Origin of the sequence: Actinoplanes sp. DH11 (genome assembly GCF_020873875.1) — a bacterium.
In the GTDB taxonomy this organism is placed as follows: Bacteria; Actinomycetota; Actinomycetes; order Mycobacteriales; family Micromonosporaceae; genus Actinoplanes.
The window spans coordinates 1-55,924 of sequence record NZ_JAHWGU010000036.1; the positions used below are offsets into that span (position 1 = coordinate 1).

Annotated in this window: 56 protein-coding genes and 3 pseudogenes (1 of these 59 cut by a window edge); 28 read left to right on the forward strand and 31 right to left on the reverse strand. The window is 71.1% G+C overall.

What is annotated here, in order from left to right:
* Positions 1–424 precede the first annotated feature (424 nt).
* From LPA41_RS35575 to LPA41_RS35585, 3 genes are read right to left on the reverse strand one after another with little or no spacing between them, the layout of a single operon-like run.
* Positions 425–1,513 (reverse strand): alcohol dehydrogenase catalytic domain-containing protein, encoded by a 1,089-nt coding sequence (locus tag LPA41_RS35575; RefSeq protein ID WP_229075651.1) that lies wholly within the window; start codon positions 1,511–1,513, stop codon positions 425–427.
* Positions 1,510–2,919 (reverse strand): aldehyde dehydrogenase family protein, encoded by a 1,410-nt coding sequence (locus LPA41_RS35580; RefSeq protein ID WP_229075652.1) that lies wholly within the window; start codon positions 2,917–2,919, stop codon positions 1,510–1,512. The genes LPA41_RS35575 and LPA41_RS35580 overlap by 4 nt, the downstream gene beginning before the upstream one ends.
* The gene (locus LPA41_RS35585) at positions 2,916–3,548 is read right to left on the reverse strand and encodes a TetR/AcrR family transcriptional regulator (protein WP_229075653.1); all 633 of its coding nucleotides are present in this window, start codon (positions 3,546–3,548) and stop codon (positions 2,916–2,918) included. The genes LPA41_RS35580 and LPA41_RS35585 overlap by 4 nt, the downstream gene beginning before the upstream one ends.
* Before the next feature lie 111 nt (positions 3,549–3,659).
* Here LPA41_RS35585 and LPA41_RS35590 point away from each other — a divergent pair, with 111 nt between their 5' ends.
* Entirely contained in the window at positions 3,660–5,198 is a 1,539-nt protein-coding gene (locus tag LPA41_RS35590) for a long-chain fatty acid--CoA ligase (RefSeq protein ID WP_229075654.1), read from the forward strand.
* Between the two features lie 17 nt (positions 5,199–5,215).
* Here the strand turns inward: LPA41_RS35590 and LPA41_RS35595 are convergent, their stop codons facing one another.
* Positions 5,216–5,638, reverse strand: a complete 423-nt coding sequence (locus LPA41_RS35595) for a (deoxy)nucleoside triphosphate pyrophosphohydrolase (RefSeq protein WP_229075655.1) — start codon at positions 5,636–5,638, stop codon at positions 5,216–5,218.
* 184 nt (positions 5,639–5,822) lie between these two features.
* Between LPA41_RS35595 and LPA41_RS35600 the strand changes: the two genes are divergently transcribed.
* Both LPA41_RS35600 and LPA41_RS35605 read left to right on the forward strand, forming a co-directional pair.
* Positions 5,823–6,134 (forward strand): 4a-hydroxytetrahydrobiopterin dehydratase, encoded by a 312-nt coding sequence (locus LPA41_RS35600; protein ID WP_229075656.1) that lies wholly within the window; start codon positions 5,823–5,825, stop codon positions 6,132–6,134.
* Between the two features lie 24 nt (positions 6,135–6,158).
* On the forward strand, positions 6,159–6,521 hold the full coding sequence (locus tag LPA41_RS35605) for a PH domain-containing protein (protein ID WP_229075657.1): 363 nt from the start codon (positions 6,159–6,161) through the stop codon (positions 6,519–6,521).
* 33 nt (positions 6,522–6,554) lie between these two features.
* Here LPA41_RS35605 and LPA41_RS35610 read toward each other — a convergent pair whose 3' ends face one another.
* From LPA41_RS35610 to LPA41_RS35620, 3 genes are read right to left on the reverse strand one after another with little or no spacing between them, the layout of a single operon-like run.
* On the reverse strand, positions 6,555–7,301 hold the full coding sequence (locus LPA41_RS35610; protein WP_374238250.1) for a Type 1 glutamine amidotransferase-like domain-containing protein: 747 nt from the start codon (positions 7,299–7,301) through the stop codon (positions 6,555–6,557).
* A complete protein-coding gene (locus LPA41_RS35615; RefSeq protein ID WP_229075658.1) occupies positions 7,298–8,131 on the reverse strand; it encodes a nucleotidyltransferase domain-containing protein in 834 nt (277 codons plus the stop codon). Before LPA41_RS35615 ends, LPA41_RS35610 begins: the two co-directional genes overlap by 4 nt.
* Positions 8,132–8,180: 49 nt before the next feature.
* Complete coding sequence (locus LPA41_RS35620; RefSeq protein WP_229075659.1) at positions 8,181–9,119, reverse strand: G5 domain-containing protein; 939 nt, start codon at positions 9,117–9,119, stop codon at positions 8,181–8,183.
* 245 nt (positions 9,120–9,364) lie between these two features.
* Between LPA41_RS35620 and LPA41_RS35625 the strand changes: the two genes are divergently transcribed.
* Both LPA41_RS35625 and LPA41_RS35630 read left to right on the forward strand, forming a co-directional pair.
* On the forward strand, positions 9,365–9,919 hold the full coding sequence (locus LPA41_RS35625) for a MarR family winged helix-turn-helix transcriptional regulator (RefSeq protein WP_229075660.1): 555 nt from the start codon (positions 9,365–9,367) through the stop codon (positions 9,917–9,919).
* Positions 9,920–9,962: 43 nt separating this feature from the next.
* Complete coding sequence (locus tag LPA41_RS35630) at positions 9,963–10,715, forward strand: phosphoesterase PA-phosphatase (RefSeq protein ID WP_229075661.1); 753 nt, start codon at positions 9,963–9,965, stop codon at positions 10,713–10,715.
* Positions 10,716–10,932: 217 nt separating this feature from the next.
* Here the strand turns inward: LPA41_RS35630 and LPA41_RS35635 are convergent, their stop codons facing one another.
* Complete coding sequence (locus LPA41_RS35635; RefSeq protein WP_229075662.1) at positions 10,933–11,550, reverse strand: TetR/AcrR family transcriptional regulator; 618 nt, start codon at positions 11,548–11,550, stop codon at positions 10,933–10,935.
* A gap of 62 nt (positions 11,551–11,612) precedes the next feature.
* Between LPA41_RS35635 and LPA41_RS35640 the strand changes: the two genes are divergently transcribed.
* Positions 11,613–12,077, forward strand: coding sequence for a GNAT family N-acetyltransferase (locus LPA41_RS35640; protein ID WP_229075663.1), 465 nt, complete (start codon positions 11,613–11,615; stop codon positions 12,075–12,077).
* Positions 12,078–12,122: 45 nt separating this feature from the next.
* On the opposite strand, the gene LPA41_RS35645 is transcribed toward LPA41_RS35640, so the two are convergent.
* From LPA41_RS35645 to LPA41_RS35670, 7 genes are all read right to left on the reverse strand, one after another.
* Positions 12,123–12,425, reverse strand: coding sequence for a DUF1905 domain-containing protein (locus LPA41_RS35645; protein ID WP_229075664.1), 303 nt, complete (start codon positions 12,423–12,425; stop codon positions 12,123–12,125).
* 300 nt (positions 12,426–12,725) lie between these two features.
* Positions 12,726–13,004 carry a helix-turn-helix domain-containing protein gene (locus LPA41_RS43405; RefSeq protein ID WP_374238254.1) on the reverse strand — a complete coding sequence of 93 codons (279 nt, stop codon included), beginning with the start codon at positions 13,002–13,004 and terminating at the stop codon, positions 12,726–12,728.
* Positions 13,005–13,013: 9 nt separating this feature from the next.
* Positions 13,014–13,409, reverse strand: coding sequence for a PIN domain-containing protein (locus tag LPA41_RS35650; protein ID WP_229075665.1), 396 nt, complete (start codon positions 13,407–13,409; stop codon positions 13,014–13,016).
* Complete coding sequence (locus LPA41_RS35655) at positions 13,406–13,645, reverse strand: hypothetical protein (protein WP_229075666.1); 240 nt, start codon at positions 13,643–13,645, stop codon at positions 13,406–13,408. The genes LPA41_RS35650 and LPA41_RS35655 overlap by 4 nt, the downstream gene beginning before the upstream one ends.
* 42 nt (positions 13,646–13,687) lie before the next feature.
* Entirely contained in the window at positions 13,688–13,930 is a 243-nt protein-coding gene (locus tag LPA41_RS35660; RefSeq protein WP_255691244.1) for a UTRA domain-containing protein, read from the reverse strand.
* Between the two features lie 302 nt (positions 13,931–14,232).
* Positions 14,233–15,318, reverse strand: a complete 1,086-nt coding sequence (gene ychF, locus LPA41_RS35665) for a redox-regulated ATPase YchF (RefSeq protein ID WP_229075668.1) — start codon at positions 15,316–15,318, stop codon at positions 14,233–14,235.
* 23 nt (positions 15,319–15,341) lie between these two features.
* Positions 15,342–16,136 carry an alpha/beta fold hydrolase gene (locus tag LPA41_RS35670; protein WP_229075669.1) on the reverse strand — a complete coding sequence of 265 codons (795 nt, stop codon included), beginning with the start codon at positions 16,134–16,136 and terminating at the stop codon, positions 15,342–15,344.
* A 109-nt stretch (positions 16,137–16,245) separates the two neighbouring features.
* Here LPA41_RS35670 and LPA41_RS35675 point away from each other — a divergent pair, with 109 nt between their 5' ends.
* The 4 genes from LPA41_RS35675 to LPA41_RS35690 all read left to right on the forward strand — a co-directional run bounded on the left by LPA41_RS35675 (position 16,246) and on the right by LPA41_RS35690 (position 21,641).
* Entirely contained in the window at positions 16,246–17,700 is a 1,455-nt protein-coding gene (locus tag LPA41_RS35675) for an AlkA N-terminal domain-containing protein (protein ID WP_229075670.1), read from the forward strand.
* A 125-nt stretch (positions 17,701–17,825) separates the two neighbouring features.
* Positions 17,826–18,323: a methylated-DNA--[protein]-cysteine S-methyltransferase gene (locus LPA41_RS35680; RefSeq protein ID WP_229075671.1), complete on the forward strand. Its 498-nt coding sequence runs from the start codon at positions 17,826–17,828 to the stop codon at positions 18,321–18,323.
* Between the two features lie 56 nt (positions 18,324–18,379).
* Entirely contained in the window at positions 18,380–20,917 is a 2,538-nt protein-coding gene (gene valS / locus LPA41_RS35685; RefSeq protein ID WP_229075672.1) for a valine--tRNA ligase, read from the forward strand.
* A gap of 157 nt (positions 20,918–21,074) precedes the next feature.
* Positions 21,075–21,641 carry a hypothetical protein gene (locus LPA41_RS35690; protein ID WP_229075673.1) on the forward strand — a complete coding sequence of 189 codons (567 nt, stop codon included), beginning with the start codon at positions 21,075–21,077 and terminating at the stop codon, positions 21,639–21,641.
* Here LPA41_RS35690 and LPA41_RS35695 read toward each other — a convergent pair.
* Positions 21,638–22,378, reverse strand: a complete 741-nt coding sequence (locus tag LPA41_RS35695) for a DUF2076 domain-containing protein (RefSeq protein WP_229075674.1) — start codon at positions 22,376–22,378, stop codon at positions 21,638–21,640. The two genes, LPA41_RS35690 and LPA41_RS35695, sit on opposite strands and share 4 nt — an antisense overlap.
* A gap of 54 nt (positions 22,379–22,432) precedes the next feature.
* Here LPA41_RS35695 and LPA41_RS35700 point away from each other — a divergent pair, with 54 nt between their 5' ends.
* On the forward strand, positions 22,433–23,572 hold the full coding sequence (locus tag LPA41_RS35700) for a DNA recombination protein RmuC (protein ID WP_229075675.1): 1,140 nt from the start codon (positions 22,433–22,435) through the stop codon (positions 23,570–23,572).
* Here LPA41_RS35700 and LPA41_RS35705 read toward each other — a convergent pair.
* Positions 23,559–24,587, reverse strand: a complete 1,029-nt coding sequence (locus LPA41_RS35705; RefSeq protein ID WP_229075725.1) for a 4-hydroxy-3-methylbut-2-enyl diphosphate reductase — start codon at positions 24,585–24,587, stop codon at positions 23,559–23,561. The two genes, LPA41_RS35700 and LPA41_RS35705, sit on opposite strands and share 14 nt — an antisense overlap.
* Positions 24,588–24,632: 45 nt before the next feature.
* On the opposite strand from LPA41_RS35705, the gene LPA41_RS35710 reads away from it, so the two are divergent.
* Genes LPA41_RS35710 through LPA41_RS35725 form a run of 4 tightly spaced genes read left to right on the forward strand, consistent with a single transcriptional unit; the run spans position 24,633 to position 27,190 of the window.
* A complete protein-coding gene (locus tag LPA41_RS35710; protein ID WP_229075676.1) occupies positions 24,633–25,118 on the forward strand; it encodes a hypothetical protein in 486 nt (161 codons plus the stop codon).
* A gap of 54 nt (positions 25,119–25,172) precedes the next feature.
* Positions 25,173–25,742, forward strand: coding sequence for a hypothetical protein (locus LPA41_RS35715; RefSeq protein ID WP_229075677.1), 570 nt, complete (start codon positions 25,173–25,175; stop codon positions 25,740–25,742).
* Between the two features lie 9 nt (positions 25,743–25,751).
* On the forward strand, positions 25,752–26,990 hold the full coding sequence (xseA, locus tag LPA41_RS35720) for an exodeoxyribonuclease VII large subunit (protein WP_229075678.1): 1,239 nt from the start codon (positions 25,752–25,754) through the stop codon (positions 26,988–26,990).
* Entirely contained in the window at positions 26,987–27,190 is a 204-nt protein-coding gene (locus tag LPA41_RS35725; RefSeq protein ID WP_229075679.1) for an exodeoxyribonuclease VII small subunit, read from the forward strand. Before xseA ends, LPA41_RS35725 begins: the two co-directional genes overlap by 4 nt.
* Before the next feature lie 130 nt (positions 27,191–27,320).
* Here LPA41_RS35725 and LPA41_RS35730 read toward each other — a convergent pair whose 3' ends face one another.
* Positions 27,321–27,866, reverse strand: a complete 546-nt coding sequence (locus tag LPA41_RS35730) for a DUF4245 domain-containing protein (RefSeq protein WP_374238251.1) — start codon at positions 27,864–27,866, stop codon at positions 27,321–27,323.
* A 50-nt stretch (positions 27,867–27,916) separates the two neighbouring features.
* Here LPA41_RS35730 and glpX point away from each other — a divergent pair, with 50 nt between their 5' ends.
* A complete protein-coding gene (glpX, locus tag LPA41_RS35735) occupies positions 27,917–28,984 on the forward strand; it encodes a class II fructose-bisphosphatase (RefSeq protein ID WP_255691216.1) in 1,068 nt (355 codons plus the stop codon).
* A 67-nt stretch (positions 28,985–29,051) separates the two neighbouring features.
* Here the strand turns inward: glpX and LPA41_RS35740 are convergent, their stop codons facing one another.
* The 4 genes from LPA41_RS35740 to LPA41_RS35755 form a co-directional block, all read right to left on the reverse strand.
* The gene (locus LPA41_RS35740) at positions 29,052–29,669 is read right to left on the reverse strand and encodes a rhomboid family intramembrane serine protease (protein ID WP_229075682.1); all 618 of its coding nucleotides are present in this window, start codon (positions 29,667–29,669) and stop codon (positions 29,052–29,054) included.
* A 43-nt stretch (positions 29,670–29,712) separates the two neighbouring features.
* Positions 29,713–30,588 (reverse strand): serine protease, encoded by an 876-nt coding sequence (locus LPA41_RS35745; protein ID WP_229075683.1) that lies wholly within the window; start codon positions 30,586–30,588, stop codon positions 29,713–29,715.
* 85 nt (positions 30,589–30,673) lie between these two features.
* Positions 30,674–31,405, reverse strand: a complete 732-nt coding sequence (locus tag LPA41_RS35750; protein WP_229075684.1) for a lytic transglycosylase domain-containing protein — start codon at positions 31,403–31,405, stop codon at positions 30,674–30,676.
* Between the two features lie 268 nt (positions 31,406–31,673).
* Positions 31,674–33,092, reverse strand: a complete 1,419-nt coding sequence (locus LPA41_RS35755; protein ID WP_229075685.1) for a PhoH family protein — start codon at positions 33,090–33,092, stop codon at positions 31,674–31,676.
* Positions 33,093–33,364: 272 nt separating this feature from the next.
* On the opposite strand from LPA41_RS35755, the gene otsB reads away from it, so the two are divergent.
* Positions 33,365–34,171 carry a trehalose-phosphatase gene (otsB, locus tag LPA41_RS35760; protein ID WP_229075686.1) on the forward strand — a complete coding sequence of 269 codons (807 nt, stop codon included), beginning with the start codon at positions 33,365–33,367 and terminating at the stop codon, positions 34,169–34,171.
* Positions 34,172–34,256: 85 nt separating this feature from the next.
* Here otsB and LPA41_RS35765 read toward each other — a convergent pair whose 3' ends face one another.
* The 3 genes from LPA41_RS35765 to LPA41_RS35775 all read right to left on the reverse strand — a co-directional run bounded on the left by LPA41_RS35765 (position 34,257) and on the right by LPA41_RS35775 (position 38,133).
* The gene (locus tag LPA41_RS35765) at positions 34,257–35,027 is read right to left on the reverse strand and encodes an isoprenyl transferase (RefSeq protein WP_229075687.1); all 771 of its coding nucleotides are present in this window, start codon (positions 35,025–35,027) and stop codon (positions 34,257–34,259) included.
* A gap of 32 nt (positions 35,028–35,059) precedes the next feature.
* Complete coding sequence (locus LPA41_RS35770) at positions 35,060–36,178, reverse strand: geranylgeranyl reductase family protein (protein ID WP_229075688.1); 1,119 nt, start codon at positions 36,176–36,178, stop codon at positions 35,060–35,062.
* Positions 36,179–36,264: 86 nt separating this feature from the next.
* Positions 36,265–38,133, reverse strand: a complete 1,869-nt coding sequence (locus LPA41_RS35775; protein WP_229075689.1) for a phosphoenolpyruvate carboxykinase (GTP) — start codon at positions 38,131–38,133, stop codon at positions 36,265–36,267.
* A gap of 248 nt (positions 38,134–38,381) precedes the next feature.
* Here LPA41_RS35775 and LPA41_RS35780 point away from each other — a divergent pair, with 248 nt between their 5' ends.
* The 3 genes from LPA41_RS35780 (at position 38,382) to LPA41_RS35790 (ending at position 40,357) form a co-directional block, all read left to right on the forward strand.
* Positions 38,382–39,146 carry a sigma-70 family RNA polymerase sigma factor gene (locus LPA41_RS35780; protein ID WP_229075690.1) on the forward strand — a complete coding sequence of 255 codons (765 nt, stop codon included), beginning with the start codon at positions 38,382–38,384 and terminating at the stop codon, positions 39,144–39,146.
* 73 nt (positions 39,147–39,219) lie between these two features.
* A complete protein-coding gene (locus LPA41_RS35785; protein ID WP_308036662.1) occupies positions 39,220–39,759 on the forward strand; it encodes a GtrA family protein in 540 nt (179 codons plus the stop codon).
* Between the two features lie 40 nt (positions 39,760–39,799).
* A complete protein-coding gene (locus LPA41_RS35790) occupies positions 39,800–40,357 on the forward strand; it encodes a GtrA family protein (protein WP_229075692.1) in 558 nt (185 codons plus the stop codon).
* Between the two features lie 30 nt (positions 40,358–40,387).
* Here the strand turns inward: LPA41_RS35790 and LPA41_RS35795 are convergent, their stop codons facing one another.
* The 3 genes from LPA41_RS35795 to LPA41_RS35805 are packed head-to-tail and all read right to left on the reverse strand — an operon-like array spanning position 40,388 to position 43,114.
* Positions 40,388–40,957, reverse strand: coding sequence for a PH domain-containing protein (locus tag LPA41_RS35795; protein WP_229075693.1), 570 nt, complete (start codon positions 40,955–40,957; stop codon positions 40,388–40,390).
* Positions 40,958–40,961: 4 nt separating this feature from the next.
* Positions 40,962–41,816, reverse strand: a complete 855-nt coding sequence (locus tag LPA41_RS35800) for a biotin--[acetyl-CoA-carboxylase] ligase (protein WP_229075694.1) — start codon at positions 41,814–41,816, stop codon at positions 40,962–40,964.
* A gap of 26 nt (positions 41,817–41,842) precedes the next feature.
* On the reverse strand, positions 41,843–43,114 hold the full coding sequence (locus tag LPA41_RS35805; RefSeq protein ID WP_229075695.1) for a hypothetical protein: 1,272 nt from the start codon (positions 43,112–43,114) through the stop codon (positions 41,843–41,845).
* A gap of 124 nt (positions 43,115–43,238) precedes the next feature.
* Here LPA41_RS35805 and LPA41_RS35810 point away from each other — a divergent pair, with 124 nt between their 5' ends.
* Complete coding sequence (locus tag LPA41_RS35810) at positions 43,239–44,810, forward strand: acyl-CoA carboxylase subunit beta (protein ID WP_229075726.1); 1,572 nt, start codon at positions 43,239–43,241, stop codon at positions 44,808–44,810.
* Positions 44,811–44,873: 63 nt separating this feature from the next.
* Here the strand turns inward: LPA41_RS35810 and LPA41_RS35815 are convergent, their stop codons facing one another.
* The 3 genes and pseudogenes from LPA41_RS35815 to LPA41_RS43410 form a co-directional block, all read right to left on the reverse strand.
* On the reverse strand, positions 44,874–45,602 hold the full coding sequence (locus LPA41_RS35815) for a M50 family metallopeptidase (protein ID WP_229075696.1): 729 nt from the start codon (positions 45,600–45,602) through the stop codon (positions 44,874–44,876).
* A 23-nt stretch (positions 45,603–45,625) separates the two neighbouring features.
* Positions 45,626–45,841 carry a hypothetical protein gene (locus LPA41_RS35820; RefSeq protein WP_229075697.1) on the reverse strand — a complete coding sequence of 72 codons (216 nt, stop codon included), beginning with the start codon at positions 45,839–45,841 and terminating at the stop codon, positions 45,626–45,628.
* Between the two features lie 3,034 nt (positions 45,842–48,875).
* Positions 48,876–50,315: pseudogene (locus tag LPA41_RS43410) on the reverse strand (protein kinase); the annotation flags it as partial.
* Positions 50,316–50,416: 101 nt separating this feature from the next.
* Here LPA41_RS43410 and LPA41_RS43415 point away from each other — a divergent pair.
* The 7 genes and pseudogenes from LPA41_RS43415 to LPA41_RS43420 all read left to right on the forward strand — a co-directional run.
* Positions 50,417–50,614: an acyl-CoA carboxylase subunit epsilon gene (locus tag LPA41_RS43415; protein WP_374238252.1), complete on the forward strand. Its 198-nt coding sequence runs from the start codon at positions 50,417–50,419 to the stop codon at positions 50,612–50,614.
* An 83-nt stretch (positions 50,615–50,697) separates the two neighbouring features.
* Positions 50,698–51,084, forward strand: coding sequence for a hypothetical protein (locus LPA41_RS35830; protein WP_229075698.1), 387 nt, complete (start codon positions 50,698–50,700; stop codon positions 51,082–51,084).
* Complete coding sequence (locus tag LPA41_RS35835; protein WP_229075699.1) at positions 51,081–52,325, forward strand: hypothetical protein; 1,245 nt, start codon at positions 51,081–51,083, stop codon at positions 52,323–52,325. The genes LPA41_RS35830 and LPA41_RS35835 overlap by 4 nt, the downstream gene beginning before the upstream one ends.
* Before the next feature lie 47 nt (positions 52,326–52,372).
* Positions 52,373–53,449, forward strand: coding sequence for a S8 family serine peptidase (locus LPA41_RS35840; protein ID WP_229075700.1), 1,077 nt, complete (start codon positions 52,373–52,375; stop codon positions 53,447–53,449).
* A gap of 287 nt (positions 53,450–53,736) precedes the next feature.
* A complete protein-coding gene (locus tag LPA41_RS35845) occupies positions 53,737–54,351 on the forward strand; it encodes a nucleoside triphosphate pyrophosphatase (protein ID WP_229075701.1) in 615 nt (204 codons plus the stop codon).
* Between the two features lie 29 nt (positions 54,352–54,380).
* Positions 54,381–55,848: pseudogene (locus LPA41_RS35850) on the forward strand (acetyl/propionyl/methylcrotonyl-CoA carboxylase subunit alpha); the annotation flags it as partial.
* A gap of 68 nt (positions 55,849–55,916) precedes the next feature.
* A pseudogene (locus LPA41_RS43420) lies at positions 55,917–55,924 on the forward strand (acetyl-CoA carboxylase biotin carboxyl carrier protein subunit); its annotated part runs 205 nt beyond the window's last position; the annotation flags it as partial.

Consider the following 55,924-nt stretch of genomic DNA (forward strand, 5'->3'; position numbering starts at 1 on the left):
ACATCCGGACCTGGATCGCCGCCTGGAACCAGAACCCACGGCCGTTCATCTGGACCAAGACCGCTGAAGAGATCCTCGAATCACTCGCCCGATTTTGTAGCCGAATTTCTGGCGCAGGACACTAGCGCTACGAAATCGCTGTGATCAAGGGGCTGAAACCGCGATTTCGTAGCGCTAGCAGATCAACACCGCCCCATGATGCGGTGCAGATGGCGGTTCCGCCGCGCAAACGCACCGCAGGCTGGTGGTGCGGAGGCCGTCGCCGGGGCGGGGAAGCGCACGCAGGGACTACATCGAAGGTTTCGGCTGGCCGAACGCCGGACGGCGCTGGGCGGCCGGCTTCAGATCTCGGCCGTCTTCGGTGACGACTCGTACGTGCTGGGCGGCGCCGACACCCACGTGGCGTGAGTGCCGACGCCGCTGCTCAGAGCGTGACGACGGAGCGGGCGCCCTCGCCGCGGGCCATCCGGTCGAAGGCGGCCGGCACGTCGGCCAGGCCGATGCGGTCGGTGATCAGGTGACCGAGGGCGAGCTTGCCGTCCAGGACGTCGCGGGCCAGGGCCGGGATCTCCAGGTCGGTGTCCGCCTGGCCGTACACGGACGCCCGCAGGATCCGCGCCGAGCTGAAGATCTCCAGTGCGCTCAGTTGGAGCATGTCGTCGGCCGCGCCCATGCCGACGACCGTGACCTGGCCGCCGGTGCGGGTGGCCCGCCAGGCGGCCCGGATGGTGGCGGCCCGGCCGACGCATTCGATGGCGTGGTCGGCGCCGCGGCGTGACGTGCGGGACCGGATGTCCTTGGACAGGTTCTCCGAGGAGGCCACGAAGTCGGTGGCGCCGGCCGCCTCGGCCAGGCCTTTCTTCGATTCGTTGACGTCGACCGCGATCACTTGGGCGGCGCCGGCGGCGCGGGCCGCGGCGACCGCCGACAGCCCGACCCCGCCGAGACCGATGACCAGCACGGATTCGCCGGGGGCGACCCGGGCGGTGTTGCGGACGGCGCCGGTCCCGGTGAGGATGGCGCACCCGAGAAGGGCGGCCAGGTCGAATTCCAGTTCCGGGGGTACGGCGATGACGGCGTTCTCCGGCACCACGACCTGTTCGGCGAACGCACCGACCCCGAGGGTGACGTGCACCGGGGCGTCGTCCAGGGTGAGGCCGTTCTCCAGGGCGGCGACGCCGTGCGAGGTGGAGCAGAGCCACGGCTGGCCGTGTTCGCAGAACCAGCAGCTGCGGCAGGCGGGCTGCCAGTTCAGCACCACGTGGTCGCCGATCTTGGCCCGGGTGACGTGGTCGCCGACCTCGACCACCTCGCCGGCGGCCTCGTGGCCGAGGACCAGCGGGTGCGGCGGCCGGAGCGTACCGTTGATCATGGAGAGGTCGGAGTGGCAGACGCCGGCGGCGCGGATCCGCACCCGCACCTGGCCGGGGCCGATCTCGGGGAGCCGCAGCTCGACGAGTTCGGCCGGGGTGCCTTCGGTCCGGACGACCAGCCCGGTCATGTAACGGCTCATCGCTGAATGGCCTTCACCTGCTGGAACTCGGCCAGGCCGTACGCGCCCAGCTCCCGGCCGATGCCGGACTGCTTGTACCCGCCGAACGGGGCGAACGGGTTGAACGAGCCACCGTTGACGTCGACCGCGCCGGTGCGCAGCCGGCGGGCCACGGCGACGGCCCGGTCGGTCGAGCCCCAGACCCCGCCGGCCAGCCCGTACTTCGAGTTGTTGGCGATCGCCACGGCCTCGTCGTCGTCGTCGAACCCGATGATCGACAGGACCGGCCCGAAGACCTCCTCCTGCGCGAGTTCGCTGTCCGGGTCGACGTCGGCGAAGACGGTCGGCGCCACGAAGTGCCCGGTAGCCGGCACCGGAGCGTCGAGGCCACCGGCGACCAGGCGGGCGCCGGCGCGTTCGATGAAGCCTCGGACCCGGTCGCGCTGGGCGGCCGAGACGAGCGGGCCGAGTCGGGTCGCCGGGTCGAACGGGTCACCCACGGTGTACCCGGCCGCGGTCTTGGCGGCCAGTTCGACGGCCTCGTCGTAGTGGCTGCGGTGCACCAGCATCCGGGTCCACGCGGTGCAGGTCTGCCCGGAGTTGAGGAAGGCGTTACCGACACCCACCTTCACCGCCTTGACGACGTCGGCGTCCTCCAGGATGACGTTCGCCGACTTGCCGCCGAGTTCCAGCGAGACCTTCGCGATCCGGTCGGCGGCAGCGCGCGAGATCGCCCGGCCGGTCGCGGTGGAACCGGTGAACGACACCAGGTCGACGTCGGGGTGCCCGGCGATCGCCGCGCCCACCACCGGGCCGGTGCCGGTGACCAGGTTGAGGACACCGGCCGGCAGGCCCGACTCGTGCGCCGCGTCGAGCAGCAGGTACGCCACCAGCGGCGTCAGCTCGCTCGGTTTGAGCACCACGGTGCAGCCGGCCGCCAGGGCCGCGCCGACCTTCGCCACCACCTGGTGCAGCGGGTAGTTCCACGGCGTGATCGCGCCGACCACACCGGCGGGCTCGTGCACGACGAGCGAGTTGCCGATCGTCTCCTCGGCGGCGGGGCGGGCGGCCAGTTCCGCGTACCCGGAGAGCACCGTGAGCGGAAGTCCTGCCTGGACCGCTTTCGCCACCTTGAGCGGCGTGCCGAGTTCGAGGCCCACGGTCCGGGCGATCTCGTCGGCGCGTGCGGCGAGCGCCTGGTGGAACCGGCTCAGTGCCGCGCCGCGCTCGGCGGCCGGTGTCGCCGCCCAGCCCTCGAAGGCGCGGCGGGCGGCGGAGACGGCGAGGTCGACGTCCGCGGCGGTGCCGGCCGGCACGTGCCCCAGGACCTGCTCGGTGTACGGGTTCTCCACCTCGATCCGCTCGCTCGAGTCCGGCGGCACCCACTGCCCGCCGATGTAGAGCTGGTCACGGAATTCCGACGTCATCGGCGTACCCCCTGGTCGTAGCGTTCGGTCAGGCCGGCGATCAACAGGTCCAGCCCCAGTTCGAAGGCGCCCTCGTCGACCGCGGCCCGGTGGGCCGCGAGTTCGTGGGCGCGGTGCAGGTGCGGATAGCGCTCGTCGTAGACGGCCGGGTCGGCCTCGAAGCCCAGCGCGAACGAGCCCAGCGCCGAGCCGGTGATCAGGTAGCGCATCAGGGCGCCGATGTGGGTGGCCCCGGCCCGCGACCAGCCGGCGTCGAGCAGCGCGCCGTAGACCGCCTCCGCCATGGCGAGCCCGGCCGGTCGCCGGCCGGGGCCGGTGGCCAGCACCGGAACGATGTTCGGGTGGGCGGTCAGCACCGCGTGGTACGACTTCGCCCAGAGCCGCAGTGCCTCGCGCCAGTCGCTGTCGCGGAACACGTCGATGTCGACCTGCGCCACCACCGCCTCGGCCACCGCGTCCACGATCTCCGCCTTGGTCGCGAAGTGGTTGTAGAGCGACGGACCCTGCACGCCCAGCTCGGTGGCGAGACGCCGCATCGACAGCGCGTCCAGGCCCTCGGCGTCGATCAATGCGGACGCCGCCTCGACGATGCGCTCCCGGGTGAGCAGCGCCTGCCGGGGCCGGGCCATGAGAACTCCCTGGAAATTACGGAATCAGCACTGGACGTGTAAAAACTTACACCGCTAGTTTAGGCGGAACTGCGACGTACATCACTCGCGGGCTTACGAAGGAGGCTCCGTATGACGACGCTGTCCCTGGCGACCGTCCTCGCCGAGGCCGCGCGCCGCCACGCCGACAAGGTGGCGATCGTCGACGCCGGCGGCGAGCGCATCACCTACCGCGAGCTGTGGGCACAGACCCGGGCCTATGCGGCCGGATTGCGGGAGCTCGGCGTCACGCGGGGCGACACGGTGGCCGTGATGATCCCGAACGTGGCCGACTTTCCACGGGTCTACTACGCGGCCCTGTCGGTCGGCGCCCGGATCGTGCCCATCTCGCTGCTGCTCACCCCGGAGGAGGTCGGTTACGTCCTCACCGACAGCCAAGCAGACCTGATCGTCACGCACTCGGCGTTCCTGCAGGTCGGCGGCGCGGCCGCGGCGGCCACCGGCACCAAGCTGGTGAACGTCGGCCCGCTGCCGGCCGAGTTGCCGGCCAAACCGCCCCGGCTCGAGGAGGTGTCGGCGGGCGTGGAGCCGCTGCACACCTACGCGACCACCGAGGCCGAGGACATCGCGGTGATCCTCTACACCAGCGGCACCACCGGCAAGCCGAAGGGTGCCATGCTGACCCACCTCAACCTGGTGATGAACGCGGCGGTGAACGTCTTCGACGTGCACCCGCTGACCGGTGACGACGTGGTGCTGGGCTGTCTGCCGCTGTTCCACACGTTCGGCCAGACGGTCGGCATGAACGCCACCTTCCGGCTCGGCGGCACGCTCGTGCTGCTGCCCCGCTTCTCCGGCGAGGCCGCGATCGAGCTGATGATCCGCGAGAACGTGACGATCTTCCACGGCGTACCGACGATGTACATCGGCCTGCTCGAGGCGGCCCCGAAGGCGGCGAAGCTGCCCCGGCTCAAGCTCTGCGTCTCCGGCGGCGCGTCGCTGCCGGTCGCGGTGCTGGAGAAGTTCGCCGAGGCATTCGGATCACCGATCTGGGAGGGGTACGGGCTCTCCGAGACCTCACCGACCGCCACCACGAACCAACCGGTGTTCGGCGCACGGCCCGGCACCGTCGGGCACCCGATCTGGGGGGTCGACGTGGAGATCGCCCGCCCGGAGATCCCGGAGCGCATCGAGTTCGTGCCGGACGGCGAGCTCGGCGAGATCGTGATCCGCGGCCACAACGTCTTCGCCGGTTACCTCAACCGGCCGGAGGCCACGGCCGAGGCCCTGATCGACGGCTGGTTCCGCACCGGTGACCTGGGCGCGAAGGACGCCGAGGGCTTCATCCGGATCGTGGACCGCACCAAGGACCTGGTGATCCGTGGCGGCTTCAACGTCTACCCGCGGGAGGTCGAGGAGGTGCTGGCCCGGCACCCGGCGATCCAGCAGGTCGCGGTGATCGGGGTCCCGGACGCCACGCTCGGTGAGGAGATCTGCGCCGTGGTGGTGCTCGAGGACGCCGGTGTCACCGAGCAGGAACTCGTCGACTGGTCCAAGGAGCGCCTCGGCAAGCACAAGTACCCGCGGCAGATCCGGTTCGCCGAGTCGCTGCCGCTCGGCCCGAGCATGAAGGTGCTGAAGCGGGAGCTGCGCAAGCAGTACTCGGCGTAGCGACCCGGACCGGGCCCTCAGCGGAGCAGTGGGGGCAGTTCCGCGACGATCGGCCGGTCGGCCGGCAGCCACGGGACGCTGCCCAGCTGGTCCACGGTCAGCCAGCGCATGGAGCTGTGCTCCAGCGCCTTCGGGACGTCGTCGCCCTCCAGGGCGACGGCGTAGACCCGGAGCAGGGCGCGGCCGTGGGCCAGCGGCACGTCCGGGCCGACCCGCTCACCGACCTTGACCCGGACACCCAGCTCCTCGGCGCACTCGCGGACCAGGGCGTCCTCCTCGGTCTCCCCGGCCTCCACCTTGCCGCCCGGGAACTCCCATTTGCCCGCCGCCTCGGGCGGTGCGCTGCGCTGGCAGGCGAGCACCCGCCCGTCGGTGATGATCACCGCCGCTACGATCACCCTGGGTGATGGCGAGGTTTTGACGTTCGGTTCCGGCGGCATAGAACAAAGATCGCACAAAAGTTCACCGATCAGGTTGCCCGTTGCTGCCCCGATCGTCACGCAAACACGGATATGTGGGCGTGGACAGAGGTGTCCCGACAGGCGAAACTGTGGGGCACCGACCATGACGACACGGCGACAGTTCGGCCACAAGCCGGCAACGACGCCAAGGGGGGTGCGGCTGATGCGGTCCAGACGACGCCGGAACAACGGCGCCGACTACCTGAGTGACGCGATCGCGGTTCTGGGCGGGTGGACACGTGACGGGGTGCAGCTCCGGCGGGATCTGCCCTGTGACGACAGTCAGCATGCCGCGTTGACCGAGCGGATCAAGGTGGCGGCGGACACTCTGCACATCCGGCCCAGCATCCGCCGGGTGGACGGTCACACTCAGATCTGCCTCGGCGCCCAGGACGGGTCGGCGATCACCGATGGTGAGGTCACGCTGGCTGCCCGGATCGAGGATTTCTACCGCACTGTCGTCGAACGGTCGTAGACCGGCGACGATACGCTGCGCCGCATGAGCGACGCGGTGTACGACAACAAGGGCCAGCTGGAACAGATCCGCAGCGGCCTCATCGAGGGCGAACGGATCATCGCCGTCTACGACGCGATAGGCGCCGGCACCGGGTTCATCGGCCTCACCGACCGGCGGATCATCATCCAGGACAAGTCCTACGTCGGTAAGCGCTTCGCGATCACCAGCATCCCGTACGGCAAGGTGAGCAGCGTCAGCGTGATCAGCAACAAGAGCTGGGCCGGCCAGTTCTTCTCCTCCGGCACCATCGCGATCACGGTCGGCACGCACACGTACGAGATCGAGTTCCGCGGGTCCGACAAGGCACACCAGGTGCACAACCTGATCCTCAGCCGCGCGTCCTGACGCCGCGCCCGACCCCGCGGACCGGCGCCGGGATCAAGCCGGCGGTTCCGGCAGCACCCGGGTCGGCAGCGGGGTCTCGGTGACCGAACCGTCCGCGGCGCGCTTCAACTCGTACCCCAGCGGGCCCTCCCGATCCGCCACCGCCTCCGCGAGGGTGGTGCCGCGGTAGACCAGGCCGGCGCCGTCGTCGGTCGCGTACCCGTCCGGCAGCGTGCCGTCGCCGATCAGCTCGTGCATCTTCGGCCGACGCTGCTCCTCCGCGTCGTAGTGCACCCCGTTGCTGTACGGCAGCCAGCCCAGCCCGTCGGTGAACCCACGCAGCTCGCGCCCGTAGCTGTCGGTGCTGCCGCCGGTGTGCCAGCAGATCGAGCCGGCGGACACCCCGCTCATCACCACGCCGGCCTGCCAGGCCTCGTGCAGGATCTCGTCCAGGCCGTGCACCCGCCAGACCGCGCACAGGTTCGCCACGCTGCCGCCGTCCACCCAGATGATGTCCTGGGCCAGCAGGTGCGCGCGGATGTCGTCGACGTTCGGCATCGGGAACAACTGCAGGTGCGACATGGTGAACTCGGTGCCGGCGAACGCGGCGTAGAACGCGCCGATCCGGGTCTCCGGGTCCCCGGTGGCCTGGGCGAGCACGCAGATCCGCGGCGCCCGGCGGGCGTTCGCCAGCTCCGCCGCGAAGTAGTGGATCGCGCCGGGGCGCAGGCTCATCGAACCGTGGTGCCCCCGGCGGAAGAACGCACTGGTGGCCAGGATGGTGGGAACGTCGGCGGTCACCGCAACATCATGGCGCACGCGTCGGCCGTCTCCAGCACCAGATCGGCCGCGACGTCGATGGCCACGCTGAGCTGCAGCGGATCGCCGCTGACCGCCGCGAATGCCGCGTCCACCCGGGCCCGGAACCGCTCCGGCGCGCCGGGCAACGCCGCCGCCGAGGCCACCGCGCCCTTCTCGTTCACCAGCCACCGCCCGGCGGCACCGTGCAACGCGTGCGCACACACTCCGACCAGCCGGAACAGGCAGCCCGCCACGTAGGAGCTGTCGCCGCGGGACACCGCCTTGCGCGCCAGGCCGATCAGGAAGTCGGCCTCCCAGAGACCGGCCACGAGGGCCTCGGCGAGCGGCCTCGGATAGGTGCGGACGCGGCCCTGGAGGGCGGCCAGCTCACCGGCCGGGTCGGCCAGGACACGGCACAGAGCGAGTTCACCGGGGTACGAGAAGTCCGGCACCCCGAGCGGATGACCGGCCTGGCTGTGGAACGCGTACCGGCCCTGTCGCGCGTCGTCCCAGCAGCGGTGCACCCGATCCAGGTCGCGGTAGATCCAGTCCACCGGGTGGCCGGCGATCCGCAACCAGCCACCGCCGTCCACCCACGGCCCCCAGCCGCCGGGCTCGGTCACCGCGGCGCCCGGCCCGCCGACCGCCACGGCCAGCTCACGCAGCCGGGCGGTGTCCAGCGGCGCCCGGTAGTAGATCCCGAGGTCGGTGTCGGAATCCGGGGTGTGCTGACCGCGCGCCCGGCTGCCGCCGAGCACCACCCCGGCCACGCCGGGCACGGCGGTGAGGCGACGGGCCAGCTCGGTCAGGTCGGCATCGGTCAGCGCCATGCCCCTACGGTGATCTTCGACCGGCGGCCGGCGCAATCACCGGTGGCTTTCAACACAGGCCGGTGGGCTCCAGGCGTACCCGATCGAGCGTTTCCTCGTCGAGCAGCTTGAGTTCCTCGTCGGTGAGGATCACCGACGAGCCGGCCTGAACGACTCCGCGCCGCGGCGACACCTCGTCGCCGTCGCGCTTCGCGCCCGCCGCCCGGTCACCGACCTCGCCGGCACCCGCCCGGTCGCCGGTCCGGTCGTCGGCCTTGGTGCCGGGCTTGCCGCCCGGCTGGTCGCCGCTGCCGTCCTGGGGGCAGGCGGCCGCGCGACCCAGCGGCATACAGATCCGCAGCAGCCCCTCGCAGTCCTGGTCGGACTTGCGGCGCGCGCCGAAGACCACGACCCGGGCCTCCGGCTCGCGGGTCACCTCGGAGCCGACCAGGCGGCGACCGGTCGGCTGCCCGTCGGTGATCGTCACCACGTACCGCAGCGTCTCCTCGCCGAACGCGCCCGGCGACTCGATCATCCGGGTGCCCCGGGGCAGCGACGGGTCGCGCACCACCTGCGTGTCGAACGGGATCACTCGCGTCTCCACGTCGGTGCGCGTGGTCACCACCGGCTCCGCGGCCGAGGGTTCGGCGGAGGCCCGGTCGGGCGTGGCCCGCTCGGCGGGTTCCTTGTCGGGCGTACGGGCGGAGGGTGCACCCGTCCGGTCGGCGCGGTCGTCGCCCACCCGGGTTTTGCTGAGCTTGTCGGCGGCACCGGTCGCGGTCCGGGACGCGCGCGCCTGCGGTGACGTATGCCGTTTCGGCAGCGGCTCCGCGGCCGCGGCGGCCCGGCTCACCACCTCCGGGCTTTCCTCGAGCTGGGGCGCACCGAGGTCGGGCTCGTCGACCGGCTGTTCCGCCGAGGCGACCGGTTCACCGTCCCCGGTCATGGTGACCACGCCGGCCACGCCGCCACCGGCGAGCACGAGAAGCGCGGTCGCGCCCGCGGTCATCCGGACACCGAACGGCAAACGAGCCCACCAAGACTTTCGTGGCATTTCGAGCAGTTGCTGCAGAGAGTCACTAGTTGTCTGGTTTTGCACCGAAGTATTGTGACCCCGAACCGACCGTACGCAAATCACCACAATGTCACCTAAATTGGCGACCCCCACGCCCCGCGACCCCGTTCCGGCGTTGCCAGTGCGAGGCGGAAAGTCGACAGCGGACCCGGAGGCGTCCCGGTCGTACGATCGGAACCATGTCCGTCACCACGTCGCCCGCGCCGGACGACGGCGCCGGGCCATCCGCGCTCACCCCCGCCGCACCGCTCGGGCTCACCCCCGCCGCATCGCCGGCGCTCACGTCCGCCACGCCGCCGGCGCTCACCCCTCAGGAAGAGGCGGTGATGCGGGCGCTCGGGCGGTTCCTGCTGGTCATGCCGCGTGCGCTGGATGCCGACCTGATGCGCGAGCAGCGGATGTCCGCCAGTGAGTACTCGGTGCTGCGCCACCTCTCCGAGACACCCGGCCAGCTGATGCGGATGAGCGAACTGGCCACGGCGTGCGACATGTCGCTGAGCGGCATGACCCGGCTCGCCGCGAAACTGGAGTCGCTCGGCTACCTGCGCCGGATCCGCTGCAAGGAGGACGCCCGCGGCGCCAACGCGGTGCTCACCGAGAAAGGCCTGGACCGGCTGCGGGAGGCGTGGCCGACCCACCTGGCCAGCGTGCGGCGGCACATCTTCGACCACCTCGGCGACCTCGATCTGGAGCGCCTCGCCGCCGCGTTCTCCGCGATGGCCGCCGACACCTGATCACCAGCAGCGCTTTCCGGCGCCGGGTTGCGATGATGGGAGCGTGCGCAACGCCGGTACCGACGATCACGCCCTGCCCCTCACCGAAGGGCTCCCGGCCCCGGCCGAAGAACTCCCCACCCCCGCCGAAGGTGTCCCGGTCCCAGCCGATGGGCGCCCAGCCCGGAGCGAAACCTCGCTCGCCGGGAGCGGCGACCCGCTCCCCCGGAGCGGCGACCCGCTGGTCCGGCTCGCGCGGGTGGTCTCCGAGGTGCTCGCGCCGGCCGTCCTGGTCGCGTTTCTGCTGCTCGCCGTCGGCTGGCACGCCGGCAACACCCCCGGCGTGTCCCGCTGGTGGGGCCTGCCCGGCGCGCTCTTCGCCGCGGTCATCCCGCTGGGTTACGTGCTGCACGGCGTCCGCAGCGGACGGTTCACCGACCACCACATCCCGGAACGCGCCGACCGCCGCATCCCGCTGCTCTTCGGCACCGCGTCCCTGATCTGCGGGCTGCTCCTGCTGATCGCCCTCGGCGCACCCCGCGACGTGCTCGCCCTGCTCGTCGCGGGCGGCGCCGGCCTGGCCGTCTTCGCCGCCGTCACACACTGGTGGAAGATGTCCATCCACGCCGGCGTGGCGGCCGGCACGGTGGCCGCCCTGACCGCGGTGCACGGCCCGATCGCCCTGCTCGGCGTGCCCCTGGTGCTGCTGGGATGCTGGGCCCGCGTCAAACTGACGGCACACACCCGGGCCCAGGTGGTGGTGGGCGCCCTGGTCGGCGCTCTGATCGCCGGCACGGTCTTCCCCCTGCTGCGCTGACGACACGGGGTCGGCCTTCCGTCGGGCGCGGCCTCACCTGCAGCCGCCGCGCGCACGGACTCATCCTCGTGGCCTGCCGGCGGCCGGCGTGCGCACGGCCTCATCCTCGTGGCCTGCCGGCGGCCGGCGTGCGCACGGCCTCATCCTCGTGGCCTGCCGGCGTGCGCACGGTCCATCTCCGCTGACCGCCCGGGACTGCCGGCCTGCCTTTCGGTGGTCACTCGGATGCTTGGCCCGTACTCCCTGGGTCGGAGAGGTCGTGCGCCGCCAAGGCCGTGTCCAACATGGTTTCCTGCTCCGCCGCCGGGAAGGCGGCCGGATCGGCGGCGGCGAACGCGGCCGCGCCCTCGGTCATCGTGATCAAGGAGAGCGCGACAGTGGCGGCCCGTGCGGGGGTCCAGTCCGGCGCGGCGGCGGCGACCAGGCGCTCCACCCGGGCACGCCAGGCGTGGTTGTTGCGGCGGTGTTCGGCGATCAGGTCGTCGTCGGTCACGGCGGCGGCGAGGAAGCCCAGCCAGACGATCGATTCCTGGCGGGTCTGCTCGTCCAGTGCCAAACTCTGACGCAGCACGGCACGCAGCGCGGCCCGCGCGTCCGGCGCGGCTGCCTCCAACGCCTCCACCCGGGCCCGGGTCACCTCATGCAGGAGCCGGCGGGCGTGCAGGAGCAGCGCCTGCCGGTTCGGGAAGCGGTGCATCACCAGACCGGTCGTGCACCCGGCCGCGGCCGCCACGGCTCGGACGGTCAGCCGTTCCAGCCCGTGCTCGGCCAGCACACTCCACACCGCCCGCGACAGCGCCTCACCCTGCGCCGACCGATCCGCTGCTCGAGACACGCGTCACACCTCCCCATCCATCACAGATGTTACCGTAACGCTTGTTACGAACGGAGGTCCCCATGACCGCAGTCATCACGCCCCGTGCCTGGGACGACGCCGAAGGCGCGGCTCTGCGGACCGCGCAGCGCGCCGAACTGGACGCCCGCTACGGCAGCGGCGACCACGAACCCGGCACCCCGCCGACCGCCGCCGACATCGACGTCTTCCTGGTCGCCACCGTCGCCGGCACACCCGTCGGCTGCGGCGCCCTGCGCCGGCTGGACGAGACGAGCGCCGAGCTCAAACGGATGTACGTGACGCCGGAATCCCGCGGCTCCGGCGTGGCGACCGCTCTGCTGCGCGCCCTGGAGGACGCTGCGGCACGGCGCGGCTGGACCATCTTGCGACTGGAGACGGGCCCGGCCCAGCCGGACGCGATGCGCTTCTACGAACGCGAGGGGTACCGGGAGATCCCGCTGTTCGGCGCCTACGTCGGCTCGGACCTGTCCGTCTGCTACGAACGGACCTTGGAGCCGGTCAGCTGATCCGCCCGGCAGAGTCCGGCGCCGCCGAGCAAAGCGCCGGTGCCGTCACCTGGCCGGGTCGGATCGGCGGCCCGGGGTCAGCGTCACCGTCACGACGTCGCCCTCGTCCAAGTCCTCCGCCTGCCGGACGGCGTCCTTGAGCGGCACCAGGTAGCGTCCCTCCCGAGGGAACAGCGCCGTCGTGAACTCGGTTTCCCCGATGACCACCCGCACCGGGACCTGCCCCCAGTAGATCAGCGACCGCGCCGCCTCCTTCAGCTCGGCGCTGTCGGATTCGGACATGGCGACGAAGTAGTACGGCGCCGGGCCGCGCCACTCGATGATCTCGCTGTCGAAGACCCACTCCACGGTTACCCATTGAACCAACCGGCCGCCGCAGCCCGCAGCCCGCAAGACGGCCGACGCGGAACACCCGGCCGCTCGCTACCGTGGCGGCATGAACCCGGTGCCCGAGTGGATGCACCCTCCCCGCCCGGAGGGATGGTTCGCGGACGACCTGGACCGGCTCCCCCACGCACCGTGTCACATAGAGCTCATCGACGGAGCGCTCGTCCTCGCCGATCGGCACCCCGTGCGTTGTTGATCTGCTAGCGCTACGAAATCGCGGTCTCAGGTCCATGATCACCGCGATTTCGTAGCGCTAGCAGATCAAGACCTCGCCATGGACGGCGGAGCCCGAGCCAGGGCGGCTGACACAGGTTGACACCGACGGCCTCGGGCGGTCGCGCCGACCGGGATCACCCAGGCGCGGGCCTCTTCCGGGCCGGCGGTCCATGAAGACAGCTCGGTAGTGCCGAAGTAACGCGCGAGACGAAGTGCGGTGTCAGCTGTGATCCGCCACTTGCCGTGGACGATCTCGGTGACCCGGCGGAGTGGCACTCCGACAGCCACGGCGACCTTGGTCGGAGTGATCCCGAGCGGGGCGATGAAGTTCTCCTACAGCCGGATGGTCCTGACCCTTGGCCCGCACAGCTTCGACAAGTCATCGACATCGGACGTCAGGATCCCGACCGGCACCGGTAGTCGTAGCGCCACCTCGGCGACCATGGCATCGATGGCGTACTTGTGCCCGTGCAGACCCGCTGCCTTCAACAGCTCCGAACTGCGGCGGGCACTTTCCTTCGTCACCGCCTCCACCCGGATTTGGGACAGCAGCCAGCTCAGCCGAGCGACGTCCACGCCGGAGTGGGAGACCTCGATGATGGTAGCGGCCGACATCGCAAGATCGGTCCCATCCCGCTCGGCCTGCTCCAGCAGTTGCATCACCTTACGATCTCGGTCGATCCATCCTGAGAAGCCTTGCGAGTCGAGCACCAGCGACTCGAGGCTCACGCCGCGCGCCCAGTCTCCTCGGCGCCGTGCAGGAGTGCCCGAGCCTCGGCCATCTCACTGTCGGTGAATGCTTCGAACTCGCTTTGGTATCGGTCCAGCTCTTCCCGAAGAAGCCGGCGCCGCTCCGCTCGCTCGGCCAACTCGGTGAGGTAGCCGGAGATGTTCTCGGTGTGCGACTTCATGCTGTCCAGCAGCTCCACCGGCAGCGTGATGGTGACCTTCTTGGTCCTTGCCATGCGGCGACCATACCACGGTATTACCAGGCGCCGCCTGCTTGACTACGCGTTGAAGAGGTACTCCAAGGTGTAGGCGCTGCTGTCCAGAACCATCTCGTTGACCTCCACGCACCGCCGGGCACCGGTGTACGCGCGGCGGGTGATCGCGACGACCGGTGTACCCCTGGGCAGGCTCAGCACTTCTGCCTCAGCGGAGGTGGGCACCCGGCACACGAGCGTCTCCGCGTGGGGTCCGCGTGGCGTTGTTGATCTGCTAGCGCTACGAAGTCGCGGTTTCAGGTCCATGATCACCGCGATTTCGTAGCGCTAGCAGATCAAGACCTCGCCATGGACGGCGAAGCCCTAGCCAGGGCGGCTGACTCAGGGTGACCCCGACGCCTTCGAGGCGGTCGCGCCGACCGGGATCACTCAGGCGCGGGCCTCTTTCGGGCCGGCGGTCCATGAAGACGGTCTCGGCCAGTGCGACGAGTGCGCGCAGCTCGTTCAGGAACGACTCGTTGCTCATGGACCGGCTGGTGCCCGGCACAGGGCGAGCACGCTGAGGTGGTTGGGGCCCGGCAGCAACGATGCCGGGCGCCGGAGCGAGATCAGACGTTGAAGCGGAACTCGACGACGTCGCCGTCCTTCATGATGTAGTCCTTGCCCTCCATGCGGACCTTGCCGGCGGCCTTCGCGGCGGACATGGAGCCGGCGGCCATCAGGTCGTCGAAGCTGACGATCTCGGCCTTGATGAAGCCGCGCTGGAAGTCGGAGTGGATGACGCCGGCGGCCTCGGGGGCGGTCGCGCCGACCGGGATCACCCAGGCGCGGGCCTCTTTCGGGCCGGCGGTCAGGTAGGTCTGCAGGCCCAGGGTCTCGAAGCCGACCCGGATCAGGCGGTTCAGGCCGGGCTCGGACTGGCCGGTGGACTGGAGAAGTTCCAGGGCCTCGTCGTCGTCCAGCTCGATCAGCTCGGACTCGATCTTCGCGTCCATGAAGACGGCTTCGGCCGGTGCGACGAGCGCGCGCAGCTCGTTCAGGAACGACTCGTTGCCCAGTTCGGCCTCGTCGACGTTGAACACGTACAGGAAGGGCTTGGTGGTGAGCAGGTGCAGCTCGCCCAGCAGGTCCAGGTCGATGCCGGCGGGGCCGGCGCCCTGGTAGAGGGTGACGCCGTCGTTGAGCAGCTTGAACGCGGCCTCGGCGGCGGCGACCGTGGCCGCTTTGTCCTTCTTGAGCTTCGCTTCCTTCTGCAGGCGCGGCAGCGCCTTCTCGACCGTCTGCAGGTCGGCCAGGATCAGCTCGGTGTTGATCGTCTCGATGTCGTCGGCGGGTGAGACCTTGCCGTCGACGTGCAGCACGTTCGGGTCGGAGAACGCACGGACCACCTGGCAGATCGCTGACGCGTCGCGGATGTTCGCGAGGAACGCGTTGCCCCGGCCCTGGCCCTTGGACGCGCCGCGGACCAGGCCCGCGATGTCGACGAAGCTCACCGGCGCGGGCAGGATCTTCTCGCTGCTGAACAGCTCAGCGAGTTTCCCGAGCCGCTCGTCGGGCAGGCCGACCACGCCGACGTTGGGCTCGATCGTGGCGAACGGGTAGTTCGCGGCGAGCACGTCGTTCTTGGTCAGGGCGTTGAACAGAGTGCTCTTGCCGACGTTGGGCAGGCCGACGATTCCGATGGTGAGGCTCACGGAACGCCAGTCTACGTGTTCGGCTATCCGAAGAAACGCCGCAGTTCGGCAGCGACCGCGGCGGGCTTGCCGCTGTTGTCCGCGGCGAGATGACCCATGCCGGTCAGGGTTACCCGGCGCACTCGCGGCAGGACCGGTTCGAGGCCGTTCAAGACCCCGGTGAGGTACGCCGGAGAGCGGTCCCCACCCAGCAGGAGGGTGTCGGCGCGCACCTGCCGGTAGAGCTCCAGCGGACCGGCCGCGTCCCGCACCACCGCCGCGTCCAGGCGCATCGTCGGCGCGAGTTCGGCCAGCACCCGGCCTTCGCCGCTGCGCATCGCGAGGCCGACGAGCGGGATCAGGGCGGCCCGGGGTACGTGCGGGAAGTCGCCGGTGCCTTTCGTCGCGGTCACCAGTGCGGCCGCCCGCCGGCCGCGGGACAGCTCCTTCTCGTACCGCGGGAGCCAGGAGATCGGATCGTGGGCGCCGTGCTTGAGCGGTGGCTCGTAGAGCGCGAGCCGGTCGATCGGCAGTTCGAGCGCCGCCCGCAACGCGACCACCGCGCCGGAGCTGAGCCCGAACACGTCTCGCGCACCGGTCTCGCCGAGCACCGCGGCCAGGTCGTCGATCTCGGCGCGCAGGCCGTGACCGGGCGCCGCGGGACCGCTCTGCCCCCGGCCGCGCCGGTCCGGGACGTAGACGGTGTGTGTGGTCGCGAGGGCCCGCGCCAGTTTTGTGAGGTTCGCCGAGGTTTGCATGCCGCCGTGCAGGAGCACGACCTTGGGGCCGCCGCCGAACGTGCGCCAGCCGATGTCCGTCGTCAACGTCGCCGTTCTCATGTCGTCAACCGTAGTTGACAGTAACCACATCGTCAACCTTAGTTGACACGGACGGTCATGTCCGAAAGCCGCCAGCCGACCGCGGGTGCCGGGGAGCAGACTCGACGGCATGGAGCTGGACTTCGAGCACTGCTACCGCGCCGTCGACAGCCGTGACCCGCGCTTCGACGGCGTCTTCTACACGGCCGTGCGAACCACCGGGATCTACTGCCGGCCGTCCTGCCCCGCCGTCACCCCGAAACGCGAGAACGTCGCGTTCCACCCCAGCGCGGCCGCCGCTCAGCGCGCCGGATACCGCGCCTGCCGCCGCTGCCGGCCCGACGCCGCACCCGGCTCCCCCGACTGGGACGTCCGCGCCGACACCGTCGGCCGCGCCATGCGACTCATCGGCGACGGCGTCGTCGACCGCGAAGGCGTCACCGGGCTCGCCGGCCGCCTCGGATACACCGAACGCCACCTCAACCGAATGCTCACCACCGAACTCGGCGCCGGGCCGCTCGCCCTCGCCCGGGCCCAGCGGGCACAGACCGCACGGATCCTGATCGAGACCACCGAACTCGGCTTCGCGGAGATCGCGTTCGCGGCCGGGTTCGGCAGCGTGCGGCAGTTCAACGACACGATGCTCGAGGTCTACGCCGGCTCGCCCAGCGAACTGCGCACCCGGCGGCCCGCGGCCACCCACGGCGAAGCCGGCGTGATCACGTTGCGGCTCGCCTACCGGCCGCCGCTGCACGCGGCGGCACTGCTCACGTTCCTGGCCGCGCGGACCCTGCCCGGAGTGGACGAGGTGGACGGGGACACGTACCGCCGGGGGATGGTCCTGCCGCACGGCAACGCGACGGTCGCCCTCCGGCCCGACGTGCGGTGGGTGCACGCGACGCTGCGGCTCAGCGACGTGCGGGACCTCGCGCCGGCGGTGGCCCGGTGCCGGCGGCTGCTGGATCTCGATGCCGATCCGGTCGCGGTCGACGCGATGCTGGGAATGGATCCGGCGCTGGCGGAGGCGGTGCGGCGGGAGCCGGGGGTGCGGGTGCCGCGAGCCGTGGACGGGTTCGAGATGGCGGTGCGTGCCGTGGTGGGCCAGCAGGTCACCGTGGCGGGGGCGCGGACGACGCTGGGCCGGATCCTGCGGGCCGCGCAAGCCCCGGCCGACCTCACCGGCCTCCCACCGGCGAACACCCTCCCCCTCACCGGCTTCCCGCCGGCGAACACCCTCGCCGCCCTCCCCGATGAGGCGTTCGGCATGCCCGCCACCCGCCGGGCCACCCTCCGCGCCCTCGCCGAGGCCGTCGCCGCCGGCACCCTCGACCTGGAACCCGGCACCGACCGGGCGGAGACCACCGCCCGCCTGACAGCACTCCCCGGGATCGGGCCGTGGACCGCCGGTTACATCGCCATGCGCGCCGTCGGCGACCCGGACGTCTTCCTGGAGACGGACCTGGCGGCCCGCCGGGGCGCGGCCGCCCTGGGTCTCCCCGACACCCCGAAAGCTTTGTCCAAGCACGCGGAACGCTGGCGGCCCTGGCGTTCCTACGCCCTGATCCGGCTGTGGCGCGCCGCCTGAGGACCCGAACGTACCGGCCCGCGACACCCGCCGGGAGTTATCCACAATCCGCCGTTGTCCACAGGGCCGCACGCACCACCGCGCCTTCCGGCAACGCTGGCCCCCCGTTCCCGTGAGGAGAGACCATGCTTCGCCATTCGACACTCGACACCCCGATCGGCCCGTTCACCGTGATCACGACCAAGGGCGGTGTGGTCCGGGCGTCGGGTTTCACCACCGACGTGCCCGAGCTGATGCGGTTGGTGCACGCGGACCTGAAGGACCGGACCGAGGCCGACGACGACGTGGGCCCGGTCCGCGCGGCGGTCCGGGACTACTTCGCCGGTGACCTGACGGCGCTGGACGGTGTGCCGGTCGAGCACAAGAGCAGCGGCGCCTTCATGACCGTGGCGTGGGACGTGATGCGTCACATCAAGCCGGGCGCCCCGGTGACGTACACCCGCTATGCCGATCTGGCCGGGCGCCCGTCGGCGGTCCGGGGTGCCGCGTCGGCGTGCGCCCGCAACGCGATCGCGTTGATCCTGCCGTGTCACCGGGTGCTGCGCACGGACGGTTCGCTCGGCGGCTACCGCTGGGGTCTGCCGATCAAGTCGTGGCTGCTGGCCCACGAGGCCACCCCCTGACCGGCGGCCGTGACAATGCTGTCGCGGCGTGCGTGGGAGGTGCCTAGGCTTGCGGCATGACTGATACGGGAACCGGACGCCACGGTCTTCCCGAGCGCCCGTCGCTGGACGGCCTCGAGGAGAAGTGGGCGTCGCACTGGCAGGGGGAGGGGACGTACGCGTTCGACCGCTCCAAGGAGCGTTCGGACGTGTTCTCGATCGACACACCCCCGCCGACCGTATCGGGCTCGTTGCACATCGGGCACGTCTTCTCGTACACGCACACCGACACGGTCGCGCGGTTCCAGCGGATGCATGGCAAGACCGTCTTCTATCCGATGGGCTGGGACGACAACGGCCTGCCCACCGAGCGCCGCGTGCAGAACGTGTACGGGGTCCGGTGTGATCCGTCGCTGCCGTACGAGCCGGGCTGGGAGCCGCCGGCGAAACCGCCGAAGCCACCGGTCTCGATCTCGCGGCGCAACTTCGTCGAGTTGTGCGAGCGACTGACCGCCCAGGACGAGAAGGCGTTCGAGTCGCTGTGGCGGCGCCTGGGCCTCAGCGTCGACTGGGGACTGACGTACTCGACGATCGGCGCGAAGGCGCGTGCGGTGTCGCAGCGGGCGTTCCTGGCGAACCTGCGGGCCGGTGCGGCGTACACCGCGGAGGCCCCGACCCTGTGGGACGTCGGCTTCCGGACCGCTGTCGCGCAGGCCGAACTGGAGGACCGGCCACGCCCGGGCGCCTATCACAAGCTGCGCTTCCACGGCCCGGACGGCCCGATCGAGGTGGACACGACCCGGCCGGAGCTGCTGCCGGCGTGTGTCGCGCTGGTGCATCATCCGGGCGATCCCCGCTTCGCGGGTCTCACCTCGGTGCGGACGCCGTTCTTCGACGTCGAGGTCCCGGTGCGGGAGCACCCGCTGGCGGCGCCGGACAAGGGTACGGGCATCGCGATGGTCTGCACGTTCGGCGACCTGACCGACGTCACGTGGTGGCGGGACCTGAAGCTGGACACCCGGGTCGTCCTGGGCCGGGACGGGCGGTTCCTGCCGGACCGGCCGGCGGGTGTCCCGTCGGCTGCCTACCAGGGGTTCGCCGGGCTGACCGTGTCGGCCGCCCGCAAGGAGATGGTCCGGCTGCTGCGCGAGTCCGGTGACCTGCTCGGTGAGCCGCAGCCGATCACGCATCCAGTCAAGTTCTACGAGAAGGGCGACACCCCGCTGGAGATCGTCACCAGCCGGCAGTGGTTCATCCGCAACGGCGGGCGCGACGCCGACCTGCGGGAGCGGCTGCTGGGGCGGGGGCGCGAGCTGCGGTGGGTGCCGGAGAGCATGCGTCACCGGTACGACCACTGGGTCGGCGGTCTGACCGGTGACTGGCTGATCAGCCGGCAGCGGTTCTTCGGCGTCCCGGTCCCGGTCTGGTACGAACTGGACGGCAACGGCGAACCCGACCACACGCGGCTGCTGACACCGGACGACGCGGCGCTGCCGGTCGACCCGTCGTCGGAGTGCCCGCCCGGGTTCAACGAGTCGCAGCGGGACGTCCCGGGTGGTTTCACCGCCGACCCGGACGTCATGGACACGTGGGCCACGTCGTCACTGACCCCGCAGATCGTGACCGGGTGGAGCACCGACGAGGATCTGCACGCCCGGACGTACCCGATGGATCTCCGCCCGCAGGGTCAGGAGATCATCCGGACCTGGTTGTTCGCGTCGGTGCTGCGCGCCGATCAGCTCGGCGACCGGCTGCCGTGGGAACGCGCGGTGCTGTCCGGCTGGATCCTCGACCCGGACCACAAGAAGATCTCGAAGTCGCAGGGCAACACGGTGGAGACGCCCGTCGCGCTGCTGGAGCAGTACGGGTCGGACGCGGTGCGGTACTGGGCGGCGAGCGGCCGTCCCGGCGCCGACCTGGCGTTCGAGCCGGCGCAGCTCAAGGTCGGCCGGCGGCTGGCGACGAAGCTGCTGAACGCGTCGAAGTTCGCGCTCGGCCTGGGCGCCGGGCAGGCGCTGCGGGAGCCGGTCACCGAGCCGCTGGACCGGGCGATGCTGGGCCGGCTGGCGGCCGTGGTCACCGACGCGACGGCGGCGTTCGAGCAGTTCCAGCACACCGACGCGTTGCAGGTCACCGAGTCGTTCTTCTGGACGTTCTGTGACGACTACATCGAGCTGGTCAAGGACCGGGCGTACGGCGAGGGCCCGGGCGCGGACTCGGCCCGCGCCGCTCTGGCGGGCGGGTTGTCGGTGCTGTTGCGGCTGTTCGCGCCGTTCCTGCCGTACGTGACGGAGGAGGTGTGGTCCTGGTGGCGGTACGGCTCGGTGCACCGGGCGACCTGGCCGACGTCGTACGAGCTGACCCGGGTGGCGCCGGAGAGCGACCCGGCGCTGCTCGATCTCGCCGGTGAGGCGTTGCGGCAGGTCCGCCGGGCCAAGTCGGACCGGAAACTGTCGATGCGCACCGAGGTGCCGCTCGCCGAGGCGCTGGGGCCGGCCGCGATGCTGGACCGGCTGGAGCTGATCGAGGGCGACTTCCGGGCCGCGGGGCGGATCACGAAGCTGGACCTGCTCCGGGACCGTACGCCGGAGCTCGTGATCGCCTGCGCGTTCTGACCCGGCATCCCGGTGTTCGGCGAGGCCCGCGCGGGTCTCGCCGAACGCCCGGCGAGGCTCGACCTCGCGGGTCTCGGCGAACGCCCGGGTGAGGCTTGACCGCGCGGGTCTCGCCGAACGCCGGTGACCGGGCCGTCCGGTGGTCCACCATTAGGGCATGTCGTTCGCCCCGGAGGAGGTCCAGGCCCCGGCCCGGGACGCGGTGCTGTTCCGCTCCTCGCCGGCGCGGACCTTCCTGATGCTCTTCGCCGCGCTGATGGTCGCCTACCTGGTGGTGTCCCCCGTGCTGGCCTGGCTGCTGCGCGACGCCGGCGACCCGTGGTGGGTCACCACGTTGCAGGCGGTCGCCGTGGGCGCGGGCGCCGCCGGGATCTATACGGTTTCCGCCCGGGCGGCGCTGCCGACCTGGGTGCGGGTGTCCGAGGCCGGCGTGGAACTCGCGGCGCAGGACAGCGACCCGGTCCTGGTGGAGTGGAAGGACGTGGCCGCCGTGGTGATCCGCCGGGCGGGCCTGCGCACGATCCTCGAAGTGGTCCCCGGTGACCTGGACACCGTGCACCAGGTGCAGGACACCGCGGACGGCGGGCCGGCGCTGACCGACACCGCGCGGGGGCCGGCTTTCACCGCCGACCTGACGCAGCTGTGGCCGAGTTCGCGGGCGCTGCGCCGGGAACTCGACCACTGGATGCTGGTGAAGAAGAACCAGCCGGTCCGCCGCTTCTAGAAGTCGCCGCCCCCGAAATCGCCACCACCGAAATCGCCGCCACCCCAGTCACCGCCGCCGAGGTCCCCGCCGCCGAAGTCGCCGGCCTGCATGTCGTCGCCACCCCAGTCGCCGCCGTCGAAGCCCATGTCACCGAAGCCCGGCGAGAGCAGCGCGTCGAAGATCAGCATCCCGCCGAGCACACCCGCGCCGGTGCCGAGCGCGGTCTTCCACACCGGCGTCGAATACCACCCGGCGGGCACCGGGCGACCCTGCACCCGGCCGCCCGGGTAGTAGTAGGGCGTGCCCGGGCCCGGCTGCGGACCGGCCCGGTAGTGGTGTCCCTGGACGGTCACCTCACGATCCTGGGTGATCCGCCCGGTGCCCTGCGAACTCGCCAGCGGCGGCAGCTCCGGGCCGGGGTCGATGCCCATGGCGGTGCGCGCGGCCCGCACATAGGTGAGCCCTTCCAGCGCCGACTCCCGGGCCAGCTCGAACTGCCGGACCGTGTTGGCCTGCTGCAGCTGCCCACCGGCGGCGTTGTAGCGCTCGCCGGCGTCGGCGAGCGCCTGCCGGGCCGCCGGTTCCTCGGACACCAGGTTCATCACCTGGCCGCCGAGCCGCTCGTACCACCGCTGCGCCTCGGCGCGGGCGTCCTCGAGCTGGGTCTGCCGGCGGGCCTGCCCATTGCGTTGCGTCGCCGCGATGACCAGGGCCACCACCGCGAGGATGACCAGGATGAGTAACACGCCCTTCATGTTTCCCACGGTACCTCCGCCGGTCATGTCGCACCGGTCTGGCAATCTGCGGAGGTGACGTTCTCGACGCTGGCTGTGATCCTGGTCTGTCTCGCCGCGGGTGCCGCCCTCGGCTGGCTGCTCGCGCGGACGCGGGCCGCCACCGACATCGCCCGGCTGGAGGCGACCGTGGAGGCGGCCCGGGAGGGCGAGCAGCGTCTCGAGCAGTCGCTGCGGTCACTGTCCTATGAGGCGACCGCCCAGTCGCAGGAGGCGGTGGCCCGGGCGACCGCGCCGTTGCAGGACCTGCTGCGCCGTTACGAGGACCGGGTCGCGCAGCTGGAGCACGACCGGGTGGACGCGTACGCGGAGTTGCGCGAGCAGGTGCGGGCCATGGGCGCGGTCTCCGGTGAACTGCGCACCGAGACCCGGCAGCTGGTGTCGGCGCTGCGCGCGCCGCAGGTCCGCGGCCGCTGGGGCGAGCACCAGCTGCGGCGCATCGTGGAGGCGGCGGGGCTGCTGGAGCACTGCGACTTCGCCGAGCAGGTCACCGCGGCCACCGACGATCAGGGTGTCCGGCCCGACCTGGTGGTCCGGCTGCACGGCGGGCGGGCGGTGGTGGTGGACGCGAAGGCGCCGCTGGACGCCTACCTGTCGGCCATGGAGGCGCGCGACGAACGTACCCGCGACGCGCACCTGGACATGCACGCCCGCCATGTGCGGGTGCATGTGGACCAGTTGTCGGCGAAGAAGTACTGGACGGCGTTCGAGTCGGCGCCGGACTTCGTGGTGCTGTTCGTGCCGGCGGACCCGTTCCTGGACGCGGCCCTGCAGCGCGACCCGACGCTGATGGAGCACGCGTTCCGCCGCAACGTGGTGCTGGCCACCCCGGCGACCCTGATCGCGCTGCTGCGGACCATCGCGTACTCGTGGCGTCAGGAGGAACTGGCCCGCAACGCGGTCGCCGTGCACGGGCTGGCCCGGGAGCTGTACGGCCGGTTGTCCACTCTCGGCGACCACGTCGGCAAGCTGGGCACGTCGCTGGCCGGGGCGGTCACCGCCTACAACAAGGCGGTCGGCTCCCTGGAGTCACGGGTGCTGGTGAGCGCCCGCAGACTCGCCGAGATGGGCGTCGCCGACGAGGACCTCCCCGAGACTCCGCAGGTCGAGGTCCTCCCGCGGCAGCCGCAGGCCCCGGAGCTCAGCCAGCCTTGACCGCGGCGGCAGCGGCGGCCGCCTTCATGTCGCGGCGCAGCTCCTGGGGCAGCGAGAAGGTCAGGCGCTCCTCGGCGGTGGTGTATTCGGTGACCTCGCCGAAGCCGCGCTCGGCCAGGTGCGCGAGCACCTCCATGACCAGCTCCTCGGGGACGCTGGCACCGGAGGAGACACCGACCGTGGTCGCGCCGGTCAGCCACTCGTCCTGGATCTCGGAGGCGTAGTCGACCAGGTGGCCGGCGCGGGCACCGGCGCCGAGGGCGACCTCGACGAGCCGCACCGAGTTGGACGAGTTCCGCGAACCGACCACGATCACCACGTCGCAGTCCGGGGCGATCTCCTTGATCACGTGCTGCCGGTTGGAGGTGGCGTAGCAGATGTCGTCGCTGGGCGGCGACTGCAGCAGCGGCAGCCGGGTCTTGAGCCGGGCCACCGTCTCCATGGTCTCGTCGACCGAGAGGGTGGTCTGCGACAGCCAGACGACCTTGGCCGGGTCGCGGACCACCACGTTCGCCACGTCGTCGGGTCCGTCGACGAGCTGGATGTGCGCGGGGGCCTCACCGGCGGTGCCGATGACCTCCTCGTGCCCCTCGTGACCGATCAGCAGGATGTCGTAGTCCTCCGCGGCGAACCGTTTCGCCTCGTGGTGCACCTTGGTGACCAGCGGGCAGGTCGCGTCGATCGCCTTGAGGTTGCGCTCGCGGGCCTGGTCGTGCACCTCGGGCGCCACCCCGTGCGCGGAGAACACGACGGTCGACCCCTCGGGGACCTCGTAGTTCTCCTCCACGAAGATCGCACCGCGGGCTTCCAGGGTGCTGACCACGTGCTTGTTGTGCACGATCTGCTTACGCACGTAGACCGGGGCGCCGTAGAGCTTCAGCGCCTCCTCCACGGTCTGCACGGCCCGGTCGACGCCGGCGCAGTAGCCACGCGGCTTGGCGAGCAACACCCGCTTACGAGATTCGGTCACCCGGCCATGGTACGTGGCCCGCCGCACCGCTCGCCCCTCTGCGATCGATGCCACATCCGTCACCGGCGCCGGTCCGGCACACTGCCGTACATGACGACGACCGGCATCGCCCTGGCCCGGTTCGCGGCGGGCTCGCTGGGGCTGCTCGCCGGCGGGTTCTGGCTGGTGATGACCCTGCTCTCGGGCGATCCACAGGCCGCGTCCACGGGCGCCCTGCCGATCGGCGGAGGCCTGGTCCTGCTCTGCTGGGACCGGCTGCGGCTGCCGGCCCGGCGGGTCGCCGCGGCGGTCGCGATGATCATCCCGGCCGGCCTGGCCGCCGGTCTGGCGGTGGAACGGACCGTGCTGGGTGGGATGTTCGGCTGGTTCGCCTACCGGGGCTGGCCGTTCACCTGGCTGGAGCGGGGCGCCGCGGCGGACTCCCCGGCCGAGGCGCGCCGCCTGGCGGAGGCCTCGGACTGGGCGGTGGAACCGTTCCGGCTGGTGGTGGATGTGGTGCTGTGGGCGTACGCCGGTCTGGTGTTGTCCGCAGGGGTGATCCTGCTGGTGCGGGCGCTGCGGGGTCGGCGCCCCTGAGTGCAGCGTGGGCATTTCGCCCCGGAAGTCTGGATCCGGCGGAATACTGGGCTCATGGGCGGCGCGCATCGGGGCGAGGACCCGTGGGCGGCGTGGCCGTCGATCCCCGCGGTGATCCGGGTGATGGCGGGCTGGTTCCTCTGCGGCATCGGCGCACTCAACCTCGCGGTCGAGGTGGACGGTGGGCTTGCCGGGACCTACCTGGTCTTCCACGTGGTGCTGCTGCTCGGCGGCGTGCTGCTGCTGGCCCGGCACCGGCTCGCGCCGAGCCCGGCCGGGTCCGTGATCACCGGGCTGCTCACCCTCGCCGGGATGGCGATCACCGCGCTGCCGGTGACGTCGCGCTGCTGCCTGGACGAGCACCCGCAGCGGCGTGGCTACCCGTTCCCGTTCCTCGGCAGCGGCGACGGCACGCACGTGGACCCGAAGTACCTGGTCGCCGACCTGATCTTCTGGGGCTGTGCCGGTCTGCTGGTGCTCACCGTGGTGACGCTCGTCGAACGGATGCTGCCGGAACGGCGGACCCCCGTGGACCTCGGCGCGTACGCGGGCCGGCATGCCGAGAGACACGCGCTGGCCGCCACCGGGGATCGCAGCGACGAGAATGTCGGTGGGCTTCCGTAATCTGGCCCGGTGAGCCAGCCCGAACCCAAGAGTCCCGAGCCGAAGAGCACCGCCGACGAGCCGTGGCCCGTCCGCGTCGTCAGTCAGAAGGTCGGCGCCTGGATCGCGAAGCTGGGCTGGGTCTGGGTGGACGGGCAGGTGGCCCAGATCAGCCGCCGGCCCGGCTCCGGCGTGGTCTTCCTGACCCTGCGCGACCCGTCCGCCGACCTGAGCCTCACCGTCACCGCCCACCGCGACGTGCTCGACGCGGGTGCGCCCGAGCTCGCCGAGGGGGCCCGGGTCACGCTGCACGCGCGCCCCGAGTTCTACCCGGCCCGCGGCACATTGAGCCTGCGCGCCGACGAGATCCGCCAGGTCGGGCTCGGTGAGCTGCTGGCCCGGCTGGAGAAACTGAAACGCCTGCTCGGCGCCGAGGGCCTGTTCGCCCGCGAGCGCAAACGGCGGCTGCCGTTCCTGCCCGGCCGGATCGGGCTGATCACCGGGCGGGCCAGCGCGGCCGAGCGCGACGTGCTGATGAACACCCGGCGCCGCTGGCCGGCCGTCGACTTCCGGGTGGTGAACGTGGCGGTGCAGGGCCCGACCGCCGTCCCGCAGATCATCGACGCGCTCAAGGTGCTGGACAACGACGACACCGTCGACGTCATCGTGATCGCCCGGGGCGGCGGCAGCGTGGAGGATCTGCTGCCCTTCTCCGACGAGGCGCTGTGCCGGGCGGTCTTCGGCGCGCGCACACCGGTGGTGAGCGCGATCGGGCACGAGACCGACGCGCCCCTGCTCGACTATGTGGCCGACCTGCGCGCCTCCACACCCACCGACGCCGCCAAGCGGATCGTGCCGGACCTCGCCGACGAGCAGCGCCTCATCGAGCACGCCCGCAACCGCCTCGACCGCGCGGTGCTCACCACGATCGACCGCGAGCGGCACCGGATCGAGGCGTGGCGGTCCCGCCCGGTGCTGGCCCGGCCGGAGTCCCTCGTCGACCAGCGGGCCGCCGAGGCAGTCGCGCTGCGCGACCGGGCCGGCCGCAGCCTGGAGCACCGCCTGCGGCGCGCCGACGACGACCTGCGGCACACCGTGGCCCGGCTGCGGGCGCTGTCACCGGCGGCGACGCTGCAGCGCGGCTACGCGATCGTGCAACGCCCGGACGGCCAGGTCGTCCGCGCCGCGGACGAGGTGGCCGCGAACGACCTTCTTCGGATCCGGCTCGCCGAGGGCGAGCTGCACGCGACGGCACAGGAGACAGAGTGAGCGACGAGAAACTGAGCTACGAGCAGGCCCGCACCGAGCTGGCCTCCGTGGTCGAGCGGCTGGAGCAGGGCGGCGGCACCCTCGAGGAGTCGCTGGCCCTGTGGGAGCGCGGCGAGCAGCTGGCCGACGTCTGCCAGCGCTGGCTCGACGGCGCCCGCGAGCGGATCGACGCGGCCCGGGCAGCCCGCGCCGGCGACTGACGCACGGCGGCCGCGCACGTCGGTCGGTCCCGCGGCTGCGAAGCACTGGCGGGCCCGGCGGGTCGCGCGGCTGCGAAGCACTGGCGGGCCCGGCGGGTCGCGCGGCTGCGAAGCGGCGGCGGGCCGGTCCTCAGGAGAGGGAGCCGGCCAGGGTCTCCAGGTTCTTGCGGTCGGTGCTGCCGACCACCACGACGGTCCGGTTCTGCTCGGTGGCGACCAGCGAGGTCTCCCCCGGCCGCCCGGAGTAGACCAGCCAGGTCCGCGCGTCGGTGCGGAAGGCGCCGATCCGCTTGCCGTCCTTGCCCACCTCGGCCGGGACCAGGGTCTCCGCCGGCACGGTGCTCTGCACCAGCAGGACCGGGTCGTCGTCCGGGTCGACATATCCGATACGCAAGGTCGCGCCGCCTTCCACCCGCTGGAAGTTGGCCGACGTGACGCGCCAGTCCTCGCTCAGGCCGGTCGGCTCGGCGACGGTGAACTCGCGCGACGCCAGCTGGATGGCGCTGGTCGGGTCCTTGGTGATCGGCTCGTCCCCGTTGAGCACCACGCGGTAGAACGTGAGGAGCAGCGCGATCGGCACGAGCAGGACCAGCAGCGAGAAGATCATGTCGCGGGGCCGGCGAGCCTCACGGGGCTTGAGGCGTGCCGGTTCGGCGGGAGCGGGAGCGGGTTCCACGAATCCCATTGTTAACCATGTCGCTGAACCGAGACTTGGCGCGTCCTGGAATGCCAGGATCGACGGTACTGACAGCCCCGCAACGTCGCGAGGAGGCCGCCGTGCCAGCCCGAGTCCCCCAGGACCTCGACCGCAACATCGCCCTCGACCTGGTCCGAGTGACCGAAGCAGCCGCCATGGCCGCCGGTCGCTGGGTCGGCCGGGGTGACAAGAACGGCGGTGACGGTGCCGCCGTCGACGCCATGCGCAAACTCATCAACTCGATCCAGATGCAGGGCGTCGTGGTGATCGGTGAGGGTGAGAAGGACGAAGCGCCGATGCTTTACAACGGCGAACGGGTCGGCGACGGCACCGGCCCCGAGGTGGACGTCGCGGTCGACCCGATCGACGGCACCACGCTGATGAGTAAAGGCATGCCGGGCGCGGTGTCGGTGCTCGCGGTCGCCGAGCGCGGCGCCATGTTCGATCCGAGCGCCGTGTTCTACATGGAGAAGATCGCCGTCGGGCCGGACTGCGCCGACGTCGTCGACATCAACGCCGGCACCGCGGAGAACCTGCGGCGCATCGCGAAGGCGAAACGGTCGAGCGTCTCCGACGTGACGGTGTGCATCCTGGACCGTCCCCGGCACGCACAACTGGTCGCGGAGGTGCGGCAGGCCGGGGCGAACATCCGGTTCATCACCGACGGCGACATCGCCGGCGCCATCTCGGCGGCCCGCCTGGAGTCCGACGTCGACGTCCTGATGGGCATCGGCGGCACCCCGGAGGGGATCACGGCGGCGTGCGCGCTCAAGTGTCTGGGCGGCACGATCCAGGCGAAGCTGTGGCCGCATGACGAGTCGGAGCGGGAGAAGGCGATCGCCGCCGGGCACGACCTGGACCGGGTGCTCACCACCGACGACCTGGTCACCGGGGACAACTGCTTCTTCGTGGCGACCGGCGTGACCTCGGGCGACCTGCTCAAGGGTGTGCGGTACCGGTCAGGTGGCGCGCACACCCAGTCGATCGTGATGCGGTCCAAGAGCGGCACGATCCGGGTGATCGACTCGTATCACCGGCTGGAGAAGCTCGCCCTTTACTCCGCGGTCGACTTCGACGGGCACCTGCCGACCCTGTGAGAGATCGCCGCCGGCGTTCCGCGCGCCGGCGGCGGCACAGGTCAGCAGAGCGGGACGGTGACGGGGGTCAGCGGCGGCGGCGGAACAGGATCGCCGCGATCACGCCGCCGACCAGGCCGAGCAGGTGGCCTTGCCAGGACACCCGGGCGTCGGTCGGCAGGATGCCATAGAGCTGGTACCAGTACAGCAGGCCGATGAAGGCGCCGACCGCGATGTTCCACCAGCTGCGTTCCACCAGCCCCCGGATGAGCAGCATCCCGAGGTAGCCGAAGATGACGCCGCTGGCGCCGACCACGACGCTCTGCGGGTCGCCGATGAACCAGACGCCCAAGCCGGACACCGCCATGATCACCACGGTCGACCAGACGAATCGGCGCACGCCACCGGCGAGCACGAACGTGCCGAGCAGGATCAGCGGGACCGCGTTGCCGTAGAGATGCGCCCAGTCGGCGTGCAGGAAGGGGCTGAAGAGCACCCCGTCCAGCCCGTCGATGCGACGCGGGATGATGCCGCCGGCCACGTCGAGCGTGCCGGGGCCGAGGCCGACGTCGATCGCCTCGATGAGGAAGAGTCCGGGAACGATGGCGCACATCGTCACGAACGCCCGGCCCAGCGACGCGTAGAACGCATCGGTGCCGAACCTCGCCGCCTCGTCCTCGCGTGCCTGCGCCCAGCTGTAGCCCATGCATCGATGGTGGCAGCAGGATGGGGCGGCGGCCAGTCGAGCGTCAGCTGAGCTTCGCGGTGGCCTCCCGGATCGCGACCCGGAATTTGGATATCTGGGTGTAGACCCCGAAATATCCGTCACGAGCGCACCCGAGACCCCAGCTCACGATGCCGACCTGCACCCACCGGCTGCCGTCGCGGCGCACCATCGGGCCACCGGAGTCACCCTGACAGGTGTCGACCCCGTGCCGGCCCGCGCAGATCGACTCGTCACGGACCAATTCCACCCCGGCCTGGCGGTACGCCTTCGCGCACGCCTCGTCCGGGATCGTCGGCACGTTCGCGTAGTGCAGGCGCTGCTCCTGGCGTACCGAAGTCTCCTGGGTCTGCCCCCAGCCCATCACGGTGAACGTGCCCGCGTCGCGGCTGCCGTCCGGCACCAGAGCCAGGGTCGGCAGGGACAGCGCGCGTTCCAGCTTGACCACCGCCCAGTCGTCTCCCCGCGTCTCGGTCACGAAGTCGGGTGACCGGAACACTTCGACCGACCGCACCGAGACGGCCCGCTTGGAGCGCAGGTCGGGCGCCCCCGCGGTGATCGTGATCTTGGTGTTCGGGCCGGTCTCGCCGACGCAGTGGCCGGCGGTGAGCACCACCCGGGGTGCGGTGAGCGCGCCGCCGCAGCCCATCGAGAGCCGGACCGCCCAGGGGAACCTGCCGACGGCGGCGACCTTGCCGCCGATCACTTCGGGAATCCGCTGCCGGCCGTCGCCGGCGATCCGCCGCCACGCGTCGCCCGCGATCCGCCACTCGTCGTCCGCGCTCCGCCGCCACTCGTCGCCGGTGACGCCCCGGCGGTCGTCGCCGGCCCGGACCGGTGCGGCGCTCAGGAGGAGCGTGACCGCGGCGACCGCGAGGAGTGAGACGACATTTCGGACCATACGGACATTTGATCACAGCAAAACGGGGCTGTGCGGCGTGCCGCGCAGCCCCGTTCCACGAAGTGTCAGTACCAGCTGGGAAGTGTCAGTACCAGCCGACGTTCTGCGAGTGGTTCCATGCGCCGCACGGCGTGCCGTAACGGCCCTTGATGTAGCCGAGACCCCACTCGATCTGGGTGGCCGGGTTGGTCTTCCAGTCCGAGCCCGCCGACGCCATCTTGCTGCCCGGCAGGGACTGCGGAATCCCGTACGCCCCGGAGCTGGGGTTGGTGGCCTTGTAGTTCCAGCCACTCTCCTTCTTCCACAGCTTGTCCAGGCACGGGAACTGGGCGATCGCGAAACCCTTGTCGACCATCAGGGCGCAGCCGATCTCGCGGCTGCCGCTGTACTCGCTGCAGGACGCGGGAATGTCGCCGGTGAACTCCGCCGGGCCGCCCGAGCCGCCGGACTCCCCGGCCTCGGCAGCCGCCTTCTTCGCCTCGGCGGCCTTCTTGGCCTCGGCAGCCTTCTTCTCGGCAGCGATCGCCTTCTTCTCCAGCGTCCACGCCTTGCCGGCCGCGGACTTCGCCTGGGTGGCCGCCTTCGCCGCCGCGACGTCCTCCGCCTGGTCCCGGAAGGCCCGGTCCGCGGCGTGGTACGCCTGACGCTCCTTGAGCAGCTGCATCTCGCTGGGGGCCGCGGGCAGGACGATCTGGGCCGACGCGTTCTGCTGCTGGATCTCGCGGTCCTGACCGAGGTAGACACCGCCGGCCAGTCCGGTGAGGAGCAGTCCGACCGAGGCCGCACGAACTCCGAGCCGGCTCCAGAGCCGATTCACGAAGATTCCCTTCGTCGGGGGCAATGACGCGGCGCCCCCACCGCCGTGCGGTGGACCGCGCCGCGAGCACCGCGACCCCTCCGGGCCGCCGCCTCGGTTGCTCCGAGGGATGACCCAAGTCGATCTTCGACATCGTGGTCACCTGTTTGGCGCTCGGCGACCACCATGGCGCAACGTGAAGTGGATGTGAAATGCCAACGCGGTCTTGTGACCTTAGTCACTCGTTTTTTTACTTCATTTCGGCACAAAATTCCGCGCTGGCGTCATCTCACAGGGGGATTTCCTCCAACAGGTCGGTGACCACCTCGGCGATCGGAGATCGTTCCGAACGGGTGAGCGTGACGTGGGCGAAGATCGGATGCCCCTTCAGCGCCTCGATCACCGCGGTGACGCCGTCGTGCCGCCCGACGCGCAGATTGTCCCGCTGGGCCACGTCGTGGGTGAGCACCACCCGCGAGTTCTGCCCGATCCGGGAGAGGACGGTCAGCAGAACGTTGCGCTCCAGGGACTGCGCCTCGTCGACGATGACGAACGCGTCGTGCAGGCTCCGGCCGCGAATGTGGGTCAGCGGCAGCACCTCGAGCATGCCGCGGGCCAGCACCTCCTCCACCACGTTGGTGTGCACCACCGCGCCGAGGGTGTCGAAGACCGCCTGCGCCCAGGGCGACATCTTCTCCGCCTCGCTGCCGGGCAGGTAGCCGAGCTCCTGACCGCCGACCGCGTAGAGGGGCCGGAAGACCACCACCTTCTTGTGGCGGTTGCGCTCCATCGTCGCCTCCAGGCCGGCGCAGAGCGCCAGCGCGGACTTGCCGGTGCCGGCCCGGCCGCCGAGCGAGACGATGCCGATCGCCTCGTCGAGCAGGATGTCCAGCGCCACCCGCTGCTCCGCGGAGCGGCCGCGCAGGCCGAACGCGTCCCGATCGCCGCGGACCAGCTTGATGCTCTTGTCCGGGTTGACCCGGGCCAGTGCCGAGCCGCGCGGCGAATGGATCACCAGGCCGGTGTGGCAGGGAAGCCCCTCGGCCTCCTCCACCTCCAGTTCGTCACCGGCGTAGAGGCTGCCCACCTGTTCCTCGCTGAGCCGCAGGTCAGCCATGCCGGTCCAGGTGGGGTCGCTGGCCTGGCCGTGCCGGTACTCGTCGGCGGTCAGGCCGACCGACGCCGCCTTCACCCGCAGTGGCATGTCCTTGCTGACAAGCGTGACGTCGCGGCCCTCGGCGGCCAGCCCGAGCGCCACCGACAGGATGCGGGTGTCGTTCGAGTCGTTACGGAAGCCCTGTGGCAGCACACTCTGGTCGGCGTGGTTCAGTTCGACGCGGAGCGTGCCGCCCTCGTCGTTGCAGAGCACCGGCTGGTCCAGGCGGCCGTGCTTGATCCGCAGCTCGTCCAGCATCCGCAGCGACTGCCGGGCGAACCAGCCCAGTTCGGGGTGGTGACGTTTGCCCTCCAGTTCGGAGATCACCACGAGGGGGACGACCACCTCGTGGTCGGTGAACCGGCGGAACGCCGCCGGGTCGGACAGCAGGACCGAAGTGTCCAGGACGAAGACGCGGCCGGCCGGGGCCGGCTCGGCGTCCGCGTGCCGGTCCCGCGCCTTGCGGCGCGAGGTCGTGGCACGGGTCTTGGTCACCTTGTCGGCCGGGTCGGAGTTCGAAGCGACACCGGCATCGGTACGGCGAGATGTCACAGGCCTGCTCCAGCGGGCGTGCAACCCGCCACCCGCGGTCCGCCACCTCCGGCCGCCGGCACATGCACAGGGACGGATTGCGAGCCCTGTGGCGCACGTCGTCGCTGGTCCGGGCCGGCCGGCTGGCCCGGGACGACCCCGTGCCATGACTCAGACGCTAGCGGTCAACTCGGTCCTGCGGTAGTGCGCAAAATCGGGCACCGAAGGGTGACCCTCACCCCACGCGAAATCGTCACGCATAAAAGACGACCTTCCGCGGGTAGTCTGGCCGTGTGGCAGAGATCGCGCGTCCGACACATCCGCTGACCACCGACGAGGCCTGGGCTTTCACGGCCGCACGGGCCTCCGCGACCACGTTCTTCTTCGACTTCGACGGAGTCCTGTCGCCGGTGACCGACGACCCGGACGCGTCCCAGCCGGTGCCGGCGGTGCTCGGCGTGCTGGAGCGTCTGGCGACCGTGGTGTCCCGTGTGGCGATCGTCTCAGCCCGGCCGGTCAGTTTCCTGCGCTCGCGCTTCGAGACCCTCGGCGGCGTCGACCTCTACGGCCTCTACGGGCTCGAGGTGTGGCACGACGGCCGGGTGGTGACCGAGCCGGCCGCGCTGGAGTTCGTCCCCACCATGGACGCGCTGGCCGCGCAGGCCCGTGCCGAGCTGCCCGCCGAGATCCTGGTGGAATACAAGCGGCTCTCCGTCGCCCTGCACTACCGCACCGCGCCCAGCCTGGGCAGCACCGTCGAGCGCTGGGGTCACGAGCAAGCCGAGCGCCTGGGCCTGCGGATCCAGGGCGGTCGCATGGTGATGGAGTTGAAGCCCCCGGTCGACCAGGACAAGGGCATGGTCATCACCGAGGGCGTGCGCAACGCGGGCTGCGCGTGGTATTTCGGGGATGACATGTCCGACATCAAGGCCTTCGACGCTCTGCGTGCCCGGGAAGCCGTCGACCCGGCCTTCTTCGGCATGGCGGTGGCCGTGGCCAACCCGGAGACCGGCGCCGAGGTGTCCAGCGCCGCCGACCTCACCCTCGAGTCGCCGGACGCGGTGGCCGCCTTCCTGGCCGACGGCCTGCGCCGCTTCTGACAGCCACCCGGCGCGGCGCCGCGCGGCGCCGGGAGAGCCGGGCGGATGATCGCCGGGCGCGGCGCCGGGGAAGAGTGTGCCCGGCTCAGGCGCCGTAACGGCGCTGGCGGTTGCCGTAGGAGCGCAGCGCCCGCAGGAAGTCGATGCGCCGGAAATCCGGCCAGTTGGCGTCGTGGAAGTAGAACTCCGAGTGCGCCGACTGCCACAGCAGGAAACCGGAGAGCCGCTGCTCGCCGCTGGTCCGGATGACCAGGTCGGGGTCGGGCTGGCCACGGGTGTAGAGATGCTCGGCGATGTGCTCGACGTCGAGGATCTCGGCGAGTTCCTCGAGGGTGCCGCCACCGGCCGCGTGCTCGTAGAGCAGGGAACGGACCGCGTCGGTGATCTCGCGGCGTCCGCCGTACCCCACCGCCATGTTGACCTCGACGCCACCGGTGCGGTTGCGGGTCTTCTCCTGTGCGGCCTTGAGCGTCGCCGCGGTCGCGGCCGGCAGCAGGTCCAGCGCACCCACCATGCGCAGCCGCCACGGGTTGCCGTCCTCGGCCAGCTCGGTCGCGAGGTCCTCGATGATCTTCACGAGCGGGTCGAGCTCGGCGGCCGGCCGACGCAGGTTGTCGGTGGCCAGCAGATAGAGGGTGGCGTGCTCGATGCCGGCCTGATCACACCAGGTCAGCAGCTCCTTGATGCGGAAGGCGCCGACCCGGTGGCCGTCGTTGGGGTCGACGAAGCCCATCTCGCGGGCCCACCGCCGGTTGCCGTCGCACATGACGCCGACGTGCCGGGGCACGGGCTTGCCGACGAGCTTGCCGGCCAGCCGCCGCTCGTAAAGGGAATAGACCAGAGAACGCAGACTCATCACCGCAAAGGGTAGCCACCCCGGCCGCGGGCTCAAGCGGGGACGGTCCGCCACGGCACCATCCGCGACGCGATGCGCCCGATCGTGCCGGCGTCGAGCAGTCCGTCCGCGAGTCCGAGGTCCACCATCCGGGCGAACGTGTGCGGATCGTGGCGGGCGGCGGCCACCGCGGCGTCGGCGACCCGCGGCCAGGTGGTGAGCCGGGCCGCGGCGCCGGAGTGCCGCAGGTGCCGGCCGAGGCGGCGGCGCAGCGCGTCCCGGTAGCGCCCGGCCACGTCGTGCGGTCCCCGGGCCGCGGCCGCGCCGGCCAGCGCACCGGAGAGCACCGCGTAGAAGATGCCCTCCCCGGTCAGCGGATTGATCAGCGAGAGCGCGTCGCCGGCGAGGAGCACCCGGCCCCGGCCTGCCGCCGGGCGGTGGGTGGACAACGGCAGGTGGTGCCCGCGCAGGCCGGTCGGTTCGGCGCCGGGCAGCAGGGCGGCGAGACGATCACGGAGGTACGCCCGGGACAGCGGGCGGCCCCGCAGCAGCTCGCCGTACCCGACGTTGGCGGTGCCGTCGCCGAGCGGAAACTCCCAGGCGTACGCCGGCCAGCGCTGCCGGGTCGTGACGATGACCTGTTCGGTGGCGGCCGAGGGGGCGTACCCGCGGATCGCGATCGCCAGGTGCCCGGCCGGGTTGGCGCCGTGGCCCAGGAACCGCCGGACCACCGATCCGGCGCCGTCCGCCCCGATCAGCACCCGGGCCCGGTACTCGTCGTCGACGACGGCGAGGTCGTCCACCCGTACGCCACGGGTCGTGTGCCGGCGCAACACCGCACCGGCCGCCACCGCCGCACGGACCAGGCGCTCGTCGAAGATCCGCCGGGGCACGGTGTGCGCCGGTCGCGGCAGCGGCCGGGCCACCGCCGCGCCACCCGGCGCCACCAGCCGCAACCGTTCGATCGGCGGGAAGCCGCCGACCGGGTCCGGCACGCCCAGCGCGGTCAGGACGTCGACGGCCTCGGCCGCGATCCCGTCGCCGCACGGCTTGTCCCGCGGGAAGCCGATCCGGTCCAGCAGCAGCACCCGCGCGCCGCCGCGCAGGGCGGCCAGGGCCGCGGCGGACCCGGCCGGCCCGGCGCCGACGACGGCCACGTCATAGACGTCCATGCGGACAGCCTGGCGGTTCCGGCACCGACCGGCCACCCGTGCCGGGCCCGCACCCGGCAGGGGCGCGGGGGCGGACCCGGTGTGGATCAGGCGTCGGCGAGGCGGGCGCGCAGCGCGTCGAGTTCGGCCCAGAGCACCGCCGGCAGCTTGTCACCGAACTTGTTGAACCACTCGGTGACCTGCGGGATCTCGGCCGCCCACTCCTGCGGGTCGACGCGGAGCACCGCCTCCAGCGCGGCCCGGTCGATGTCCAGCCCGGTCACGTCGATCGACTCCGGGGTGGGAACGTGACCGATCAGGGTCTCCACCGCGTCGGCCTTGCCGTCCAGCCGCTCCACGATCCACTTGAGCACCCGGCTGTTCTCCCCGAAGCCCGGCCAGAGGAACCCGCCGTCCGCGTCGCGGCGGAACCAGTTGACGTAGAAGACCTTGGGGAGCTTGTCGGCGTCGCCGGAGGCGCCCTTCGCCATGTCGATCCAGTGCTGGAAGTAGTCGCCGGCGTGGTAGCCGATGAACGGCAGCATCGCCATCGGGTCGCGCCGCACCACGCCGACCTGTCCGACTGCGGCGGCGGTGGTCTCACTGGACAGCGTGGCGCCGAGGTAGACCCCGTGCACCCAGTCGCGGGCCTCGCTGACCAGCGGGATCGTGGTCTTGCGGCGACCACCGAAGAGGATCGCGTCGATCGGCACGCCGCGCGGGTCGTGGTACTCGTCGGCCAGGATCGGGCACTGCTCGATCGGGGTGCAGAAGCGGCTGTTCGGGTGGCTGGAGACGGCGTCCGACTCCGGCGTCCAGTCGTTGCCCTTCCAGTCGGTGAGGTGTGCGGGCGGCTCGCCCATGCCCTCCCACCAGATGTCGCCGTCGTCGGTCAGCGCCACGTTGGTGAAGACCGAGTTGCCCTTGGCCAGGGTCCGCATCGCGTTCGGGTTGGTGTGGAAGTCGGTGCCGGGCGCGACGCCGAACAGGCCGAACTCCGGGTTGGTCGCCCACAGCCGGCCGTCCTCGCCGAAGCGCATCCAGGCGATGTCGTCGCCGACGGTCTCCACCTTCCAGCCGGGCAGCGTCGGCTCCAGCATGGCGAGGTTGGTCTTGCCGCAGGCCGACGGGAACGCGCCGGCGATGTAGCGGACCTGGCCCTCCGGCGAGGTGAGCTTCATGATCAGCATGTGCTCGGCGAGCCAGCCCTCGTCACGGGCTGCCACACTGGCGATCCGCAGCGCGTAGCACTTCTTGCCGAGCAGCGAGTTGCCGCCGTAACCGGAGCCGAACGACCAGATCTCCCGGGTCTCCGGGAAGTGCGAGATGTACTTGGTGTCGCTGCACGGCCAGGCGGTGTCCGTTTCCCCCGCCGCCAGCGGCGCGCCGACCGAGTGCAGGCAGGGCACGTAGTCCGCGTCGTCGCCCATCGCCGCCAGGACCTCGGCCCCCATCCGGGTCATGATGCGCATGCTCGCCACGACGTACGGGCTGTCGGTCAGCTCCACACCGAACATCGGCTGTGGCGCGTCGAGCGAGCCCATGCAGAACGGGACGACATACATCGTCCGGCCGGTCATGCAGCCCCGGTAGAGCCCGGTCATGACCTGCTTCATCTCGGCCGGCGCCATCCAGTTGTTGGTGGGACCGGCGTCGGCCTCGTCGACCGAGCAGATGAAGGTGCGTTCCTCGACCCGCGCCACGTCGGACGGGTCGGTTCGCGCCCAGAACGAGTTCGGTTTCTTCTTTTCGTCGAGGCGGACCAGCGCTCCGGCCTCGACCAGCTCGTCGGTGAGGCGGGCCCATTCGGCCTCCGAACCGTCGCACCAGACGATCCGGTCGGGCGTGGTCAGGGCGGCGACCTCGGCCACCCACGCCAGCAGGCGGGGGTGCGAGGTAGGGGGCAGAGACAAGATGAAGCTCCTTCGGTCGGCACTGACCAATGACGAATCAGCCGGAAAAACCGGCGGTGTCATGGGAGTCACATGAGCCTAAGCCCGACAGTGCTTGGAGTTCATCGGCCGATCCTGTGGACAACCGCACAATCTATGGCTGCGGTGCGCATAAACGATCGATTCTTCGCCGCTCGACGCACGAGCGCGCAATCAGGGGCCGGAACAGGCCGAGGCACACCGGCACTCTGACAACTTTCACAAAAAGGACTTAACGCCTTAGACTTTCACCTAATCGGGCTTTCCTCGCAGTTCCGGCCACAGGAGGCGGAATGACGACCCCGGGCAACGACGCAGAATCGGACACCGACCTGCTGAGCGCCGTCCGGAAGGGCGACACCGCCGCTTTCGGCACGCTCTACGAACGGCACCACGCGGCCGTGCGGCAGTTCGCGTTCGGTCTGGTGCGCGATCCCGCCGACGTCGACGACCTGGTGGCCGAGACGTTCGCCAAGGTGTTCGCGACCCTGCGCGCCGGTCGTGGGCCACTGGTGGCGTTCCGCGCCTACCTGCACACCACCATGCGGCACGTCTGCTACCACCGCGCGCGGCTGGACCGGCGGCTGGAGTTCACCGACGATCTGACCCGGTACGACGCGGGCGAGCCGTTCACCGACCCGGCGCTGGACCGGCTGGAACGCAGCTTCGCGGCGGCCGCCTTCCGCCAGCTGCCGCCCCGCTGGCGTGACGTGCTCTGGCAGACCGAGGTGGAGGGCAGCACCCCGGCCGAGCTGGCGCCCCGGATGGGACTGACACCGAACGCGGTGGCCGTGCTGGCCCACCGCGCCCGGGAGGGACTGCGCAGCCTCTACCTCCAGCAGCACGTGACCGCTGCTGATCACCCGGAGTGTCGGTGGGCCGGCGAGCGGCTGGGGGGTCAGGTGCGCGGCCGGCTGGCGGCCCGCGACGCGCATCGGATGCGCACCCACCTCGCCTGGTGCTCCGACTGCCGGGGCCGGCTCGCCGAGATCCGCGAGGTGGACGGTTTCCGCCACGCACCGTATCGACAGCGTCACCATGCCGGGAGCCACGGTTAAGACTCGGTCGCGACCGAGAAAGACCCGGCAGCGCGGACAGCGACACGTGACACCCGCCGGTACCCTCGGACCCGTGCCCCCGAAACCAGCGCAGTCATCCGGCCTGCGTGCGCGGCTGCGGGCGCTCGTCCACGAAGTGGGCAAGTTCGGCACGGTCGGTGGCATCGCGTTCGCCATCGACTTGATGATTTTCAACGTCCTGCTGCGGAACGGCGCCGAGACACTCACCGCGAAGACCGTCTCCACGATCATCGCGACCACCATCGCGTTCCTCGGCAACCGGTTCTGGACCTGGCGGGACGGCCGGCACACCAACATGGCCCGGCAGTACACGATGTTCTTCGTCCTGAACGCGATCGGCCTGGGCATCGCCCTGACCTGTCTCGCGATCAGTCATTACGGCCTCGGTCAGATCTGGCCCGCGCTGCGGAGCCCGGTGGCCGACAACATAGCGGGACAGTTCGTCGGCACCGCTATGGGTACGATGTTCCGCTTCTGGTCATACCGCCGCTTCGTCTTCCGGGCCACCGACGCCCCGGTGCCCGGCGAGGCGGCAGAGACCGGAGAACCGCCGGACCGGAGTGTGACGCCATCGTCGTCGTCCACCCGCTGACACCTCGGCGTCACTGCCCCTGTTCCCGTAAGGTTGCCCAATGCCCTCAGCCAGCACGCTGACGGATCGCCTGCGCCGTCTCGCCCCGGAAGCCATCGCCTTCGGCATCATCGGCGCCGGCAACACCCTGCTCTACATGGCCATCACGTACGTCCTGCTCGACATCGGCGCGGTCAAGGCGAGTGTGATCGCCACGGTCATCACCACCACGCTGGCGTACATCGCCAACCGCTACTGGACGTACCGCAAACACACCCGCACCGCGCTGCGCCGTGAGTACACGCTCTTCTTCGGGTTCAACCTGATCGGCATGCTCATCCAGTCCGGCGCCATCGCCGTCGGCAAGTACGGTTTCGGTCTCACCGAGGAACACGACGAGCTGGCCTTCATGTCGGTCACCGTGATCGGCATCGGGATCGCGACCATCTTCCGCTTCTGGGCGTACCGGACGTTCGTCTTCCTCAAGCCGCCGGTGGACGGCCACGAGGCCGCGATCACCGAACTGGACGCGACAGCCGGGCTCGCCGAGCTCAGCGCCGTCGACCAGCCGGGCAGCGTGGCAAGCCTCGACCTGCAGGCGGAGCTCGACCCCCGCTGACCCCCGAACCGAAGCCCCCCGAACCGAAGCTCAGCGCCGGAAGACGCCGCGACGCGGCGCCGGCGCTGTTTCTTCGTCCGGTCCGGGATCCGCGTCGGCCTCGTCGTCGTCGGGCGCCGGGCTGAGTTCGATCAGCTCGTAAAGGGTGCTCTGCACGCGCTGGGCGTGCGGCAGACCGGTCAGCACCGCGGTCCGGTCACCGATCGAGTCGACGGTCAAGGTGCCGCTGCCGAACACCCGGTCCAGCACCGACTGGGCCAGCGCGTGATCGTTCACCCGGTTCAGCGGCAGGTCGCGGCGCTCGCGCGTGAGCACACCGCGCTGGAGCAGGATCCGCTCGTTCGTGACGACGTAGTGGGTGCAGCGCCACACCACGAGCGGCCACACACCGTAACGCAGTGAATACCACACCAGGATCGCGGCGGCCAGCCAGAAGCCGATCCGGCCGCCCTCGGTGTCCGGAAGCAGCACCCACGCCATGATCAGGCCCGCCACGGCCGGCAGCAGGACGGCGAGCGGCACGATCGCCGCCCTCCAATGCGGAGCCAGGTGGAGGACGACCTCCTCCTCGTCCGCGAGCACATCCTCCGGGAACGCCACGAGCTCAGCGTACGTGCAGGACATCCCCCGCCGAGACACGATGTTCGGTGCCGTCAGCCGTACGGATCACCAGCTGGCCGTCGCCGTCCACCGTGGTCGCCTCGCCGGTCAGCTCGCCACCGCCCGGCAGCAGCACCCGCACCGCCCGGCCGATCGTGGCGCACCCCCGGCGGTACTCGGCGGTCAGCCCGCACATCTCCGCGTCGCCACCCGCCTCCCGCCAGCCCTCGTACCACCTGGCGAACCCGCGCAGCAGCGCCCGCAGCAACGGATCCCGGTCCGCCTCCTCGGCGCCGGCCACCAGCAGCGAGGTCGCCGGCACACCGGTCGTGGCCGGCAGTTCGTCGGCGCGGGTGCTGACGTTCAGGCCGATCCCGATCACGATGGCGTCGCCGGCCACCTCGGCCAGGATCCCGGCGCACTTGCGGTCACCGACGAGCAGGTCGTTCGGCCATTTCAGAGCGGCCTCGACACCCGACACCCGGGTCACCGCCTCGCGCAGCGCCACCCCGGCCAGCAGCGGCAACCAGCCGAACGACCCGGGTGGCGCCGCCGGCCAGCCGCGCTCCGCGTCCGGCGCCGACGGTCGCAGCAGGACACTGAGCGTGAGCCCGGCCCGCGGCGGCGACACCCACTGCCGGTCCCGGCGCCCCCGGCCCGCCGACTGGCTTTCGGCGACCACGACCAGGCCCTCCGGCTCGGCACCGCGGGCCGCGTCGGCCGCGTCGGCGTTTGTCGAGCCGGTCTCCGCGCGCACGTCGATCCGCGACCAGAAGCCGCCCGGCACGACGAGCGCGCGGTTCAGCGCCCGGGCGGAGAGCGGCGGGCGGCCGAGATCGGCGTACGACGAGGAAGTCATCCCGGCAGCCTATGCGGCCCCGCGAATCAGGCGTGCGGGCCCGCCGAGTGCCGGCTCACGTAGCCCGACGCCGGCTCGGCCGGGCGCGGGCGCGGCCGGGGACGCTCGTCCCGGTCCCGCCACGACCGCTTCTCGTCCCGGTTGCGCCAGGAGCGGCGCTCCTCACGCCACGAGCGCCGGTTATCCCCCTCCGGCTCCCGCCAGGAACGAGGCTGGCGGACCCGGCGATCCTCCGGCTCAGGCTGGCGGATCCGGCGGTCCTCCGGCATCGGCGGCCAGGTTCGCGGCACGAACGCGGTCGGTTCGGCAGCCTCCACCGGGTTCAGATCGAAACCGGTCGCCGGCTCGTAGTCGGGCACCGGTGGCAGCCGCTCCACCGGCACCGGCCAGCCGTAGCCGCGGGCCGACGGCTCCGGGTCCGCGTAGAGGTCGTCCGGCACCGGCGTCCAGTAGTCCCCGGCCGGCGGGCGGTCCTCCAGCTCCGGGTAGTCCGGGCGGACCCAGCCCTCCACCCGGTCGCCGTACCCGAGGCCGGAGCGGTCGACCTCGGTGCGGGGCTCGGGTGCGGTGCTCCGGCCGTACCCTCCCGGATTGAAGGCCTCCGCGAAGCGGGCCTCCTGATGTTCGGCCTCGCGCAGCGGCCAGAGGTCGCGGACCGGTTCGCCCGGCGGGATCGTCACCAGGGCCGGTGCGGCGTAGGCGGCCGCGAACGGATCCTCGTAGCCGGGCTCGTCGTCGTACTCCGGGTCGGCCACCTCCGCGTCCACGTGGTCTTCGTCGAGCGGCTCGTAGTCCTCGTAACCGTTCCTGGCCGGGGCGAGCATCTCAGACCGGCTCGCAGGCCCGAGCACCTCGGGCCCGCCGGCCGGAGCCGCCGCCATCAGTTCGGCTCCCGTCGGCACAGCCGGCTCAGCCTGGTGCGCCTCCGCCGGGAAGGACTGCGCCGCGAACGGCTCGGCCGGGTAGGGCTCGGCCTGCTGGTACGGCTCGGCCTGCTGGTACGGCTCGGCCTGCTGGTACGGCTCGGCTGCGAACAGGTCCGGGGCCGGCGGCGGGAGGCTGAAGAACGGCTGCTCGGGTTCGGGCGCGGCGGGCAGAGCCGCTGTCGCCAGGGGCCCGTCGGCCGGCGCCGCAGCCGGTTGCGGCGCGGATCGGCTCTGTTCCGCCGAGCGCCGGCGCCGGGCCGGGCCAGCCGTCGCGCGACCGGCACCACCGAAGAGCACCGACCAGAAACTGATCAGCGTGGCGAGGCCGCCTGCGATGAACGCGAGACCTGCCGCTGTCATCCAGTTCGTCACGCGGGTAGTAACGAATGGGGCATTAAGTATGAAACGCATCCGTAGCGACGCCCTCGGCCGACAACGCGAATGTGGTTACGATCAAGCCCGAGTGCATCGTCGCAACGCGAGCCTGGAGACCACCGTGACAACGCAGCCGGACATCCACACGACCGCGGGCAAGCTCGCCGATCTTGCCCGCCGCACGGACGAGGCGGTGCACGCCGGCTCCGCGCGGGCCATCGAAAAACAGCACGCCCGCGGCAAGAAGACCGCCCGGGAACGCATCGAGCTGCTGCTCGACAAGGACTCCTTCGTCGAACTCGACGAACTGGCCCGGCACCGGTCCACCGCGTTCGGAATGGACAAGAACCGGCCCTACGGCGACGGCGTCGTCACCGGGCACGGCACCATCGACGGCCGGCAGGTCTGCGTCTTCTCCCAGGACTTCACCATCATGGGCGGCTCCCTCGGCGAGGTCTTCGGCGAGAAGATCGTCAAGGTGCTCGACCTGGCCATGAAGATCGGCTGCCCGATCATCGGGATCAACGACTCCGGCGGCGCCCGCATCCAGGAAGGCGTCGTCGCCCTCGGCCTCTACGCCGACATCTTCTTCCGCAACGTGCGCGCCAGCGGCGTCATCCCGCAGATCTCCCTGATCATGGGCCCCTGCGCCGGCGGCGCCGTCTACTCCCCCGCGATCACTGACTTCACCGTCATGGTCGACCAGACCTCACACATGTTCATCACCGGACCCGACGTGATCAAAACCGTCACCGGCGAAGAGGTCGGCATGGAGGACCTCGGCGGCGCGCGGACCCACAACACCCGCAGCGGCAACGCCCACTACCTCGCCTCCGACGAGGAGGACGCGATCGAGTACGTGCGGGCGCTGCTCTCCTACCTGCCGTCGAACAACCTGGACGAGCCGGTCGTGTACGCCGAGGAGGCCGACCTGGCCGCCGGCGACCCGGACCTCGCCCTGGACACCCTCATCCCGGATTCGCCCAACCAGCCGTACGACATCAAGACCGTCGTCGAGACCGTCGTCGACGACTTCCTCGAGATCCAGCCGCTCTACGCCACCAACATCGTGGTCGGATTCGGTCGCGTCGAAGGTCGCCCGGTCGGCGTCGTCGCGAACCAGCCGATGAGCCTGGCCGGCACCCTCGACATCGCCGCCTCCGAAAAAGCCGCCCGGTTCGTGCGCACCTGCGACGCCTTCAACATCCCGGTGCTCACCTTCGTCGACGTACCCGGCTTCCTGCCCGGCACCGGCCAGGAATGGGACGGCATCATCCGCCGCGGCGCGAAACTCATCTACGCGTACGCCGAGGCGACCGTCCCGAAGGTCACCGTCATCACCCGCAAGGCGTACGGCGGCGCCTACGACGTGATGGGCTCCAAGCACCTCGGCGCCGACATCAACTTCGCCTGGCCCACCGCCCAGATCGCCGTCATGGGCGCACAGGGCGCCGTCAACATCCTCTACCGCGGCGAACTGGCCGCCGCCGACGACCAGGTCGCACGCCGGGCCGAACTCATCCAGGAGTACGAGGACACCCTCGCCAACCCCTACATCGCCGCCGAACGAGGCTACGTCGACGCCGTCATCCAGCCCTCACAAACCCGCGCCCAGATCACGAGGGCTTTGCGGATGCTGCGCACAAAGCGCGAAACCCTGCCCCCAAAGAAGCACGGCAACATCCCGTTGTGAGAACAACCGCCCCCGCGATTCACCGGTTACCAGGCGAATCGCAGCGGAGCGAAGCGAAGCCAGCTAGCTCAGCACCATTTGGCCGGCCAGCAGGAAAGCACCAGTCAGCACGGCGGCCAGGTTCACCACGAGGAAGAGGCTCACCCAGAACAGGGCGGGCAGGTGGGTGAGGCGGCTGAGCTGGTCGGCGTCGGAGTCGCGCATGCGGCCGCGCCGGCGGAGCTTCTGCAACTCGAAGACCGGCCGGACACCGCCGAAGAGCAGGAACCAGACACCGGCGTACGCGAACGCGGCCTGCACCTCCGGTGAGGCGTACCAGGACACCGCGAAGACGATCGCGCCGGTGATCACCAGGGAGACCACGCCGAACAGGTTCCTGATGTTGATCAGCATGAGCAGCAGCAGCACCACGGCCAGCCAGAGCAGCAGCGTGATCCGGTTTCCGCCGAGCAGCCAGGCGCCGAGCACCCCGACCAGCGACGGGGCGATGTAGCCACCGAGCAGGGTCAGGATCATCCCGGGCCCGGTCGGGCGGCCCGCGGACAATGTCAGGCCGGACGTGTCGAACTCCAGCCGGATGCCACGCAGCTTGCGCCCGGTCAGGAGCGCGAACAGCGCGTGACCGCCCTCGTGAGCGATCGTGACGGCGTTGCGGGCGATCCGCCACACCGGGCGGAACGCGACAGCGAGGAAGCCCACCACTGCGGTGAGCAGGACGAGCAGTCCGGGCGGGTCGGGCTGAGCACCGAGGAGCTGGTCCCAGAGGTCAGTCACACCGTCGATCGACAACACGCCGGGGACTGTAGCCGATCCGGCTATGCGCGGCGGCGTGCCACCACTTTCGCGGGCTCCGGCTGTGGCCGATTCCACGTGCGGGCGACGACCACACCGCCGGCCACCACGGCCAGCACCGCGAGGACCAGGACAACCGTGAGGAGACCGGTGGCCGCGATCAGGAGCGCTACGTCGGCAACCGTGACGAGCATCCAGAGGGCGAGGGTCGGCTTACTGCCGTACCGTCGGCTGTTCATGGTGTACCTCCATCCGTGATGCTGGATGGAATACCCCGTCGTTCTGGATCTCACTCCTGACGGACTACCGCCCCTTGAACCCCTGGTAGATGGCTTCGAGGTCCTTCTTCGCGGCATCCCAGTCACCCGGCGACGTGTACCAGGCGAGGCTCCACGTGGTGTCCTCGATCTCGAAGACCCGCTTCACCACGTGCTGGTCGTTGCCGCCGCTGGTGGTGTAGGTGAACTCCCAGTCCGCCGCGTCACCCTGGTAGTCGACCTGGTCGACGCCGAGGTTGTTGTAGTTGCGGTAGTGGCCGGTGCTCTGCTCGTCCCAGTACTCCACCGGGTCGTCGAGCTCCTGATTCACCCGGTTGATGATGAGCAGCCGGTTGTCGAAGTTCACCCGCGTCTCGTCACCGCCACCGGAGACCGAGGCACCTTTCGGCACCGGCACACTGAATCCGGAGCCGTTGTAGGCCCGCCAGCCGTCCGGCACACCAGCGGCAGCCGGCGCCGAACTGGCCGGCGCCGAACTCGGTGCCGCCGGCGACCCGTCCTTGCCCGGCGCGGTGCTGCCGACCGGCGCCGGATTCCCGGTCGCCACGGCACCACCCAGCGTCGTCGGCTCCTGCGCACCCGACGCGTCGTCACCGAACGCCTGCACCACGATGATGCCGACCAGCAGCAGGAACGTCAGCACGATGCCCAGACCGATCGCCGCCTGGCGCCGGGTGAGCGTCGTACCGAGCACGGTGATCCCGCCACGGCGCTCCGGCGGCCGCATCTGCATCGGCGTCCACGCCGGCCGGCTGGGCCGGGCAAAGCCGGGTGCGGACCCGGCCTCACCGACGATGCGCGTCTCCTCGGCGGACGGGACCCGGCGAGGTCCGGGCGGCGAGAGCGGGGCGACAACGGCGGTACGGTCCACGACTGACGTCCGGTCCGCGTCGTCGTTCCGGCCGCCGCCGTTCTTTCCGGCCTTGCCTCCGCTGCCGGCCTTGCCCCCGCTGCCGGCCTTGCCGCCTCGCGCGCCGCTGCGGCTCTTGCGGTCGCTCCAAGCAACGACAGACGTCTTGTCGTCATCCGGCGTGCGCCCGGCGAGCGGCGCCATCACCGTCTTGTCATCGTCCACCGGGCGACCGGTGAGCGGAGCCATGATTGTCTTGTCATCGTCCACCGGGCGACCGGTGAGCGGAGCCATGATTGTCTTGTCGTCGTCCGCCGGCCGACCGGTGAGCGGAGCCATGACCGTCTTGTCGTCGTCCGCCGGGTGGCCGGTGAGCGGGGCCATGACGGTCCGGTCGGCATCGGCCATGTGCCCGGCGATGGGCGCCATGACCGTCTTGTCGTCGTCCGTCGGCTTCTCCGCGTCGGCGGGCTGTCCCGGCTTCCCCGCCTTGGTGGCGTCAGCATTCGTCCCTGCGGTGGCGTAGGCGCCCGCTCCTTGGGCGCCCATGCGGTCGGCGCCCTCGATGTTGGCACCCTTGCCGTCGGCACCGGCGCGGGCGGCTGCCTTGCCGTCGGCGCCCGCGCTTCCGGAGACCTTGCCGTCGGCCGTAGCGCTTCCGTCGACCTTGCCGACGGCCGTAGCGCTGTCGGCGGCCTTGCCGTCGGTGGCTGCGCCTCCGGAGACCTTGCCGTCGGTGGCAGCGCTGGAGTCCTTCGTGCTCGCGGACGTGCCGGACGTCGACACCCCGGCGGCGTCGCTCGGCGCCTTCCCGCCCGCTCCCGGCGTGGCGGGAGCGGCCAAGATCGGCTGCGCAGCGGAGTCGCTCGACTTCGCACCCGCGCCAGGTCCGATCGGGGAGGCACTCGCACCCGACTTGGCGGAATCACCCGTTCCCTGACCGGTCCCGGAGCCACCGGCGCCCTGGTTCTCTGCCGCGCCCTGGCCTGTGGCCGGAACACCCGGCCCCTGGCCCGTAGCGGAACTGCCCGTTCCCTGGCCTGTGACCGAAGCGCTCGGACCGTGATTCGCGGTCGATGCACTCGAACCCTGGTCCGTAGCGGAAACGCTCGAACCCTGCTTCACCGTCGAACCGCCGGAAGGCTGCCCAGCGGCCGAGTCGCTCGATCCGGCCTGTGCCCTGACGGCGTCCGACCCGGCCCGGTCAGCATCCTGCTGTTCAGCTGCTGGCTTCTGGTTCGCGGCTTCCGGCTTGTGACCGGCGTTCGCCGCTTCGGCTGCCGAGGTGGCAGCGGACGCGGTGGTAGCGGACGCGGCGACAGCCGACGCAGCGGCCTGTTCGGTAGCGGCTACGTGATCGGCGCCGACCTTGTTGCCCCGGTCCGACCCCTTCGCCTGAATCGTCTTTTCTTCAGCGGCACCCTCGGTCCCGGAGCTACCGGCCCCGGCGCCTTCAGCCGCAAAGCCATCAGTCGCAGCACCGTCAGTCACAGACTTACCGGCAGTCACCGACTTACCGGCCGCAGCACCGCCAGCCGCAGCGTTTCCGCCAGGCGCCGCACCGCCGGCAACCGCGTCACCGGACGTGGAACCGCCGGCCGCACCGCCGCCGGCCGCACCGCCGCCGGCCGCAGTGCTGCCAGACGCAGCGCGGTCGCCCGACTCGTCCGTGGCGGCCTTGCTCTCGCTTCCCCGCTGGTCCGTGATCCCCAGCGCGGCCTCGGCAGGCTGCTCGGCCTTCGCTGGCACAGACGACTGGGCATTTTCGGTCATCCCGATCGGGGCCAAGGCCGGAGTGGGCGTCCCTGCGGAACCCGTACCGGACGGCCGAGCCGACTCCGCGGACTCCGCGGACTTCGCGGACGACTGCCCCGGCGCCGCGGGTGACTGGCCCGGCACCGCGGGTGACTGCCCCGACGCCGCAGGTGACTGCCCTGGCACCGCGGGCGACTGGCCCGGCACCGCGGGCGACTGGCCGGGAGTGGGCTGCTGTGCCTGCGCGGGCGGGCCACCGGCCGGCATCACGGTCGTGGCCTGGGCGGCGTCGTCCGCCGGCGGGTTCACGATCGGGTAGGCGCCGGTGGCTGCGGCCAGGGAACGCTCGTGTTCGGGGGCGGCCTTCTTGCGGCGGTTCGCGGCGACGTCCGCGGCGGTGAAACCGATGCGGGTCGGGCTCGCTGACGTGGCCGGCGGTTGCGTGGGGCGGGGCGCGGCGGGGTGCACCACGCCAGGCCGGGCGCCATCGTGGCCCGCGGGGCCCCGTGGTGCGGTTGCGGGCGGGTGGCCCGTACCAGAGAAGTTCGAAGCCGGCGGCGCATCGATGCGCGTCGCGTCCAGGGGTTTCGCCGGCTGCGGGCCGCGGGCCGGCGGGTCGGACGGGGGCGGACCACCGACCGGCGCCTTGCCCGGCGCGAAGATCGGCGCACGACCGTCGGCGGGACGACCGTCGTGCGGGCGGCCCTCGACCGGACGACCGTCGTGCGGACGACCGTCGCGCGGACGACCGTCGTGCGGACGGCCGTCGACCGGGCGACCGTCGTGCGGACGGCCGTCGACCGGGCGACCGTCGTGCGGACGACCCTGCGGCGGCGTGGCGGTGACCGGCGGGCGCGGGGTGGGCACGACAGGGGCAGAACCGGTCGCGGTCCCCCAGCCGGTGCCGGGCAGAACGGGCGGGCCACCGGGGCCTGTCGGCAGCGACGGGCGCTCACGGCCGACGCCCGGCCGGCGCATGGTCGGGCTCATCGGGAAGGCGATCTTCGATCGGCGCCCGGCGGCCCGGGCCAGCAGGCGCTCGGCCTCCTCCGCGTTGATGCGGTGGGCGGGATCCTTGCGCAGCAACCCGTTGAGTACGGGCTTGAGTGGCCCGGCATTCCGCGACGGAGGAACGTTCTCGGTCGCCAGGGCCGCGAGCGTGGCGATCGCGGAGGGCCGCGCGAACGGCGACTGGCCTTCCACGGCGGCGAACAGGGTGGCGCCCAGTGACCAGAGGTCAGCGGCCGCACCGGCCGTGCCGTCGCGGGCACGTTCCGGAGCGATGTAGGCCGGGGAGCCGAGCACCAGGCCGGTACGCGTCACGTTCGGGTCGCCGGGCACTGTCGCGAGACCGAAATCGGTCAGCACCACGCGACCGTCGTGGCCGAGCAGAACGTTGCCCGGCTTGACGTCACGGTGCACGACTCCGGCCCGGTGCGCGGCGCGCAACGCGTTCAGCACGCCCAAGCCGATCTCGGCGGCCCGGACGGCGTTGAACGGTCCGTCCTGCGCCAGCGTGTCCTGAAGTGATCGGGACGCCACGTACTCCATGACGATCCACGGGTCGGCGTCCGTCCGGAGCACGTCGAAGACACGTACCACGTTGATGTTGTTGAGCCGGGCGATGGCGCGTGCCTCACGCAGTGAGCGCTCGCGCATCTCCTGCCGCTCGGCCGGGGTCAGCCCCGGCGGCGGAACGAGCTCCTTGATGGCCACGTCCCGGTGCAGGACGACATCGGTCGCCCGCCAGACACGCCCCATCCCGCCCTGACCGAGCGGCGCAACGAGCCGGTACCGATCAGCGACAACGAGTGGGGGAGAAGAAGACATCACGCAGAAAATACCTGGTTCTGTCGAGCGGCCGCGAATTGATCAGCCGAGTGTGGGACACGTGTCACCGGAACTCCGGGCACCCGTCGTACGCTCGGCTGATGAATGAGGAACCGCTGGTCAGCGTCGTACGAGGAAGCCTAGACGATCATGAGCTGGCCGCGTTGGCCGCCATCCTGACATCTCGATCCACTTCGGTCAATTCCGAAACGCCGTCACAAGCCGCATCCGACTGGCTCCGATCGGCCCGCCCCACCGGCGCGGCTCGCGGCTGGCGAGCGTCCGGCCTGCCCCGCTGACAGCCGTCCACAGGGGGCAGTCAGGCGGGGCGGGAGCGGTTAGTCTCTTCAGGGATATCCCACCTCGCATTGTGGGGGCCAGGATGATCCCTGACGAGGACCTCGGTCCGGCGTGGCTGCGCGACTATGGTCACATCGAGGCGGACATCCTTGCCCTGGAAGAGCACGGTGCGAGCCTCGCGGCCGCCGTCGAACGCGACTACGCCCCACGTGCGGTCACGGTCAGCGACACGATGCTCACCAGGCTGCCCGCCGCCGACCGTGCGTTCAGCGAATTGGACCTCTTCGTGCACGCTCACGAGCGCGCACAGGAGGTGACGTTGCAGAACGTCTACAACTACGCCAACGGGACGTACGGGTTCGCCACCGCAGCCCAGGACGTCGGCACCCGTTACGCCGACACCGACGCCCACGCCCGAGCCACCGTCGCCGACGTCCACGCCGCCCTCCGCAGAGCCGGCCTCCAATGATCGCCGCGACGGGTGGCGGCGGCGGAACCGACTGGGCCGCCCTGCGCGTCGACCAGATGTGGGCCATGATCGCTCCCCACGACACGTCCGCGCACACCAGGCTGATCGGCGGCTGGCGCCGGTCGTACGAGCTGGTGCAACAACACATCACGCAGGTCCGGCAGTACCGCGACAACCTCGCCACGGCCTGGCCCCCATCCCGAAGCCCCGCCGCAGCCGCCTACTTCACCCGCCTCGACGCCCTGCTGGCCAACCTGGCAGAGACCCAGGAAGCCGCCGCAGCCAACCACCGAGCCTTCGCCGGCGCCACCGGCGCCATCCGGTCCGCCCGGCGCGAGATGTCAGCGATAGCCCATGAACACGCGGCCAACGAGACCCTGCTGGCGGCGTACGCGGAACAGAAGCACCTCCACCAGCTCACCCCGGGCAAAGCCCGTGCCGTCCCACCGCAGAGCCCGGTGGCGGACGGCCGCCAGGCGGCGCTGGAGGCGCGAGCGAGGGCGGTGATGTCAGGTTTGAGCACGGAGCTGGCGCAGGCCCAGGTCTCCTTGGTGGTCCCCACCCCGTACGAGGCGACGCGGGCCATCACCAACAGGAACATCCGCGCCGGAGGAACGGCTGCCTCCTCCGCCACCCCACCGCTCAGCACGAAAGCCCCGAGTCTCTTCCACCAACCGACGCCTCCGGGAAGTACCAAACCGGCAGATGTCACACCGTCGCTCCATCGGCGAGGGTTGGACCGAAGTATCTCCTCCACTTCATCCCCTCATGCCACACCGATTCCGCCGACTTCTGGCGGCGGCGGGCAGGGCGGCGGCGGGCAGGGCGGCGGCAAAGGCGGCCGTGGCCCGGTCAGGACTCCAGGCCCAGGCCTATCGCCCACGATTTCTGGAGAATCCACCCTCGGGATCATTGCCGCGGCAAGCCGTAACGACCAGTCGTCAATGAGCCTTCCGGCCAGGACTTCTCCTCCCATAGCCGGCCATGTGATCGGCGCACCCCCCGGCACACCTTCTGCCGGCCGCACCACCGAGGCAATGAACTCTCGTCTGATAAATCCCGTGGGCGGCGTCATAGGAGGGACACCCCCACGGGGAAGGTCTGCCGAACCGGCGGATCGATCGGTTCCTCGTCCCCGTATCCAGGGTGACACCTGGCATGTCCCGGTGAGCGTCGATCCCGTCCTGCAGCCACGGCCGCAGCGGCCCATCGATCCCGGCCCGGCCATCGGACGTACCTGATCATGCATCGGTTGACGGCGACTACAGCAAGGGTTGCCGTCGCCTTGGTGCTGTCCACCAGCCCGCTGATTCACATGGATGCCGGTTCAGTGCGCGGAGACCCGTGGCACTTCGAACATCTGCGACTCTGGCGCGCGCACGGAATCAGCACAGGCTCTTCGATAGTCATCGGACTTCCTGACAGCGGCGTATCCCCGCACCAGGATTTTGCTCGAAACATCCTCTCGGGCACGGACATCACCGCGAAGGGCGGGGGCTCAGGTCAACGTGACCAACTCGGGCACGGAACAGGAATGGCGGGATTGATAGCCGGTCACGGCGAGAGGAATGGAGTGACAGGTGTCGCGCCGGCGGCGAAGATCTTGCCGATCCGGACTTTCCGGGTCGCGCCCCAAAGCCACGCCCTGGCACTCGGCATCCGGTGGGCCGGAACCCATGGAGCACAGGTGATAAACGTATCCCTGACCACCGCGCCGTCCAGAGATCTGGAAGATGCCATCTCTCTGGCGCAAGCACGGGACGCACTTGTCATCGCAGGCTCAGGAGACAGCTCCACGGGCGTCCTGCTCGGATACCCGGCTGCGATGCCTGGAGTGCTCGCGGTAGGAGCCCTCGGCCGAGACGGCGAGCACGCCGATTTCTCAGTGACCGGGCCGAAGGTGGAGATCTGCGCGCCGGGCGTCGGGTTGGTCACCACCGGGCCTGATGGCGACTACCGGGAGGTGGACGGGACTTCGGCCGCGACGGCGATCGTCTCCGGGGCCGCGGCCCTTGTCCGCTCGAAATTCCCCGCGTTGTCGGCTCCGGAGGTTGTTCACCGGCTGACAGCCACGGCCACCGACATCGGGCCTCCCGGCCGTGACGACGAGTGCGGCCATGGGGCGCTCAACATCGTCAAGGCTCTGACCGCCGACATCCCTCGCGCGTCCGCCGAACCTCCGACTCCCGAACCCCCGGCTCCCGGACCCCCGACTCTCGGACCCGCCGCCGCAGCGCCCCCGGCCGGACAGCCCGGAAGTCGCCGTTTCCTGACGGTCGCCGCCGTCTCCACGGTGGTCGCCACCACCGGCGCCGTGCTTGCCTACCTCGCAAGCACCCGACCCCGAACCCGCCGGCGCCCCTGACCCGGCAACCGAGGTCCGCCCACCGGGTCCCATCCCCGGGTGGCATCGTCCCTGCCGAGATGTTGATCTGCTGGCGCTACGAAATCGCTGTGATCATGGGCCTTGGACCGCGATTTCGCATCGCTAGCAGATCAACTTCGCCGTGGACGCGACCGAGCGGCCGGAAGCGGCCGGGAGCGGCCGGGACCGGCCGGAAAGGCCGGGACACCCACGAACCCGGCCTGAACGGCGGAAACATGGCGCTTGAGCCCACTTCCGCCCACCCGGGCCTTGTAGGCTCCCTTCCCGTGCAGACCGACATCGCGTACCGCTTGATCCTCGCCTCGGCCAGCCCGGCACGTCGGGCGCTTCTCACCGGCGCCGGGATCGATGCCGAGGTCATCGTGAGTGGCGTGGACGAAAGTGTCGTCGAGGCCGAGGACGCGTACACCTTGTGTCTCGCGCTGGCCCGGATGAAGGCACGCACCGTCGCCGCCGACCTGCCTGCCGACCCGGGGGCACTGGTGCTGGGGTGCGATTCGGTGCTGGCGTTCGAAGGGGAGATCTTCGGGAAGCCGGCCAGTGCCGAGGAAGCCGCGAAGCGGTGGTCGGTGATGCGCGGCCGGTCGGGGGTGCTGCACACCGGGCACCACCTGACGGGGCTGGTCAGCGGCTTGCAGGCGGAGGCGGTCGGCACCACGGTGGTGCATTTCGCCGATGTCAGTGACGCGGAGATCGAGGCGTACGTGGCTTCCGGCGAACCCCTCCAGGTGGCGGGCGCGTTCACGCTCGACGGCCGGGGTGGCGCGTTCGTGGAGCGGATCGAGGGCGACCCGGGCAACGTGATCGGCCTGTCGCTGCCGCTGCTTCGTACGCTCCTGGCCGAGATGGGCGTGCCGATCACCCGGCTTTGGCGGAACTGAAAGCCCGGAGCGACCGTTAGGCTCTAGCCGTGCGGAAGATATTGATCGCCAACCGTGGCGAGATCGCCCTCCGGGTGATCCGGGCCTGCAAGGACGCCGGCCTCACCAGCGTCGCCGTTTACGCCGACAGCGACCGGGACGCGCTGCACGCGCGCCAGGCCGACGAGGCCTACGCGCTGGACGGAGAGTCCGCCGCCGACACCTATCTGCGCATCGACAAGTTACTGGCGGTGGCGGAGCGCAGTGGTGCCGACGCGGTGCACCCGGGGTACGGGTTCCTGTCCGAGAACGCCGAGTTCGCCCAGGCCGTACTCGACAAGAACCTGATCTGGATCGGTCCCTCCCCGCAGGCGATCCGCGACCTGGGTGACAAGGTCACCGCGCGGCACATCGCGCAGCGTGCCGGGGCCCCGCTGGTGCCGGGCACGCCCGACCCGGTGGCCGGCGCGGACGAGATCATCGCGTTCGCGGAGAAACATGGCCTGCCGGTGGCGATCAAGGCGGCGTTCGGCGGTGGTGGCCGGGGGCTCAAGGTGGCACGCACGGTCGAGGAGATCCCGGCGCTGTTCGAGAGCGCGACCCGCGAGGCAGTGGCCGCTTTCGGTCGCGGCGAGTGTTTCGTGGAGCGTTACCTGGATCGGCCCCGGCATGTCGAGGCGCAGGTGCTCGCGGACACGCACGGCAACGTCGTGGTGGTCGGCACCCGGGATTGTTCGCTGCAGCGCCGCCACCAGAAACTGGTGGAGGAGGCACCCGCACCGTTCCTCTCCGCCGAGCAGCGCGCCGAGATCCACCGGAGCGCGAAGGCGATCTGCCGTGAGGCCGGCTACTACGGCGCGGGCACGGTGGAATACCTGGTCGGCCAGGACGGGACGATCTCGTTCCTGGAGGTCAACACGCGTCTTCAGGTGGAGCACCCGGTCAGCGAGGAGACGACGGGCATCGACCTGGTGCGCGAGCAGTTCCGGATCGCCGCCGGCCTGCCGCTGGCGTTCGCCGAGGATCCGGTGCCGCGCGGTCACTCGATCGAGTTCCGCATCAACGGCGAGGACGCGGGCCGCGGCTTCCTGCCCGCGCCGGGCCAGGTCACCGCGCTGACCTGGCCGTTCGGTCCGGGTGTGCGGGTCGATTCCGGCGTCGAGCAGGGCAGTGTGATCGGCGGCAACTTCGACTCGATGCTCGCGAAGATCATCGTGACGGGCGCGACCCGGGCCGAGGCTCTGGAGCGGGCCCGGCGGGTGCTGGACGAGACGGTGATCGAGGGTATCGCCACGGTGCTCCCGTTCCACCGCGCGGTGGTCCGCGACGACGCGTTCACCGGCGAGCCGTTCACCGTGCACACCCGCTGGATCGAGACCGAGTGGGACAACACGGTGCCGCCCTTCACCGCCCCGGCGGCGGCTTCCGCCGAGGCGGCCGAACGGGAGACCGTCGTGGTCGAGGTGGGCGGGAAACGCATCGAGGTGCGACTTCCGAAAACCTTTCACAGCGGTACGGGGTCGTCAGCACCCAAACGCACCTCGACCCGTCACCGGGGCTCCCAGGGCACCGCGTCCACGGTCACCGGCGCCGG

Coding starts and splice junctions, on each gene's coding strand:
- LPA41_RS35830 (WP_229075698.1), top strand. CDS start 50,698: ATGATCCCTGACGAGGACCTCGGTCCGGCGTGGCTGCGCGACTATGGT.
- LPA41_RS35835 (WP_229075699.1), top strand. CDS start 51,081: ATGATCGCCGCGACGGGTGGCGGCGGCGGAACCGACTGGGCCGCCCTG.
- LPA41_RS43415 (WP_374238252.1), top strand. CDS start 50,417: ATGAATGAGGAACCGCTGGTCAGCGTCGTACGAGGAAGCCTAGACGAT.
- LPA41_RS35575 (WP_229075651.1), bottom strand. CDS start 1,513: ATGAGCCGTTACATGACCGGGCTGGTCGTCCGGACCGAAGGCACCCCG.
- LPA41_RS35605 (WP_229075657.1), top strand. CDS start 6,159: ATGAGCGACGCGGTGTACGACAACAAGGGCCAGCTGGAACAGATCCGC.
- LPA41_RS35590 (WP_229075654.1), top strand. CDS start 3,660: ATGACGACGCTGTCCCTGGCGACCGTCCTCGCCGAGGCCGCGCGCCGC.
- LPA41_RS35710 (WP_229075676.1), top strand. CDS start 24,633: ATGACGACGACCGGCATCGCCCTGGCCCGGTTCGCGGCGGGCTCGCTG.
- LPA41_RS35770 (WP_229075688.1), bottom strand. CDS start 36,178: ATGGACGTCTATGACGTGGCCGTCGTCGGCGCCGGGCCGGCCGGGTCC.
- LPA41_RS35680 (WP_229075671.1), top strand. CDS start 17,826: ATGCTTCGCCATTCGACACTCGACACCCCGATCGGCCCGTTCACCGTG.
- LPA41_RS35615 (WP_229075658.1), bottom strand. CDS start 8,131: ATGGCGCTGACCGATGCCGACCTGACCGAGCTGGCCCGTCGCCTCACC.
- LPA41_RS35780 (WP_229075690.1), top strand. CDS start 38,382: ATGACGACCCCGGGCAACGACGCAGAATCGGACACCGACCTGCTGAGC.
- LPA41_RS35745 (WP_229075683.1), bottom strand. CDS start 30,588: ATGGTCCGAAATGTCGTCTCACTCCTCGCGGTCGCCGCGGTCACGCTC.
- LPA41_RS35775 (WP_229075689.1), bottom strand. CDS start 38,133: ATGACACCGCCGGTTTTTCCGGCTGATTCGTCATTGGTCAGTGCCGAC.
- LPA41_RS35740 (WP_229075682.1), bottom strand. CDS start 29,669: ATGGGCTACAGCTGGGCGCAGGCACGCGAGGACGAGGCGGCGAGGTTC.
- LPA41_RS35670 (WP_229075669.1), bottom strand. CDS start 16,136: ATGAGAACGGCGACGTTGACGACGGACATCGGCTGGCGCACGTTCGGC.
- LPA41_RS35625 (WP_229075660.1), top strand. CDS start 9,365: ATGTCCGTCACCACGTCGCCCGCGCCGGACGACGGCGCCGGGCCATCC.
- LPA41_RS35765 (WP_229075687.1), bottom strand. CDS start 35,027: ATGAGTCTGCGTTCTCTGGTCTATTCCCTTTACGAGCGGCGGCTGGCC.
- glpX (WP_255691216.1), top strand. CDS start 27,917: ATGCCAGGATCGACGGTACTGACAGCCCCGCAACGTCGCGAGGAGGCC.
- LPA41_RS35655 (WP_229075666.1), bottom strand. CDS start 13,645: ATGGCAAGGACCAAGAAGGTCACCATCACGCTGCCGGTGGAGCTGCTG.
- LPA41_RS35580 (WP_229075652.1), bottom strand. CDS start 2,919: ATGACGTCGGAATTCCGTGACCAGCTCTACATCGGCGGGCAGTGGGTG.
- LPA41_RS35800 (WP_229075694.1), bottom strand. CDS start 41,816: ATGACTTCCTCGTCGTACGCCGATCTCGGCCGCCCGCCGCTCTCCGCC.
- LPA41_RS35715 (WP_229075677.1), top strand. CDS start 25,173: ATGGGCGGCGCGCATCGGGGCGAGGACCCGTGGGCGGCGTGGCCGTCG.
- LPA41_RS35620 (WP_229075659.1), bottom strand. CDS start 9,119: ATGACCGCGGGCGCGACCGCGCTTCTCGTGCTCGCCGGTGGCGGCGTG.
- LPA41_RS35660 (WP_255691244.1), bottom strand. CDS start 13,930: ATGGACCTGAAACCGCGACTTCGTAGCGCTAGCAGATCAACAACGCCA.
- LPA41_RS35695 (WP_229075674.1), bottom strand. CDS start 22,378: ATGAAGGGCGTGTTACTCATCCTGGTCATCCTCGCGGTGGTGGCCCTG.
- LPA41_RS35600 (WP_229075656.1), top strand. CDS start 5,823: ATGCGGTCCAGACGACGCCGGAACAACGGCGCCGACTACCTGAGTGAC.
- LPA41_RS35585 (WP_229075653.1), bottom strand. CDS start 3,548: ATGGCCCGGCCCCGGCAGGCGCTGCTCACCCGGGAGCGCATCGTCGAG.
- valS (WP_229075672.1), top strand. CDS start 18,380: ATGACTGATACGGGAACCGGACGCCACGGTCTTCCCGAGCGCCCGTCG.
- LPA41_RS35640 (WP_229075663.1), top strand. CDS start 11,613: ATGACCGCAGTCATCACGCCCCGTGCCTGGGACGACGCCGAAGGCGCG.
- LPA41_RS35595 (WP_229075655.1), bottom strand. CDS start 5,638: ATGCCGCCGGAACCGAACGTCAAAACCTCGCCATCACCCAGGGTGATC.
- LPA41_RS35675 (WP_229075670.1), top strand. CDS start 16,246: ATGGAGCTGGACTTCGAGCACTGCTACCGCGCCGTCGACAGCCGTGAC.
- LPA41_RS35790 (WP_229075692.1), top strand. CDS start 39,800: ATGCCCTCAGCCAGCACGCTGACGGATCGCCTGCGCCGTCTCGCCCCG.
- LPA41_RS35690 (WP_229075673.1), top strand. CDS start 21,075: ATGTCGTTCGCCCCGGAGGAGGTCCAGGCCCCGGCCCGGGACGCGGTG.
- LPA41_RS35820 (WP_229075697.1), bottom strand. CDS start 45,841: ATGAACAGCCGACGGTACGGCAGTAAGCCGACCCTCGCCCTCTGGATG.